This window comes from Pseudomonadota bacterium (genome assembly GCA_018823285.1).
Lineage (GTDB): Bacteria > Desulfobacterota > Desulfobulbia > Desulfobulbales > JAGXFP01 > JAHJIQ01.
This window is the reverse complement of record JAHJIQ010000050.1, coordinates 1-57671: the sequence shown is the minus strand read 5'-3', so window position 1 is coordinate 57671 and position 57671 is coordinate 1. Positions and strand designations below refer to the sequence as shown.

The following is a 57671-nucleotide window of genomic DNA, read 5'->3' as shown; positions in this document are numbered from 1 at the left end:
CACCTGCTGCCGCTCCATGTCTGTCTCGGTCTGGCCGGAAAACCCGCCGAAAAGGTATTTGACGACTCTATCCTCCACAAAAGGGCGGTCGCATTTCTCTGGTGAGAGGCCTTCGGAAAAATCCGGCGACACTCCGGGATTTTGCAGGGAGGCGGGATTGTCTGCACCGCGCTGCTCTTAACCGGTGAATCTCTCCCTCTTTTCAATCATGCCGGTTCCCTTGTAGGTCAGCACTGTCCTGTCGTCCTGGGTCAGCAGCCGGGAGGAATGGGTGACAATGCCGACGGCGGGGTTTGACCTTGACTCCCGCATGCTGATCGCTTTGATCTCCAGGGTGAGGAGATCGCCCGGCAGGCCGGGGCTTATGAAACGTACCTCGTCAAGACCAAGGCCGATCTCCACCGCCATCGGATACTGTTCGATGAAAAGTTTCTGGCAGATGGCCAGAAGGTGGAAACCGGAAGCGATCACCTTCCCGTATGAGGTTTTTCCGGCGTAATCGTTTGCAGTGTGCAGGGGCAGCGGGTCCCAGATGGCGGCAAACTCGATGATTCCTTCCTCGGTGAGGGCGAACGGCCCCAGACGGTCTGGCTGATTCAGGGTGATATCTTCATAATACAGGGTCATGGTCGGTTGTATCCTTCCCCGGGTGTTCATCGAAAAAAGTGAATGTCTCTCTCTTTTGCAGAGGGATACAAAAGAAATTCTGGTGACCACACAATTTCACCCAATGACTCTTCGACAAGCTCAGAGTGAGCGGAATTACTGCTAAACTGCCCATCCTGAGCTTGTCGAAGGACGGACCAATTGGTTCCTGCTGCACCTATAGATCTAAATAAAATAAACCATATCAGCTAGTGATCTTGTTCTCAGGAACATAGGCTGAGTTCCGATGGTAATCGCTAAAGAAATACATCATTCCTGTCAGCAAGAGAAGAAGTCAACTCCGAAATTCAAAATCGCGCCATAAAAAATGGTTTTCGGGATGGTTCGAAACCTCTGGGAATCCAGATGATCAATAAGTTTTGTCACTTATGCCGAGAATATTCAGTTGCTCTGAATGTTGGTTGAAAGTATTAACACCTGTAAGCTGAATGTTAAATATCCGGACTGGATCTAATATTGGCGGAAAATAAAATGCAGAAAACAATTTTAATCACCGGTGCGACCTCCGGTTTCGGCAAGGAGTGTGCACGACTGTTTGCGAGCGATGGCTGGAAACTGATCCTCACCGGCCGCAGGGCGGACCGTTTGGAGGCGTTGCAGGATGAACTGAATGCTGAATGTCATATTCTGGTTCAGGATGTCCGGGAACGGGAGGCGGTGGAGAAGGATCTCGCCGGACTGCCGGAAGGTTTCCGGGATATTGATGTGCTGGTCAATAACGCAGGTCTTGCTTTGGGCATGGGTCCGGCCCAGGAGGCAGATCTTGACCAGTGGGAGGAGATGGTCGATACCAATATCAAGGGGCTGATGTACTGCACCCGGTTTGTTCTGCCCGGGATGGTGAAGCGTGGTTCAGGGCATATTGTCAATATCGGTTCGGTTGCGGGAAATTGGCCTTATCCCGGCGGCAATGTCTACGGGGCGAGTAAGGCGTTTGTCAAACAGTTTTCAAATAATTTGAGGGCCGACGTGCTTGGCAGCGGGGTGCGGGTGACCAATATCGAACCGGGGCTTGCCGAGACCGAATTTTCCGTGGTCCGCTTCAACGGGGACGCAAAGAAAGCGGCAGAGGTCTATGCGGGGACGGAGCCGCTCACCGCAGCGGACATTGCCGAGATGGTTCACTGGGCGGTCACCCGGCCCCCCCATGTGAATGTCAACCGGATAGAGGTCATGCCGGTCTGCCAAAGCTGCGGACCTTTTGCGATAGACAGGAAGGTGTGAGGCGGGAGTCAGAAGCCGGGAGCCGGGAGCCAGGAGCCAGGAGACAGGAGCCAGGAGACAGGAGACAGGAGACAGGGGCCAGGAGCCGGGAGCCGGAAGATGGGAGTCAGAAGCTAGAAGCCGGGAGCCGGAATAAAAGGTAAAGATCGTGAAGTTCCATTCTTTCTGAATTCTGGCTTCTGGCTCCTGGCTTCAGATGTCCCGCGTGTTATACCCTTGCGCCGCATGGCGTCTCCTCTCAAAGATTTCCAGAAAGTCATTTCTCTGTCTTCTTCTCTTCCTCCAGCAGTTCTTTCATGTCCAGGGCGTGATCAAAATCGCTGATCTGCTCCGGGGTGAGCATGATGTCCTTGACGCTGAAGAGTTGCAGGCGGCATGCCTGGTTGAAAAGCCGGTTCGCCAGGAGGAGTGAGGCGATGTCGATATCCTGGATCTTGTTATCGGCAACGGCCTTCATGGTGTCGCTGACGAAGCGTTTATCGGTTTCTTCGAGATGGAGAAACGTTTTCACGAGTTCCCGGTACTGGTCTTTGCTGCCGCTAAGGGAGCGGATCCGGTTCAGGTCGTGGTAGAGCTCCATGAGTCTTTTCCGGAAAGTGTTGTACTGGGTGTTCAGGTAAAAGTTTTCCGAACTGTCAAACTCCTCCAGATCGCCCTGAATACCTTTGAAATTTTTCAGGGCGTTCATGATGTTTCGCGACGCGAAACTCAGCCGCTCCAGGGTTTTTGCCTCGGACTCTTCAAGTTTGTGCGATTGCAGGCTCGTATAAAATGAGAATATTTCACCGTGCAGCAGCTTGATGTTGTCATAGAGATCTTTCAGCTTCAATTTTCCGCCGATGTTTTTTTCAAACGGCAGGTCATGATCAAAGATCAGTTTTTCGTCCAGCCGGAGAGAGCGCAAGTTGTAAAGCTGGCACTCTTCAAGGAGGTGATAGGTCTCTTTGGCCAGTGCTTCTGTTGCCGCATCGGCCACTTCCACCGGGGTCCGGTCAAGATAGAGGGTGAGAACGGTTTTTTTATGGGGATAGATCCTGATCAGGGTCCTGGCCAGCAGGTTGATGAAGGGAAAAAAGATGATGACCCCCAGCAGATTGAACAGGGTATGGAACAGGGCAAGACCTGTCACGCTATTGTAGCCGTTCCCGAGCAGAATCCTGAGCAGCCAGTCAAAGAGATCAAGACTGATAAAGGCGATGAGGCCGGTGATGCAGTTAAAAGTCAGGTGGCTGATGCCGACAATCTTCTTGGTTCTTACTCCTTTTCCCATCGAACCGAGCAGCACGGTCACGGTGGTGCCGATATTGGCGCCGACCACCATCGCCAGCGCCATCTGGAAGTCGATCAGTCCGGAGTGCAGGGCGGTCATCACCAGGGCGATAGTGGCAGCGCTTGCCTGCATGATGGCGGTAAGGACGATGCCGACCAGCAGGTAAATCCACAGGCTGTGGACCGGCAGGGATTGCAGGTCAAATCCACTGGTAAGGCTTTCCGCGCTCCCCTTCATGTAGTCGAGGCCAAGAAAGAGAAAGCCGAGACCGATCAGGAGCCTGCTGAAGCTGAAGAATTTCGAGTCATGATCGGAAGTGATCAGGAGGATTCCGCCCAGGGCGATGATCGGCAGGGCAAAACTCTCGATCTTGATCTTGAAACCGATGAGAGCCACGATCCAGGCGGTGAAGGTGGTGCCGATATTTGCTCCCATCATAACGGCGATGGCGTTTTCCATGTTCATGACCCCGGCCCCGACGAAGGCCAGGATCATCAGGGAAACCGCGGAACTGCTCTGGAGAACGGCGGTAACAAAGGCCCCGCTGCCGACGGCGCGAAGCTTGCTCCGGGTATAGTGGGAGATCAGCTTCCTGAAGACTCGCCCGGACAGGGCCTTGATCGAATCTTCGAGCATGAACATCCCGTAGATGAAGATGCTGAGGCCTGCCAGGAGTTTCCAGAATTCGAAGTTGGTGGTCATTTGGGTCCTTTTTATTAAGAATTCAGAAGCCAGCAGTCAGGAGCAAGAATAGAGGTGTTGGGCTCTGAGAGTAAATATCTGGCCTCACCTTCTGTCTTCGATATTTTCTTCGAATCAACTGAGTATGAAAACGTACTCTCCATTATTAATCGTTATCTTAAGTCGGCCGCCATGGTTTTCTCCATAGATTTCCCAGCCGGGCTTTTCCCCGATCTTTCCTTTCAGGCAGCAGGGCGAACAGGCATTGGCGTGCCGGTTGTATCGGGAAATGACAAAAGTGTCCGGATTCTCCTGCCGGGCGATGGATTCGGCCTTTTTCTGAGCGTCTTCCCGGCCGACTTCGCCTTCAATGCTGATTTGAATCTCCTTCATACACCGCTCATATATCACTCTTTGTCAGGTCCGGCCTTGATGATTCGCGTTTCTCCGATCTTCATCGGCGGGAATTGTTCCGGATCAATGTTTCCGGCAATCAAGGCCTCACGAAGTTTGATCGGCGGATCATCGATCGGTTCCGCGGTCAGCTGGAAGGTTCCCCACTGAATGCCGAGAGACCGGCGTGCGCCGATCTCGGAATGGATCTGTACCGCTTCAGCCGGATTGATATGCATGTCCTTCATGAACCAGCGCGGCTCATAGGCGCCGATTGAGATCAGGCCGAGATCGATATCCGGATACCTGTTGCCGATTTCCTTGAACTGAAAAGGGTTGTAACCGGTGTCGCCGCTGTACCAGAGCGATCTGTCGCCGATCCTGATCAGCCAGGAAACCCACAGGGTTTTGCGGCGGCTCCAGAAGTTTCTGGCCGACCAGTGCTGCACCGGAGTTGCAGTGATGGTGGTTTGCCCGAAGCGTTTGCTGTCCCACCAGTCGAGCTCCACCACCCTGTCTGCATCGATCCCGGCGTTCACAAACCATTCTTTGAGCCGCAGGGGCACCAGCCAGAGAGGAGCCGAGCCGATCGCTTTTACCGAGGCAAGGTCGAGATGGTCGTAATGGTTGTGGGAGATGACGATATAGTCGATCCGGGGAAGATCTTGTATTCGCAAGGCCGGAGGGTGGTAACGCTTCGGTCCGGCAAAGCCGACCGGGGAGGCCCGGTCTGAGAACATGGGATCGGTCAGGATGTTGATCCCGCGGTACTGGATCAGCATGGTCGCGTGCCCGATCCAGGTCACCTGCAGTTCATTGCCGGGGGCGTTGATCTTTTCCAGGTCCGCCCTGACCACCGGCACTTTGTGGGCGTTGCTCTCATAATCGGCATACTTTTCGCCGCTGAAGTAGCGCATTTTGAAATAGTTCAGGAACCCGCGCTCTTTTTCCGGCAGATAGGGGTTTTTGAATCTCGCGCCGTCGTGGTGGGCGGGGGGTGACAAATCCTCTGTCGGCCGTTCAGCCCTGGCGCATCCGGCCGGCAAGAGGATGAACAGGACCAGGGGCAGCAGGATTTTATTTTTCATTCCGGATTCATTCATACATGTCATCTCTGTTAGTATATGATATCGGGGAAGGTGTGATATGACAATATGAGTTTGTTTTGCTGCCCGCCATGGTTTTTGGAGGAAATTGATATTTCCCGGTGGAGAGGGTACTCTTGAGATACCGGATTTTCCTGTAAATATACTCGACTGGACACTCTTTATGAAAACAGTACCCTTTGGCAAAAGCGGCCGTAATGTCTCCCGAGTCGGGATGGGCGGGGAAGGCATCCTCCGCACCTATGGCCGGGCAAAAGAGGCGGAGGAAGTAATCCGGGAGGCGGTTGACCGCGGGATAACCTATTTCGATTCGGCCAGGGTCTATTCCGATAGTGAGGTCTATTACGGCAGGGTGTGGGGAAGCGATCCCGCTTTACGGAAAGCTGTTTTCCAGACCAGTAAATCCGCAGCCCGGGACCGGGACGGCGCCAACAGCGACCTGGAGCATTCCCTGAAACGGCTTTCGACCGATTATCTTGACCTTTGGCAGATCCACGATATTCGGACGGAAGATGACCTGCTCGCGATCTCCCGGCCGGGTGGCGCCCTGGAGGCCTTTGTTGCAGCGAAAAAAGAAGGGAAGGTCCGTTTTATTGGGGTGACCGGACACCATGATCCATATATTCTTACCAGGGCGGTGGAAGAGTGGCCGATTGACAGTGTGCTGCTTCCGGTCAATCCGGTGGAGGAACTTTTGGGCGGCTTTCTGACCCATACCCTGCCGGCGGCAAGGAAAAAGGGAATGGCGGTGATCGGGATGAAGGTGCTGGGGGCATCCCATTTTATCATGCCGAAACTGCAGATCACCCCGGAACTGCTTATCCGGTTCGCCATGTCTTTTGATCTCACCCTGCCGATCATCGGCTGCTCCTCCCCTGATGAGGTGAAGACCCTGGCCGCCCTTGGCGGGGCGGAAAGGCTTGTCGATAAAGAGAAAAAAGATCTGGTTGATCTTTTCCGCCCATATGCGGCAAAGATGGCTTTCTACAGAGGCGTGATCTAGGAGTGTCGGAGATGGTTGATGAAAAAGTGGTAAAAGGTCCGAATACTGTTCCCCCGGAAGATGCATTTACGATCAGGTGCAGAAAGCTTGGCCACCTGATATCTTTTTCCTACTGCCGCCGGGAAAATAACGGGCTGCCCTGTATGAAGACACTTGACTGCTGGTATGTTTATTTCCCGGTGGAAGAATTCCTGCGTAACGAGCTCAGCCCCGAAGAATGGGCGGAAGCCTTTGCAAAACCACAAAAGCCGAAGGTGTTGTCCCTGGTTGAACTGATCGAGCAGGCGCAGAAAAGGACCGGAAAGGTTCCGGATGAAAAAAAATAAATTTATGGCCTGTTTTTGCATGATCCGGTAGTTTTGTATGGGTTTGTTTGGAGGATAATAAATAAATTCAGGTGGGGGTTGGAATATGGATCTGACTATTCGCAAAGCGACTCAGGATGACGCTGTTTTTCTTGCCCAGACTATCATGATGGCAGGCAGGCAGCATGTGGGACGGGGTATTGTCGAGCATATTCTCGGCTGCAAGGAGGCTGAATGCCAGACTTTTTTATCTCTTCTGCCGATCACCCAGAAGCCTCATCTTCTGCATCACAGCTCTTTTACGATAGCCGAGATTGGCGGCAAGGCGGTCGGCTGTCTGAGCGGCTATGATCCGAAAAAGCTTGGCTATCAGGCCCTGCATGATGCGATGCCGGAAGTGATCGCTATTCTGGGCTGGTCGGATGCGGAGCATGAAGTGGCCAAGGCCCGCACCGCAAAGTTCCTGCCATGTCTGCCGGAACAAACCGATGGTGCCTGGATGATTGATAGAGGGGGCATTCTTCCCGACCAGCGACGCAAAGGGGCTATGACCCGGCTTATCGAAACGGTCCTCGATGAAGGGAGAAGCCAGGGTTATAAGCAGGCCCAGGTCAATATTTTCATTGGCAATGAACCCGCGCTCAAGCTCCATGAGAAACTGGGCTTTTCGGTGAAGGAAGAAAAAGCCGATGAGTTCTTCGAGAAAATGATCGGCGCCCCCGGAATCATCAGTATGGTGAAAGATCTCTAAACCGGTTTCGACTGGGGGCACAGACAATCAATAACAAGGGGGAAGCGGCCTGAGTCGTCTTCCCCCTTGTTTTATCCCTATGCCGTCAGAGCGCCAGATCTTGGATCAGCAGCACTCTTCCATCCGGAAGTTCTTGCCGTCCGGGCTGATGAAATGAATGCCGTCCAGTTTCGGCAGCCCGGCGATCTTCCAGGCGATTCCGGGGTTGATGAACTGTTCGGTTACGCATTCACGCGGCTGGTTGATGTTTTTACAGACATATTGCAGCATCGGGAAAGCGTTGTACTTTTTGTAATAGGTCCGCATGAATCTGATGATCTCCATCTGTTCTGCGGTCAGTTCAGCCCTGCCTTCACGACCGGCAAGGAACAGAGCGACATCCTCGTCCCAGTCATTCTGGTCGGTGAGATATCCCTCGTCGTCGAGGCGGACTGTTTTCTTCTCATGTCTTCTGTCGTTCATGGTGCACCTCCTCTTTCAAAGCTGATCGATGTTGTTGACCAACTGGGAAACCTGAATGCCCAGAGAGACGCATTGCTTGCCGGCCAGACATTTTTCAGCTTCGTCCATTTCCAGTCTGGTCTGGAGGTGATGATGATTTTTGCTTAAATCGACCATCCAGGCCTCTTTGCCGTCGTCATATTGCACATCGAGATTGATACCGCAAGCGCCGATATCGGGGTAGATCTGGGTTATCTTGTTGCACAACTCTTTTCCATTTAACATAGCGACCTCCCATCTATCATTTCATTTATTGATATCAGTTCCTGTTAAAAATATCGTCATTTACCGGCTGAAATCAAGGCGTCAAGATCTCATCGATGGTTTCACCAGGATTCCGGATTATGGTTCTTCCCGTGACATGTGCCGTTGCAGTTTGTGCCGTCATAGGTCATCGCAATCGTTGCCGCAAACTGCACATCCGCCGGGGTCAGGGGATCCGGATACCAGTGGCCCAGAGTATCGGAACCAAAGCCCTGATGACAGGTGGCGCAGCCAAAACCCTCGCCATTCACATGCCTGTTATGCTCGCCGGAGCGATTCGGCCTGACGTTGCCGGCCGGACCATTGCCGTCCGGAGGATTGTTGTGGCAGGAGGAGCAGCTGCCCTGGACCATGAACGGGTCTGATGCCGCATGGCATACCCGGCAGGTGGTCGCGGCAGGGATCGGACTTGGGGCCGTCAGGGCATGGCAGGTCCAGCAGCGGGTGATATCGTTGATTGCATCGGCAACGTGGGCGGCAGGCAACAGCCAGTTGGGGCCGCTGATGTGCCCTGCGTGGCAGGTAAACGTGCTGCCGCTGTTGTTGGTGTAATCAGCTGTGCCGCAACTGGGGGCCGTCAGTCCGCCCCCTACAAAGGGGCTTGCGCCATGACAGGCAGAAAGCGAGCAGGAGGAAAAACCGTTGGCGTTCACGTAGGCCCGGTGATCAGTAAACGGCGATGTCCAGTTTGCGGGGTGGGCGCTGAACGGGGGGCCGTCGTAATGGCAGCTGTAGCAGCTGACCGCGCCGCCGCTTCCCGTATAATCCGTACCGTGGCAGGAGGTGCAGCCGAATGGATCGGCAACGGAAAGAGCGCCGTGGGCGGAATCCCAGCCGCTTCCGTGGACCTGGTTTTCCGTCGGCGCCTGGGCGTTTGGATCGCTGCAGGAGAAAAGTAAGGCCAGTAAAACCAAACCGGTGCCAAGCCTGCCGATATGCCGTGTGCAATTCCTCATTGTCTCCACCTCATTTCCTTTATCCATGACAGCTGGCGCAGCGTTCAGCAGCTTTCGGATTGCCGTGACACCTGAAACAGGAAGTCGGGTCGATCCGACCGTCGATCCGGTGGCGCGCCAGGTAGTCTCCACGATGCGGAGTTCGGCGATAGGTGTCGGACTGGTTTCTGATGGAGGGTTTCAATTCCACATCGGCGGCATGGCAGTCGGCGCAGAAACTCTCCCGATGACACATGCTGCAGACCTCGCTGCCCTGGTTCGCTTCAAACTTATGGTTTTCGGTAAAGTACAACGTGTGGTTGAAACGTTTGAAGGATATGCTGTCGTTCGCCGCATCGTGGCAATCAGTGCAGACCGGATTGCCCCGGGGCAGTTTTTCGGGATGTTCCCTTGGCAGCGGCTCTTTTGCGAGCGCGAAAGCAGCCGTTGCGATCAGGAATATTCCCATAAAAAAAGAGAAGAGGGGGAATGGTGATTTCATATCATTTTGCCCTCCCGGGCCATTGAGGAACGTTTTCACCCTTCGGGTACTCACTTCAGTACCCCTTTGAGGGGTATAAGTCTCGATGTCTCGTAAACTCGCTAATCGGTACGAGCAGGCGAGCTGCTCAACTGAAGCTTTTCACCCTTCGGGTATAAGTTTCGTAAGAGCAGGCTAGCTGCTCAACTGAAGCTTTAGCGAAAAACATATTTCATGACCAGCATGGTGCGGAAATCCTTATCAAAGTAAGGATCAACGCTGTAGTCGCCGGAAAGTTTGAGTTCCAGGTCGTCATCCAGGAAGCGCCCGCCCAGACTTAAGGAGGCGAACTTCGAATCGTCTTTTCCGTATATCGGGGTGTCGTAATAGATGTACATGGCCTCGCCGCTGACAAAGATCCGGCGTTTTTCCAGCAGACCGTCCCGGTAGGCGTGGAGTCTGGTCAGGAGGTATTGGTCGGCCGGGCTGTCCCCGTCCATGAAGCCGAGTTCGATACCCGACAAGGTGAATTCGTCGGGATGCCAGTTGAACAGCGATGAGTAGAGCTGGGAGGTGCCGCCCCTTTTGTCGTAGTCAAAGTTCTTGACCTTCAGTCCCAGGTTCTTTTCATCATCGATCTTCAGGATAAGTTCGCCGCCGGCCGTGGTCAGGATCTCGTCTGCGTTCCGGGCGGCGACTATGGAAAAAATGTTCACTCTTTTTGCGGAACTGACCAGGAGATCATCAAACATGAAGCGACCGCCACTCGGGCGGAATTCCAGGTTGGTCGCAAGTGTAAACCGGCCATCCAGGGAATATTCGGCAAAATCACTGGTCTCATGGTTGTAGGCGGCAAAGCCGGAGATGGTGTCCCCGCCGGGGAAGTTCAGGGAGAGATCGAGCCCGGAGCGGGTTTCATCAATACCGTCGTTGGTAACTCTTTTATAGGAAAGACCGACTTCATATTTCGATCCGAAGGCGTGGGCAATTCGCCCGCCGTAAATTGCATCACCGCTTCGCCCCTGAACGGAGGCAACCGACACCGGTGAACCTCCATACGCCGAGATGGTGGTGCCGGGAATTGTGACTTTGAACATCAGCCCGTCCACACTCTCGTTGGCGATGGCGCCGAATATGTGCTGGCGACCGAGTTTGAGCTGGAATCTGTCCGCTGGATCATGGTATTTCAGATACCCATGAAGAATGCTGCCGTCTGAATTGTCGCTGAAATAACCGCTGTCGGCAAAATCGGTCCGGCCCCAGCCGTAGAAATGCATGGAGAGACTCTTGTCTCCGGAGATGTTCAATATGTCAACATCCAGGTATTCGTAGAAAGGGTCAACCTGTTTGTCCTGGCCGGTCGCCGTGTCTCTTTCAAAAAAACGGAAGATTGATTCGGAGTGGGCGACAAGTTCAGCAGCCGGCAAGGTCTGACTGCTCAGCAGAGTCAGCGAGGATTGTGCGGTGATGAGAAAAAGGCGGAGATACCCATGATGCATCAGACTTTTTATCATTTTCATACTCCCGTACTTGATCAGTTACCCGGCTGTCCAGGTACCACATAGTAACAGTTTCTGTTACTATAAACTAACCGGCGGAATTGTCAAATCGCTTCTGTTGGAATCATGTCCCTGGACGAGAGAAGTTGGCGAAGACCTCTGTGTACTGCGGGTTTTGATGCGCTGGATTCCTGTCTCTACAAAGGTGTGTGTTGGCTGGAGAGAAGTGGCTGAATGGTGATAAATGGTAGTTAAAATAGAAACACTCTCAAGATTGTGAATCATCTCCGGGTCAATTTTTCTGCAGCTTACTGGATGCAGTCATTCCGGCGAAAACGGAATCCGGATCGAATCGGATGCCGGATCAAATCAACACCTTCATTGATTCCCGTAGCTCACTTAACCGGGGGGCTGTTCAATCAAGAATTTCCGGATTGCTGATATGGAAACGGGAGGGGGCCTGATTATGTACTTTCAGGCTCCTCCCTCCGATTGAAAAGGTTGTCCATCTTTTTTTACAGAGCGCCTGTCAGGCATTTAAACAGGACCGCTCTTATTTGATCGGTTGCGGTTCACAGAGGTCTTTGTCCGAAACCGCACCCCGGCCGCAGTCACCGCAGTAGAATTTGAACGCGCCCAATTTTGGTTTACAGAGGTGTTTCTTTAAAGGTGCGTCCATCCCGCAGCTTTCACAGACATAAATTGCCTCCGCATTGGTCGGATCACAGAGATGGCCACTTTCCGGGGAGACCTTCCCACAGGTTTTACAGGTATATGCTGTCATATCGTCCTCCTTGGTTGTCATTTATTGGAAACAGTAAGCTTCAGGCAGCCGTGAATCAATGGCGGACCGGAGATTGGCTAAAGCCGGAGAGGAAGATGACCGGAGGGTTTTCAGCGGGAGAGCAGGTTCCCCAGATACCCCATTGTTGAGGTGACACATTTGTGGACGGTTATTTTCCGACCGGTCCGCACCCCGTCGTCGAATGTATTCCTGCATATTCTGGTGCCGCGGCAGGCGGTGGTTTTCAACTTCGGGAATCGTCTGGCGACATAGCCGTCGAGACATTTATCTTCCACGAGCATCAGGGCTCTGATCTTTTCTCCGTCGCCGCCGGAAGGCAGTTTCGCATCCCACTCTTTCTTCTCGGCGGACAGTTTTTCTGCGAATCCTTTCAGCAGCCCCAGATAATAGCTGTTTTTTTCTGTTCTGGCGTGTGCCCTGAACTTGTGTTTTTCTTTTCCCCAGAGGGTTTTGAGTCTGTTCTCAAGAAAGTGGTAACAGTGTTCGGCAATGGCCACGTTTTCCGTGCTGCCCAGAATTTCAATGGTTCGGTATTTTTTGTTTTTCAAGGGATGGTAGGAGCTGGAGGTGATGATCTTGACAAAGAAGAAGTCCCGGAGGATGGCGCAGATCTGTCTCTGGTATCCTTTGATCCGGCCAGCGTTGAGGTGGATGATGGTGTAGGTGTGATTCTGTTCCCGATCACCCTGCAACAGCTCAAGATTGTACTTCCTGATCGCCTCGTTGGCCTTCTGCATGGCGAGAGACGCTTCGTTGCTGTTTGCCGATCCGGCCAGGGCCAGAAGCTTGTGTACTCTGGTGATGATCCGCCCGGCATTGTGGCTTGCCGTGCTGTTGTTCCCGGTATTCCCAAGGCTTTCCAGGCTTCCTTTGGCTTTGCGGAATCCCGGGGGCAGGCCGAGCAGGTCACAGGCTTTTCCGAACTGCTCACCGTGCGAGGTGGTGTCCGCGCTAAAGATTTCAGAGCAGATCTGATGGGCGATCTCATGTTTCAGGACATTGACCGTGGTGTCCCACGGCTGACCGATGATCAGTTCCGCGCTGAGCCGGATGGTTCTGGTCCCGGCCTGCCAGGAGCCGATGCGGCTGGTATTGCCGGTTATTTCGAAAACGGGCGGCAGAAGATCCAGTCCGTATTGCCAGCAGATGTTCTCAAATTCAAGATGAAGCTGTCTGGCCCAGAAACCGGAGTATTTATGGTGAATGCGGTCGTCCATTAAGTTGGGGTGTCCTGACGGGATGGGTTTTCGGGCAGAGTCTTCCTTCTTTCTGCCATCGCCGGAAACCATAAACCGAAAGAGTGAGGTAAACAACAAAAAGAGTTGTTTCGGCCCCCATCTCCCTGCTCATGAAGACCACGATCCAGCCGAAATTGGCAACGGACCAGAACACCCAGCAAACCGGATTCTTTTGGATGTTGCACCAGGTGCCGGTCACACTCAGCACCGCCAGGAGCCATACCCCTGAATCCGTGACGGCTTAGTGTGATCATCTGTCTCAAGTGGCAGTAATTGCATGCAAAGCTATGACTCGATGGCGGGGCGGATATTCACCCGCCGCCCTGCGGGGCGTTCGAGAGCGGCACATCCGGAGTCTTCCTTCGGTCGCTTACCTGCTGCGTTGACAACTCGTTGATATACCATATGTATAATCAACATCGTCGTCACCTCGAAGGTCTCGCCGGCTCGCTATCTGCATCTGTGCCGTTCTCGAACGCTCACGGATTCAGGATTCCATCAGGCGTTCACCAGAATGTCCCGCCTGTTGACCTTGAAAATTCCGGCGATGTCCAGGACCAGGTCGTTTAAGGAGCTGTATTCGGACTGGTCTATCAGGTCGTTGTGGCAGGTTTCCTCGCCGTTGTCATTTTCGGTGACGATAAAACCGCACCGGATAACGTTTTCAGATTCATTCCCCGCGTCGTCCAGGTACACCGTGATATTCCTGATCATAGTCCCTCCTCAATTGTTAAGAGATTGTCCGGTTGTGATCTGAGAATAGCGCGAGGGGTGGGACATCCGGCGTCCATGGCAAAAGTTTTTTTAAAAAAAATAAAAAAAATTAAGGAATCGGCAGGTCAGGTCGATTTATAATATGTAAAGGTATCGGTACGTTACATTTCATGGAGCTTATTCTGGAGAGAAAAATGGAGCGGATCATGGAACAGATTCCCGCCGTTACGCGACTTGTCAGAAAATATGATCTGCCGGATGATGCAACTGAAGAGCAGATCCTGCGGGCTGTAATGGAAAAAGGCGAAGAGCGGCTGAGCCGTGAAGCGGGCAAACTCCTTAGAATGATTATCGGTACGGGGGTGGAAGTTCGGCCGGACCCTGGTTGAAACAGAACTGTTCTGAAGTAGCGTAATTTTTTCCTGCTCTTTTCTTAACGACTCTCCCGCAGGCACCCAGGCAGGCCTTCAGGTTTATCCCTTGCAGGTTCATCCTTCGACAGGCTCAGGATGAATGGTATTTGTGAAGAGGCGCCATCACTTCCCCTCATCCTGAGCTTGTCGAAGGATGGCCCGGCGGTATCTCAATTTCTCTATAGAAGTTCCAATAGTTAAAATCGCATCAACTGTTTTTCTTGCATCCGCGAAAACACGCTGCGTTGCAGTAGTAATCAGATTCTTTTTGCCGTATTTGCTGCGATGGCTTATTCTTTGCCGAACATTCAAATCTTAACCAGGGGATTTTCCGGCAGTGAAAAAGATCATCTATATACTCGGCATGTCCTTTGGCGGGGCGCTGGGCTGGTATCTCGGCTCTCAGTTCGGCGGGATCATGACCGCTTACTTTTCAGGGGTTTTCGGCACCGCTTTCGGGATGTACTTCGGGCGGAAACTGACCCGGCACATGCCCTGAACCGCGCGGGTATTTTGAGAGCAGAAGATGTTTACCATTTCAGACACATTATCGATTCCCCTGAGCCAGATTGAGATAAGCCAGATCCGCGCCAGCGGGCCTGGTGGCCAGAATGTCAACAAGGTCTCCTCGGCGGTGCATCTCCGTTTTGATATATCGGCCTCTTCGCTGCCGGAAGCGATCCGGGAGCGGCTTTTGCACATCCGGGACCGGAGGATAAGCGCTGAGGGCGTTGTCATCATCAAGGCGCAACGCTCGAGAAGCTTCGAGGCGAACCGGGAGGACGGTCTCGGGAGATTGAGAGAGCTGATTCTCAAGGCGACGGTTGTGCAACCAAAGCGAAGGCCGACCAAACCTACGAAGGGGTCCAAAACCAAGCGACTGGACGGCAAGACCAGGCGCGGCCAGACGAAAAAACTCAGGGGAAAGGTGGTTGATTAGGGCTGGCGACTGTTGAGAGCCTACTTTCCAGGCCGGACCAGCTTTTCGATGGTCAAGCCCTGCACCAGAATGGAGAAGACCACCACCGAGTAAGTCATCACCAGAATCAGGTTCCGTTCGTCTCCCGTCGGTATCGAGAGTGCCAGCGCCACTGAAATTCCGCCACGCAGCCCCCCCCAGGTCATGATCTTGACAACATTGTCGGTAAAGTGCCTGAAAGGACGCATCATGCTGATCAAGCCGGCGATACTGATGAAGCGCCCCAGCAGGGCGACGATGATCGCCAGGGGGGCGATCCAGAGATCGGTGTGATCGAAATCGAGAATCAGCACTTCCAGTCCGATGAGGACGAAGAGCACCGCGTTCAGAATGTAGTCAGTGAGATGCCAGAACGAGTCGAGGTTGGTCCGGGTGTGTTTGCTCATGGCGAACATCCGGCCCTGGTTGCCGATCATCAGTCCGGCGACCACCATGGCCAGAGGGCCGGACAGGTGCAGGGCATTCGCCAGGGAATAGCCGCCCATGACCAGGGCCAGGGTCAGGAGCACTTCCACCTGATACTGGTCCACCGAAACCAGTAGCCGGTAGCAGAGATATCCGAGCAAGAGCCCCAGCAAGAGGCCGCCTGCCGCTTCCTGCAGAAACAGCAGGGCAATATCCGCACCATTGAGCTCATGTCCGCCGGTGGCGATCCCGAGGACGACCAGAAAAACCACCACTCCCACCCCGTCATTGAATAAAGATTCCCCGGCCACCTTGGTTTCCAGGGATTTCGGGATCCCGGCCTTTTTTAAAATTCCCATGACGGCAATGGGATCGGTGGGTGAGATGAGCGCGCCGAAGAGCAGGGCGTAGGCAAGGCTGATTTTGACCCCGAACAGGCCAAGCAGCACCCGGATTGCGGTCCCGATCAGTGCGGTTGAGATGATGACCCCGCCGGTGGCGAGCCCGAGAATGGTCCATTTCTGTTTCGCCAGATCCCCAAGGTCCACATCGAGTGCGGCGGCGAACAGAAGAAAACTGAGCATCCCCTCCATCAGGGTGTCGTGGAAATCGATTTTCGAGACAAACTGCGCCACGGTCGCCACCGCATTTACTCCCACCCCGACCAGAACCATCAGAATGATTGAGAGAGCCATGGTGATCGCCATCAGGCCGATGGCGGTCGGCAACCTGATAAAACGGTAATTAATGTAACTGAAGAGCGCTGAGACAGTGATCAGAATAGCTGTTATGTGAATGATATCCATATTATCTCAACTTTCCGACATGTCTTATGGTGTTGATTTACTGTTATAAAATGGTTCAGAGTCGTAGTGATATTCCATGATGAGAATTCAGAATTCAGAATTCAGAATTCAGAAGCCAGTAGCCAGAATGACTGATTTTTTCACCCTTCGGGTACTCACTTCAGTACCCCCTTGAGGGGTGTAAGTTTCGTTGTCTCACAAGTTCGCTTTCGCCCGGGGCATAAGTTTCGTATAAGCAGGCACGCTGCTTAACTTAACTAATCGGTACGAGCAGACAAGCTGCTCAACTTAAGCTTTTCTCCTGGCTTCTGGCTTCTGGCTCCTGGCTTCTGACTCCTGGCTACTAGTGGAACACATGCACTAACAAATCGCCGAAACCCTTTATGGTCGGGAGATGAGCCAAACTCGGAAAGTTGTGATACTAATTTTTCATCAGCTTCTTCCTGCGGTAGCGAAAGGTGTGATGGTTTAATGAAAGAAAACGGGCAGCCTGACTTTCATTGCCGTTGGCCCTGGCAAGGGCTTTCTCGATATAGTCTCTTTCAATCCCTTCAAGCAGCTCGGTGAGATTTACGCCTTCAGGGGGTAAAGAGGCGGGGCGTTCAGGGTCGGAAAGTCTCCGGTTTCTTCGACTTCCGGTCAGACCGAGATCTTCGAGGGTCAATTCAGGCCCCTCACTGATCAGAATTCCTCTTTCGACAATATTTTTCAACTCACGGATATTGCCGTGCCATGGGTGATTGCGCAGGGCTTCTTCAGCTTCCGGTGATATTCCCCTGATCTCTTTTTTGAATTTGCGGTTGAAATCGATCAGGAAAAATTTGCTGAGGCTGATGATGTCTTCCCGTCGGTCCTGCAACGAAGGAAGTTCTACTTTGATTACCCCGAGACGGTAAAAAAGATCTTCCCTGAAGGTCCCGTCGTCGATCATCTGCATGAGATTTCTGTTGGTGGCGGAGATCACCCTGGTTTTTGCCTTGCAGGAACGGGTGCCGCCGACTCTGAAATATTCGCCCGATTCCAGAAAACGCAGTAATTTTGCCTGGGTATCAAGATTCATGTCCCCGACTTCATCGAGGAAGAGAGTGCCACCGGCAGCCTCCTCAATCAGCCCTTTTTTCCCGGAACTCGACGCACCGGTAAAGGCCCCTTTTTCATAGCCGAAAAGTTCGCTTTCAATCAGTCCATTGGGGATAGAAGCGCAATTTACGGTAACCAGCCTGTTTTTGAAGTTGGGGCTTCGATAGTGGATGGTTTGGGCAATCAGCTCTTTGCCGGTGCCGGTTTCGCCGAGGATCAGAACCGGAGTATCGGTGCTTTTGGCCACTTTCTTTACGAATTCCATGATGCTCCGGAATTCCCGAGATTCGCCAATGAAACATGGAACACATTCATGCAGAGAGCTTTCCTGGAGGCTTTGAATTTCCTTCCGCAGACGTATCGAACTGAGTGCGTTTTCGATGTTGATCTCAAGGGTTTCGATGTGCAGCGGTTTCACCACATAGTCATGGGCGCCCATCTTCATGGCCGCGATCACCGGTTTCACCTCTTCAAAGGCGGTGATCATAATGACCAGAATGTCGGGGTATTTGCCTTTAATTTCACGCAACGCCTGAATCCCGTCCATTCCCGGCAAACCGATGTCGAGCAGGATCAGATCGGGCTGGTTTTTCGAGAGCGCATCGAGGGCATCCTCGGCATTGCCGAATGCGGTGATCCGGTATTGACCTTCAAGAGCAAAGAGAACCCCGTCAACTATGGTCTGGTCATCGTCAATGATAAAGAGAGAAAATATATCCATTTAAAAAATGTTCCCGGTGGGTTTCAGGGGAAGGGTGATCGTGAATTCGGCGCCCCCCAGTTCGTCGCTCTTGCCAACGGTGAGCTCTCCGCCGTGGTCCTGGACGATACGATAACATATGCTGAGACCAATTCCCAAACCGTCATTCTTGGAAGTGAAAAACGGGTCGAATATCTTGTCCCTCATGTGTTCCTTGATACCCGGGCCTGAATCAGCCACCCTGATGATAATTTTGTCATCGAGAGAGTGTGAGGTGATCAATATTTTCCTTTCGTGATCTATCCCTTCCAGAACCTGGGTCGCGTTGGTCAGAAGATTCATCAGCAGTTGCTCGAAAAGGTTCTGGTTTGAAAAACAGGGGGGGAGGTTTTCTTCCAGTCTCCTGATCACTGAAATATCACTCTTCCTGAGCGTGGTTGATGAAATATCGATCACTGTATTGATCGATTTGTTGACATCGATCTGGACCAGGTTGACCCTGCTCGGCTTTGAGAAATCGTAGACTCTTTTGACCACCGATTCGATTTTACCCGAGGCGGCTTTCAGGTTGTCGATGATCCTCGTCAGATTTTTCCGGGTTTCAGGTTCAATGTCGTCAAAACGGAGGGCCAGTCTCTCAAGGTTGGTCAGGTGGATATTCATTCCGGACAAAGGGTTGCGCAGTTCGTGGGCGATTCCCGCAGCCACCCTGCCGAGAGAGGTCATTTTGTCCTGGATGCTGACCAGGTGTTCAAGCTCTTTCCGTCGGGTGACATCTACGACGTTGCCGAGGACCGCCATTTTTTTATTATAGGAGATCACGGTCCTCTGGATGTCAAGCCAGCGCGGATTTTTATCCCGGGTGATCCCCCGCTGCAGGGTTTCGACCGTCTCCGCGTCGCCGTGGGTCGCGGCAATGATGTCCTCATTGAATTTCGCGATGTCTTCGGGGTGGATCAAATCAGCGAAATCCATGCCGCTTAATTCATCGACCGAATAGCCGAATATTCGGGCAAATCTCGGATTTGCGTAAATGATTCTGTCGTCCTGAACGATAAAGATCCCGATGATCGTGTTGTCCACGAGGGTGCTGTATTTATGCTCGGATTCTTTTAAGGCATAGGTTTTCAGCCTCCCCTCTGCAATTTCCCGCTCGAGTTTTTCATTGGCGACTGCGAGCCCGGCAGTCCTTTGTCTGACCGTTTCTTCAAGCTCTTCCTGGTTTTTCTTCAACCGGTCTTCGGCTCTATTACGCATCAGGGCCAGGGCAAAATATTCGCCCAGGCGGACAAGGGGTGCAATATCATCAAAAGTATACCCGGTACTCTTGTTTGCCGCGGCAATCTGGCCAACCAGTTCATCTCCCATGATGACCGGAACTGAGATGAAGTTTTTTATTGGTATATGCCCTGCAGGCGCTCCGGCTGAGGACTGATGGGTTTCAGGGGAATTGGTGAAAAATGGTTCCCGGGTGTTTAATGAATATCCCCAGAGTCCTCTATAAAGACCACCTTCTCCGCACTTGAAGACAATCGGCGGATCCGCCGGGTTCAGTTCGCACTGGTCACCGCGCATTTTTGAAAGAGTGTGCCCGATGAGGTCGCCGTTGGCAGGGTCGATGGAAGAGACATAAGCGAATTCACTGTATGTCAGTTGCAGCGCCTGCTCCTGAATTTTATCGGTAATGGTCTCAAGTGTGTTGCCGGGTCCGGTTAACGGCTCGAACAGTGATGAAAGGGCGGTGCTGATCCTCAACTCCCTTTCAAGCATCGCGTGGAATCTGGCTTTATTGGAGATGTCCCTGGCGACATTGATCACGCCGATGATTTCATGGTTTTCATCCAGCAGGGCGGTTTTCTTTGAATAGTAGGTTTGGGTGAAACCGTTTTCCCGCTTTTTATATTCAAAGGAAAGTGGTTCCCCTGAACGCATGACTTGGCGGTCCGTGACATCTGCCTGCATCAGGATTTCATCGGCGAGAAGATCCCTGTTTGTTTTGCCGATGAGTTCCTCGGGTTTCTTCCCCAGCGATTCTGCGGCGGCGGTATTGGCCAGAAGCCAGCGCCCTTCTGCATCCTTGACATGGATCAGATCGTCGATCCCTTCGAGGATGGCCTTCAGAAGGTTCATGTTTTGAAAGGACTTTCTTTCCAGGGCAAGAACTCTCTGGATGGTTACAAGGGCAATCATGATGGACAATAAGATCGCTGTGGCGAGATAGATCGAGCTGAATCGATCCAGTTTTGCATGGATAGTGTCTGCCTGGCTGTTGAAATCACTGGCTTTGTTGCGGGCATAGGCGGCTATTGCCTGCATCTTCTCCTCCAGCCGGTCGGCGTGGTCCGCGCAGGCGCTTGTTTTTTCCGCGATTTCTGCTTTTCTCCGGCCATCCCCGGCGAGCAGAAGGACCTCCTGTCTCAATTTTCCCCAGTCTGAAAATGATTCTCGTGTTTCGCGCGCAAGATGCAGGCCCTCTTCGCCAAGGATGGTCTGTGTAATAATATCGAGATGGCCATGAACTCTGAGTTCTAATTCATCCATTTCGGCGGAAACCTTCGCAATATCGTCGGCAGAGTCGAGAACAGCGATGCCGGTCACGCGGCGGTGGATTTGGGTGACGAGGTTTTTTCCTTCGAGCGCTGCATTTGAAACGACCAGCGGGTGTTTGTAGATCGTGGAAGCTAATCCGGACAACAAATCCGTCTGATGATAGAAATAATAGGTGATGGAAATGAAGAGCAGGATTAAAACGGTGAAACCGCCGAGCAGTTTTCTGGCGATGATCTTTTCCGGGTGGCTGGTCAAAGTATAGAGACCTGACGTGTGGTTTCGATGAAACAAGGTTGCTTACCAGAATAATTTCACATTGGGGAAGATGCTCTAAAACATTACCCAATTTTGAACAGGGTTTCTCAATTTTTTTTTTGGGTCCCGGAAAGTTATGATAAGATATCGATTTTTTCAGTTATTATAACCATCAGCATGACGGGCTCAATCAAAAAAAGGAAAAGGATTATTGATGACCAGGAGCAGGTTTTTTATCGCATTCACCATTATCGAACTGCTGGTTCTGTCGGCGTTTTATGGTTATTCGCTTCATCTCGGCAAGGAAATCCGGCTGAAAACGTTGCCGGCCAGGCAAAACCTTGTCAAGCGCCTTGGCCTCACCGATTTTGCCATCTGGACTGAAGCCAGGTACACGAGGCATCCTTCCCAGGCTGATTTCTTTTCACCATTTCAGGATTTTCCTTTGTCTCTGGACCATTTCCCCGCCGGATCGATGATCGCACCCGCCACCAATCCGGACAGAAGCTTATGAACAAGCACTTCAAAATTCTTGAATACGCCCTGTCTTCGATCGCGAGAAGGCGGTTTAAAAATATCGCGATTATCGGCGCTTTCAGCTTCACGGTATCGGCCCTGTCCACGGTCCTTTTCTTTACCGGTTCCCTGAAAACCGAGGCCGAAAACATTCTCGCCGCCGCTCCTGATCTGATGGTGCAGCGCACCCGGGCAGGCCGGCACGAACTGATCCCGGTGGATTACGCCGAGCAGATCCAAAAAATTCCCGGAGTCGGGGAAGTCACCCCCCGCTACTGGGGATATTATTATGACACTCTCACCAGGGCCAATTACACGGTCACCGGTCTGCCGGGCGGGAATACCTCGCTCAAGCTTGTCGAGGGAAGGCTTCCCGGAGCCCGGGGTGAAGTGGCGATCGGCGCGGGGGTTGCCGATATCCGGAAAAGTGAAACGGGCGGAGAGCTGATTCTTATCAACAGCCGGTTCAAGGGGGTGGTGTATGAGGTCGTCGGGGTCTTTTCATCGGAGTCCGTGCTTTTGACCAATGATCTGGTGGTTCTCGGGAATGATGATATTATCGATTTTTTTGATTTCCCGCCCGGCACGGCCACCGATATTGCCGTAAGAGTTTACAACAGCGGCGAGGTGCAGACGGTGGCCGCCAAAATCAAGAAGCTTTTTCCGGATACCAGGCCGATCACCAGGAGTGAGCTGGTCCGGACCTACGACATGGTGTTCAACTGGCGGAGCGGGATGATGATGGCGGTGTTCAGCGGGGCGATTATCGCTTTCTGCATCCTGGCCTGGGACAAAGCGACCGGGATCAGCGCCGAAGAAAAACGGGAGATCGGCATCCTGAAAGCGATCGGCTGGGACGCCTCCGATGTGCTGGCCCTGAAATTCTGGGAAGGATTCATTCTCTCGCTCACCTCTTTTCTGCTCGGGGTTACCGGCGGGTTTGTCCATGTGTATTTCACCGATTCATCGCTGCTCGCCCCGGTCATCAAAGGCTGGTCCGTCCTTTTCCCGGAATTTCACCTGACACCCCACCTCGACCTGTACCAGCTTTTCGTGCTGGGATTTCTGGTGATTACTCCTTATGTGGTGAGCACCATCATTCCGGCCTGGAAGGCGGCCATTACCGATCCGGACACTGTGATGAGGGGCTAGAAGAATGGAAAACCGGACCGTGATCCGCACTGAGGAGATCAGCAAGATTTATAACGCCGGCAAGCCCGATGAGCTTCACGCGCTGCGGGATATCTCGGTTGAGATCGAAAGAGGGCAGGTGACGGTGCTGCAGGGGCCGAGCGGTTCCGGCAAAACTTCCCTGCTCAGCCTGATCGGCTGCATGGCAAGACCCACTTCCGGGCGGATCATCGTCGACGGCAAGGATGTCGTCAAGCTTCCGGAGAGGTTTCTCACCGGGATCCGCCGGGAGAAGTTCGGTTTCATCTTCCAGCAGTTTCATCTCGTAAAGGACATCAGTGTCGAGGAAAACATCCTTTTGCCCCTCTATCCTCTTGAGATCGGCATCGGCGGCATGAAAGACCGGGCGGCGACGGTTCTGGGCAAACTCAGAATAGAGAACCGGAAACATCTCAAGGTGAAAAAACTGTCCGGCGGAGAGCAGCAGCGGGTGGCCATTGCCAGGGCGCTGATCAATGCGCCGGAGATTATCATTGCCGATGAGCCCACCGCCCACCTGGACAGAAAACTGGCCGGCGAGTTTATGGATATCCTTGCCTCCCTGCAGGATGAAGGCAAGACCATCGTCATTGCCACCCATGATCCTTTTGTCTCCGAAAATCAGCTTGTCCGGAAAGTGGTCTGTATGGAGGATGGGCGTGTAGAAAAGGTAGTTGAACGGTGATACTCCATCCGGGCGTCCTTGCCCTTGTTCTGGGCTCAATTTTTGTGTTTCTGATGACCCTGTTTGCCGCTGCAGTGGGGGGGGTGATTCTCCGGCGATGGGATCTTGACAGCAGTTCAGCGTATCAGCTGTCGCTGGAAAGAAGGACTTTCCTGATCTCGACGGTCATGAACTATGCCCTCGGCTTTCAGGCGCTTTCTCTGTTTCTGTTTCTGTATGTCGTCGAGGACATTCATCAGCTGTTTGTCGGCGCAATGTGCGCTACCGGTTCGCTCAATGCAAACCCGACCGGATGGTATGCCCTGGCCTCGAAAATCGGCGCCTTCTTCTGCTCCGGGATCTGGATCGCCCTCAATTCCGTAGACCAGAAAGCCGAGGATTATCCTCTGATCAGGCTGAAATATCGGCTGCTCTTCCTCATCGTCCCCCTTATGGCCCTGGATCTTTGGCTCCTGATCGACTATTTCATGGCGCTCGACCCGGATATCATCACCTCCTGCTGCGGTTCATTGTTCAGTGAATCAGGGAAAGGCGTCGGCAGCGATCTCGCCGCGCTGCCGGTGAAAACGTCGATGATCATTTTTTATTCGACGGCAGGCCTGTTCTTTCTATCCGGAAGTGGGAGCCTGTATGCAAAAAACGGGTGGCTCCGCTATGCATTTTCCGCTGCGGCGGTGGTTTTCTTCTTCTCTTCGCTTGCCGCCATCGTCTCCTTTGTCTCCATATACGTTTATGAACTGCCTACCCACCACTGCCCGTTTGATCTCATTCAGCAGGGATACCATTTTATCGGGTACCCTTTATATATCAGTCTGTTCGGTGCGGTGTTTTTCGGCATCCTTCCCGGATGCTTCCAACCCTTGAAAAGAAAACCTTCCCTGCAGGGCATCATCGCCGGAAGCGAAAGAAGATGGCTCTTTCAGGCTTTGGTCTGGGGCGGAGCTTTTGTCCTGCTGACAACCTGGTCGGTCATTTCCAGCAATTTGATCTATTTCCCGCATTTCCGTTGACCTTCCGACCGTTCATCCCCTGCAGGATGGTTTGTCCCGCATCCTGCAAATCCGTTGTTCTGTTTGATAATTTTTCGAAATCAAAGTTCGCAGAATTGCGAAATTGAGCCATTCAGCCAATCAGTTCTAATTCTCATTATCCGGGTGACCACCCGGCTGACCACAGCCTGTAAGTTGTAATACAAAGTGGCACATCAATTGCTACTGATACCGGGTGCAAGTGATTGTTATTTTCCTGATAGTCTTTTGTCGGCGGGATTCATAGCCGGCAACCAATCATATTTCATCCCGGCCCGGCCGGACCAGTCCGCAGGTGAGCTGCGGAGTGGGTCCCGGCGGTGGGCTTCAAATGAGGAGGAGCATCTGATCGTAAGTGCTCCAAATGATGAATTTTTGCTGAGGGGCGAAAAATGAATGGAGAAAAGCGGAAACGTATTGGTTCTATGGTCCTGCTGGGTTTGCTGGCTGTTTATTCGTATGGTTGCGGGGGCAGTTCCGATGCCGCACCTTCCCAGACGACAAACCCTACAAACCCGACAAACCCAAATCCTCCTGCTGTCGTTGCGGCACTCGACCCGACCACAATTTCCAAGTATGTGACGCCGCTGGTTATTCCACCGGTAATGAAGACCACCGGCGTGGCGAACACCTACGATATTGCCATGCGGCAGTTCAAGCAGCAGATACTGCCGCCGCCGTTCCCGGTGACCACGGTCTGGAGTTACGGCCCTGCTTCCGATCCGGTACCGGATGTTGCGCCGGCCGCGAACTCGCAGTTCAATTATCCCGCCTACACCATCGAAACCACTTCAGGGGTCCCGGTCAACGTCAAATGGCGGAACGAACTTGTTGCCATTGATCCCGTCACCGGCTTTCCGTATGCTCCCGGTTCCGGGCAGAGGAGTTTCCTGCCGCATCTTTTTGATGTCGACCAGACCCTGCACTGGGCCAATCCGCCGGCAGCAGGATGTGTCGACAACACCAACCGTACCGATTGCCGGACCCTGAATCCCGCACCCTATCTTGGCCCGGTGCCGATGATCACCCATGTCCACGGAGCTCATGTCCAGGCGCACAGTGACGGTTATCCTGAGCAGTGGTATCTGCCCGATGCCGACAATATTCCCGCCGGCTACGCCACCGAAGGGAGCGTATTTGACGATGCTCTCGGGCAACTGCCGGGCGGGAACAGCGGACAGGTGGATTTTGTCTACAGCAACGACCAGCCGGCGACCACCCTCTGGTATCATGACCACAGTCTGGGCATTACCCGCCTGAATGTTTACGCAGGCCCGGCCGGTTTCTGGCTCGTTCGCGGCGGCGCGAATTACAGTGATGCCGACGTTGATGATGGAACCACCGGAGCAGTTGCGGACGGCAACTTGCCTGGGCCTGCCCCTGTAGCCGGACAAGGGGTGGCTGCACTGAATACCCCAGGAGATCCGGTGAGAAATTCCATTCGCGAAATTCCCATCGTTATCCAGGACCGCTCTTTCCGTGAAGACGGCTCATTGCTGTACCCGGACAGCCGTATCGATTTTGACAACTATACAGGCCCCTATGTCCCTGACAGTGATATTTCCCCGATGTGGAATCCGGAAGCGTTCTTTAATGCCATGGTGGTTAACGGCACAGTCTGGCCAACCCTGGAAGTTGCTCCGGCCTTATATCGGTTCCGGTTATTGAACGGCAATGATTCCCGTTTCCTGAACCTGGCATTGTTCGAAGCGGTAGGAGATGTCCTTGGTACAGAGCATCCTTTCTATCAGATTGGTGCTGAACAGGGTTTCCTGACGGAGGTAGTCGAGGTCGTTACCGGTCAGACCACGACTTATCCTGGCGGTGTGGTAACAACTATCCCCGTTCCGCGGGAACAGCAGGCGTTGCTGATGGGACTGGCGGAACGAGCGGATGTTCTTGTCGACTTTCGCGGTCTGGCAGACGGTATCCATATCCGGATGATAAACACTGCCGCCGACTCTCCGTTTGGCGGCTTTGACAGCTCCGATCCCGATGCCGATCCTCCAGCGATGCCGGCCACTACCGGTCAGGTCATGGAATTTGTCGTCAACAGCACTCTTCTGGGTGCCCCCACCGACCCAGGAGGAGCCACTCCCGCCACCACCCCGCAGGATTTGATCCTGCCCTCCGAGGCAACTGCCGCTCCTCTGCCTGCTCCTTTGCTCGGAGATACCCGTCAGGTTTCACTGAACGAGGAAGAGTCCGGTCGGGTATGTGTGACGGTTTCGGCAACCGGTGAGATCACCGTGGTCTATGTATCTCCAACAAAACTTGATGCGGCAGCGATTACCTCCATCTGTAATACATACGGAGCGGTGCCCCAGGCTCCGGCTTCAGCATTGCTCGGGACAGTTGATCTTGCCGGACCGGACCCGCTGGGTGTGCCGCTCCAATGGACTGATAAGACGGGGGCGAGCACTCCGGTGCAGGTCAATCTCGTAAACGGCGGTACGCCATCCATTAACGTGACCGAGAATCCAACCCTGAATACGGTTGAGGACTGGGAGATCTATAACTTCACCGAGGACGCCCATCCCATCCATCTTCACCTGGTCCGCTTCCAGGTACTGGGACGACGGGAGATTGGCGGCGGACCCGGCGCCAACGGCGATCTGCAGCCATGGGAGACCGGGTTCAAGGACACCGTTATAGCGTACCCCGGAGAGATCACCACGGTGCGGGCGTTGTTCGACATAGCCGGTCTTTATGTCTGGCATTGTCATATTCTGGAACACGAGGACAATGAAATGATGCGTCCGTTCGTGGTTTCACCTTGAAATAGCTCTTGCATGAAAAGGGGTGTCACTTTACTCTGGTGATGCCCCTTTTCTCATGGCGGAATTGTATCAGAAACCAAAAAATCAGAGGAGTGGATCATTTTGAAAAATGGATATGCGGCGGTTGCTCTTGCAGCTTTATTCTTACTGCCGGGGATATGCCCGGCGGAAGAGTTGCCGGGGAAAACAGACGCCCTCAAAAATCAGGACAGGGTGAGCTACAGCATCGGGTACCAGATCGGCGGTGATCTGAAAAAGCACGGCAGGACCGTCGATGCCGCGGCCTTCCTGCAGGGAATGACGGACGCCCGTAAAGATGCCCCGGTCATGGACAGGGGTGAGATGCAGGAAGCCCTGATCGCGTTTAAAAAGAGCCTGGCAGCAGATGCCACCGACCAGTCGGGAGTCGGGCAACCCGGGCTGCCTGCACAAAATGTAAAGGCGGAACAACTTTTCCTTGAACAGAATCGGCAGCAGGAAGGTGTCGTGACCCTGGCGAGCGGCCTTCAGTATAAAATTATTAAAAAAGGCGATGGCCGGATGCCGAAACTGGAAGATACCGTCACCATTCACTACAAGGGCAACCTGATCGACGGCACCGAGTTCTATAGTACCTGGCGCAAGGGAAGCCCGCAGACGGTGCCGGTCAGCAAAAGTGTTCCCGGACTGCAGGAGGCGCTGCAGCTGATGCCGGAAGGGTCGGAATGGCAGCTTTTCATCCCCCATCATCTGGCATATGGAGAAAAGGGCCCTCTGGGTGACCGGACGGTCATCTTTGAGCTCGAACTGCTTGAAATCAAATAATTGGGAGGGAGTTACCCTTGAAACGATTACTATCTGTCGCATGTCTTTTGTTCCTGATGTTATCAGGTGTTTGTATGGCAAATGAGGGCCTTGATTTTCAGGATGAGAGTGTCCGGCTCGGCTACAGCATCGGTTTTCAGGTCGGCGGCGATTTCATCCGCCAGGGGCAGGAGATCGACCCTGAATTTGTAATGAAAGGGATCCGGGATGCCCTTGCCGGAACCGACCCTCTTTTGACCCCGCTGGAAATGAAGAATGTGCTGATCGAATTGGGTAAAAATATCGCCCGGATGGAAATGCTGAAAAAAGGCAGATGATGCGCGTGATCAGTCAATTGCGGGCATATGGTTCAGAGTCGTAGTGATATTCCAAGATGAGAAGCCAGAAGACAGAAGACAGAATTCAGAAGACAGAAGCCAGAAGCCAGTAGCCAGAAGACAGAAGCCAGAAGCCAGAAGCCAGAAGCCAGTAGCCAGAAGTCAGAAGCCAGAAGCCAGTAGCCAGTAGCCAGAAGCCAGAAGCCAGAAGCCAGAAGCCAGAAGCCAGAAGACAGAAGCCAGAAGACAGAATGACTGATTTTTTCACCCTTCGGGTACTCACTTCAGTACCCCCTTGAGTTATAATTCTCGATGTCTAGCAGGCTCGCCTTCGCCCAGGGGCATAAGTTTCGTATTCCTGGTGTGCTTTTGACGTTGCGGACAAACCTTCAAAAATAATATCTCCTCCCACCATGTGTGTTCTGTGTTCGGTTTCGCAATTTTTCTAAACCAGGGGTTATAAAATTGCGAAATTGACCGGCCACTCCCGAGTATTTTTTTCCCTCCAGGCACCGAATAACCTGAAAACAGGCATAGTTAAGAATAATACGACAAAGTGGCACAGGTGTTGCAATTCCGGTAATTGAGATAAAATCGGCGGCGGCTCCCCTGGGCAGTCTTGACTGCCTGGTTCTCCTGCCGGGAGAACAGATTCAGGTCGCCTTGCCGGCGATATAATTGAGATTGAAATTATGAATAAAAGGATACTGGTGATGGACCCTGATGATCTGGTGAGGGATTCAATGCAGCTCTTCCTTGAAGGAATGGGGTGTCGGGTGATGACTTCCGGTAATGCAGACAATGCTCTCAGGTGCCTTTCTGAAAACGAATATGATGCACTGGTCTGTGCCCGCGATCTACCGGAAATGGATGGTCTGGGGTTTATCCGGCAGATCAGGAAGCTGTATCCGAAAATGTTGAGAGTTCTTGAGTGTGACGACCGCAGCAGCATGGAGTTTTTCCGTGAGGCAAAACTGGCCGGGGCGCATGAGGTTATTCATAAGCCCTATACCGCCACCGACGTTGAGAAAGTGGTCTCAAGCCTCAACCTGAAATACTGGGTTATGGAGAATGGCGGAAAATCCGCCGGGCGATTGCTATGAATCACCTGTTCAGGCGGGTTTGTAAAGAAAAGAGACAAGTCCTTTGAATTGTCATTGAGCGTAGCATTACAACACTTCAAAGGAATTAGCAAAGGGGCGGCTTATCATGAAACACTTCTATTTGATAGTGGCGTTTTTCATCTTTCTGACGGCGATTGCGGTTACCGATGCCGGGGCTTCAGCGGGGAAATATGAGCGATCGTTGGCAAGGGTTGCCATTCCCGATGTGGTGCTGGTGAATCAGCGTGGAGAAAAGGTCCGGATCAAGTCTCTGCTGGAAGCGGATGAACCGGTCATCGTTGATTTTATCTATGCCACCTGCACCACCATCTGCCCGATTCTTTCCGCAGGTTTTGCCAATCTCCAGACAAAATACGGCCCGGAAATTGAAAATGTCCGTCTGGTTTCCATCTCCATTGATCCGGAGAACGACACGCCCAAGGTCATGCAGGAGTATCTTGGCCGCTACGAGGCGCAAGCGGGTTGGGACTTTCTGAGCGGAAGCCGGATGGATATCGATATGGTGATGAAGGCATTTGATGCCTATTTTCGTGACAAAATGGACCATCAGCCGCTGAACTTTGTCCGTTCTGTGGAGGATGGCCGGTGGCTCAGGCTTTACGGCCTGATGAGCAGCCGCGACCTGATCAATGAACTCCAGAAAATGAGGGTGAAATGAATATTTCCGTTACTACTTTGCTGGCAGGTCTTGCACGGATTGCCGTTTTCCAGGGCGTGCTCCTGTTATTGGTTGGCTGGGCTCCCTCATCCTCTGCCGCGTCCGCCGAAACGTCCTTCACTCCCGAGCAGATCCTGAGTCTCGGGGAAAAGATGTACCGCGAGGGCATTCTCCCTTCCGGCGAGCCGATGAAGGCCTTTGTTTCCGGTGACATACCCGTTTCCGGAGCTTCATTTACCTGCGTCAGCTGCCACCTGCGCAGCGGCCTCGGCTCGGTGGAAGGGGAGATCGCAACCCCGCCCACCAACGGCAGGATCCTCTATGCGCCTCGCGAGTCATATATCAAGGGCTTTGAGCATGTCCCGTCCTTTCATAACTATGCCGTTTATTTTCAGCCCCGCCCCGCCTATACCGATGAATCCCTGGCCGAGCTGATTTCCGGCGGCATCGACCCGTCCGGTCGTTCGGTAAAGCAGGTCATGCCGATTTATGATCTGGGCGACCAGGAGATGGCGATTCTGATCGCCTACCTTAAAACCCTCTCCGACCAACCGTCGCCCGGGGTGAGTGACGGGATGATCAGGTTCGCGACGGTGATTGTCGAGGGAGCCGACCCGCTGGCTGTTGAGTCGATGATTGCGCCGATTGAATTTGCCGTCAGCCGCAAAAACAGCCTGACGACCGCCTCTGAAGCCAATGACCGGGTGGGGCGCATGGGATACAACATGCTGGGTCCGGACCTTCTGAAAAAAAGGTTTTCCCTGGCCCGCTGGACCCTGAAAGGACCGGCTGACACCTGGCGCGCCCAGCTGGACGCCTACTACCAGGCAGAACCGGTGTTCGCCATTCTCGGCGGAATCTCGAACGGCGATTGGGAACCGATCCATCGTTTCTGCGAAGAGAACCGGATTCCGAACCTGCTGCCGATTGTCGATTATCCGGTATTGAGCGATACGGACTGGTACACCCTGTATCTCTCCCGCGGGGTCCGCCTGGAAGGGGAAACCGCAGCACGCTATCTTCATGGCATGTATGACCTCTTCAACGGCCGGGCGATTGTCCAGGTGAGCCGTGACAGCAGAAAGGGACAGGCTATGGCTGCCGGCTTCAATGAAATTTGGGCCGGCGCCGGGCATCCGGCCGCTGTCGAGATCATCCTGAAAGAGGGGGAGCAATTCTCCGGAGAGCGGCTGCGGAAGATCATAGCCGAACTGAAACCGGCAGCGCTCCTTGTCTGGGACGACGCTTCCGCGCTGGCCGCCTTCGAAGGGCTGGCCGATATCGCAGACCGCCCCGGGGTGATCGTGGCCTCGGGAACGGATGTCGGGAAATCCCTGTGGGAAGTTCCGGAGCAACTGCGGGATCTCCTCTATTTCACCTATCCCTACCGGCTCCCGCAGGAAGACGCGCGTTACGACATCTCGGTCAGAAAGGTATTGGTCGGAAAACCGGCGGCTGATTATGACTCGAAAATCGTCAAGCAGTCAAACATCACCAATGAACTGCTCGGCAAGGCGCTGATGGATATGCGCGGGGAATATTATCGGGACTTTTTCCTTGATGTCATCGGGATGATGCGTGATCAGTACTATCCGCTTTACGAGCGGGTAAGTTTTGGCCCGGGCCAGCGCTATGCATCCAAAGGGTGCTTTGTTGTCCAGCTTGGCAAGGGAGATCAGCCGCAACTGGAGCGCCGCAGTGAATGGGTACTGCAATGATGGTTGAACTTGAAGGAATGAGGACGCGCCGATGAAGAAGCTCAGTCTCTTGATATTGCCGATTCTCCTTTCCCTGCTGATTAGTGCAGAAGCGACAGCTGATGCGCCTGCAGGTCAGGATGAAACGGAAAAGGTGTTCATCGTCAGCGGATACCGTTATGAACCGGGCGGAGACGTCAAACAGACCGATGTCGGTCAGTCGCTCTGCGGGACGCGCTGCAACGCGCTGTCCGTAGATTATCTGAACTATACGGAGCCGGGTGGCTGGCGAATGATCAAGGTTGCCGACAAGCGGGAACTGACGGTTGATCTGAACAACCCCTTTCTGGCCGGGGAATGTATCTGTGTTGCTGATGAATATATCGTCAAGGTCAACGAATTGTACCTGTCGAGTAAGACCCCACGGGGCAAGGAGGTAAGATGACAAATCAAATGAAGTATCTAATGACGGGGTTTTTGTTTGTGCTCCTGGTTGCGGCGCTGGCCTGGATGGTGCCCGGGGAAAGAAAGCCTGTTTCCTCTTCTGCTCCAGCCGTACCTGCAGTTGCCGGGAAGGAAGTCGCCGGACAGTTGAAGAAGAATTCGCTGCAGACTTCCACCCGGTCCCGGCCTGACACGGCGTCCCGGACCTCCCCGGTTGGAACGGCTGTATCCCAGGCGCAGCTGGACCTGGTGAAAAAAAGGGAGGAAGCGCGGATCCGGCGCGATGAGATGCTGGCCGTGAGGGCCCAGACGATCAACCGGCTTGGACCCGGCAATACAGGGGAATAACCGCAGCAGTGACTTGGCTATGTCTGCGTGATTTTTATAGATTCAGTTTCATAGGGACACTGAGTTATCTAAAAATGCTAGAGGGGCAAAAATTATGAAAAGAAAAAATTTCCGTTTTATCATGACCGCTTCATTGTCGGTCATGGCTTCCTTTCTGGGGGCGGGGACGGCAGGGGCGTATCTGAGCCCGAGCAACCCTGCTGTTTTGACAGTCGATCCCGCCCAGATCGAGCATATGGATCCGAGCTACCTTGCCGATTTTACAGCAACTGCGGATTCGACCTACGTTATCGGACCGGGAAGTATTCCGGACTATCTGACGAGTCCCAACTGGGCCTACAGCCCACCGTTGCGGAAATTCGTCGACACACTCCCGTTGCTCGGCACCGCCGACTCAAACAACCTGGGGCAGTACATTCCGGTGGCCGTACCGGATGTGACCTCCTATCCCGGCTCTGACTACTATGAGATCGAGTTGCGGCAGCACACGGAAAAGATGCATTCCGATCTGCCGGTTACGACCTTGCGCGAGTATATGCAGGTCAACAGGGGGACTGATACATCGGGATGTACTGTACCTGATCCGGCCAATCCCCTTGGCACTGACTGTGTCGGCGCTGCTGAAGGCGCTGCCGGTGCAGGTCTTACCGGCGGTGATAATACGGTTCTGGTCCAGACCGAGCCGCATTATCTCGGGCCGATCATTATTGCCGAGAAAGACCGGCCGGTAAGGGTCAAATTTATCAACAAACTTCCTACCGGAGCAGGCGGGAATCTTTTTGTCCCGGTTGATACCTCGATCATGGGCGCCGGTCCTTATGAAATCGATTACGATCCGGTGACTCTGGAGCCCAAGGCCCTGACGGCGGGTGATTTCACCCAGAACCGCGGTCTTCTCCATCTCCATGGCGGACGTACCCCCTGGATCAGTGACGGGACGCCCCATCAATGGATCACTCCTGCAGGCGAGGTGACCGATTACCCCACCGGCGTGAGTGTGGAGAACGTACCCGACATGCCGGACCCCGGCCCTGGCGCCCAGACGTACTACTGGACCAACCAGCAGAGTTCCAGAATGATGTTTTATCATGATCATGCCTGGGGCATTACCCGCCTCAATGTCTATGTCGGCGAGGCTGCCGGGTACCTGATTCGTGAGCAGGCCGAGCGTGATCTGATTGCTGCGGGGACCATTCCTGCCGCCGAGATTCCGCTGGTCATTCAGGACAAAACATTTGTTGACGCCAGTGAAATCGCGAAAACCGACCCGACCTGGGCCTGGGGAACAAATCCCTGGGACGGCACCCCCGGTAAAGCCATGACCCCGGTCGAAGGTGACCTCTGGTGGCCGCATGTGTACATGCCGGCCCAGAACCCCTTTGACTTCAGCGGTATTGCTCCGATGGGGCGCTGGGCGTACGGCCCGTATTTCTGGCCGGCGACCAACAACTTTTTCCAGCCGATCCCGAATCCTTATTACGATCCGGCCTGTGATCCCGCCCTTCCGGATACTCCGGGAAGCTTCGGCGGTTTCTGCCAGGCTCCGGAAATCCCCAGTTCTCCAAACCCTTCATGGGGTGCGGAAGCGTTTATGGACACTCCGACAGTCAACGGCACCGCATATCCGGTGCTGAATGTTGATGCCCAGGCGTATCGGTTCAGGATTCTGAACGCAGCCCATGACCGGTTCTTTAACCTGCAGATGTACATTGCCGACGACAATCCGCCGGTGCCCGTCAATACTCCTGAGTTTCCGCCGAACGTTCTTGATCCCGCATTCTCCGGTGCGGGTTATACCGGTACTTTGGCAAATGCCCTGGCCACCGGGACCGAGGTCAGGATGGTTCCCGCAACCGGCGAAGCTGTCAGCATTGCACCTCCCGGCGGAACCATTCTGTCCAGACCGGCTACCTGGCCTGCAGATGGTCGAGATGGCGGAGTGCCTGACTGGAGCTGGGTCGGACCCGAGTGGGTCATGATCGGCAGCGAGGGCGGATTCCTGCCGAAGCCGGTAGTGATTCCAAACAATCCCGTAGACTGGAATGTTGACGTGACCACCTTTAACGCCGGGAATGTCAATACCGGTTCGCTGATCCTCGGACCGGCGGAAAGGGCGGATGTGATTGTCGACTTCTCTGCCTATGCCGGCAAGACCTTGATTCTGTATAACGATGCTCCGGCTCCCTGGCCGGCCCTTGACCCGCATTACGATTATTACACGGATGCACCGGACAATCGCGCAATGGGCGGCTTTGACACCACTCCGGTGGGATTCGGGCCGAACACCCGGACGATTATGCAGATCAAGGTTTCCAATACTGCAGGTCCCGGTCTGAATATGGCCAACCTGGTCGAGGCCTTCGATCCGGCAGACGGCACATCTCCAGGTGTATTCCGCAATGTCCATGATCCGATTATTGCCGGTCAGGGTGACATGAATTCAAGTGGAGATCCCGCGCTGTACGAAGCGTTTGCCTTCGAAGGCACTGGTTTCAGCGCCTATAACGACAACTGGAACACGACCTTCCCGACATCCTATCCCAATTGGGGTATTGCCCGGATTAATGACAAGAACATTTCCTTCTTCAATCCGCAGCTTGGTGCGGTTCAGACCGTAACCATGAAGGCGAAGGCGATTCAGGACGAGCAGGGTGAAACCTTTGACGAATTCGGCAGGATGCGGGCCGGCCTTGGTCTGACCCAGGAGAATCCGGGGGCGGGGCAGGTCAACTTTATCCTCCAGTCCTACAGTGATCCTTCTTCTGAAGTGTTGAATGAAGATGAGGTCCAGGTCTGGAAGATTACCCACAACGGTGTTGATACCCATCCGGTCCATTTCCACCTTTTCGATGTCCAGGTGTTGAACCGGGTAGGTTGGGACGGTTTCCTCCGTCTGCCCGACCCGACCGAGATTGGCTGGAAAGACACGGTCCGGATCAGCCCGCTGGAAGATACCATCGTTGCCCTGAAGCCGGTGACCCCGTCGATGAAATTCGGTGTCCCGGAGAGCTACCGACCCTTGAATCCTGCGCGGCCGATAGGCGACACCACTGCATTGTCTCCGATTGATCCGGTTACCGGGCAGGCCTGGGCGACTCCAAACCTCAATCGTTTCATGAATCTCGACTGGGAATACGTCTGGCACTGCCATATCCTCAGCCATGAGGAGAACGACATGATGCGCCCGATCAGCCTCCAGTTTGCCGAGCTTCTTCCGGGAACGGTCCTTGATGTGGCAGCAACCCCAAGTGGGGCGGACAATGTCCTGACCTGGACCGACCCGACCCCTGAAGCAGATCCAGGCACACTCGGAAATCATGCCAATGAGGTTGCCTTCCGGATTGATCGTTCCGTCAATGGCGGCGCGTTCACCTTCCTTGGCTTCACACTGGCCAACGCAACCACCTATACTGATACGGCAGCTCCTGCCGGCAGCAGATACCATGTCTTCGCCGTCAATGCCGCCGGCTCTTCAGTATTGCCGATGGGTGATATTGTGAGAGGCCTTTTCAACAATGGCACATGGACCCTGGACTCAAACGGTAACGATGTGCTTGATGCGGGTGTTGATACAACCTTCACCTTCGGTCTCGCCACCGACAAACCCATCTTCGGTGATTGGGACGGTGACGGAACCGTCGAAGTCGGCGTATTCCGCAACGGTACCTGGTATCTTGACACAAACGGTAACAATGTATTGGAACCGGGAATCGATGTGTCTTTCAGGTACGGTATTTACACCGACTTGCCTGTTACCGGCGATTGGAACAACGATAATATTACGGATGTTGGTTTGTTCCGTAACGGAACCTGGGTGCTTGATTCCAACGGCGACCGTATTTGGAATTCTGGGACTGATGCCGTGTTCAGGTTCGGTTTGACCACCGACACACCTGTTACCGGTGATTGGAATGGCGATGGAATCACCGATATCGGTGTATTCCGTAACGGTACCTGGGCTCTTGATTCTGACGGAAACCACATTTGGAATGGTGGAAGCGATGCGTTGGTCAAGTTCGGTATTTCTACCGACAAACCCGTTACCGGCGATTGGAACAACGATGGGACCACCGAAATCGGCACCTATCGTAACGGCACCTGGTATCTCGACATGGATGGGAATAACGCATGGAATGCCGGGACTGACAGGGTGCTTACTTACGGAACAGCCGGCGATACACCACTTTCCCTGGCTCCGTAATCTAACAACAATACAATAAATTCAACCCAAGCCCGGGACGCTATCAACTGGCGTCCCGGGCTTTTCTTTTTCAACGAACTCTGTTTGATTTTCAGGTTGTCATTTTGCCTTGAATTGAAGTGACCGGAGGAGTCCCACCCTGTTGTCCCACACTCTTGCCGATGGTCAGCGGATCATGTTATTGTTGTTGATGCAAAAGCCCAAGAAGAGAATTCCTGCCTTATGAGGAGCAATGAAAATATCTTGAAAGCGGATGGCCGCAAGGTCGGTATCACCAATCAATCTCTCTCAAAGCGCATAACAGCCAATTTTGTTTGGTCAATCTTGAGTGAGGCGACTGCCAAAGGGGTATTTTTCGTTACCAATATATATCTTGCCAGATCACTCGGAGTTTCCGGTTTTGGGGTCTTTGCACTGGCCCAGACGATCACCTATTATTTCTGGTTTGCAGTCAATCTCGGCGTCGATATGTACGGAATTCGAGAGATTGCCAGAAACAGGACCGACTCCAGCCGGATAATTAATCCGCTTTTCACCTTGAGAGTAACGTCAGGCGCGGTGTTTTTTCTGATTTATGCCGCATCTGTTGCACTTGTCGATATGCCCCCGGAGCATAGAGTTGCTTTTATCGGATGCGGTTTTTATCTGTTCACCCAGTCCCTATATTCCGACTGGGTGTTCAAGGGCATTGAGAAATTCAAATATATTGCCTACGGGAGTTTTGCCTCATCGGGGATTTTTCTGATCGCTGTTTTTTTTCTCGTCAGAGGCGAAAACGATCTGGGCAGGGCCGCATTTGCCTGGTCGGCAGCCGGCCTCTTCGGCTCTATTATCCTGCTCTATATCCTGCCCGGGAAAACCGGGATAACCATCAAGCCTGATTTCAACTTCCGTGTCTGGTCCTCACATATCAGGGAATCAATATATCTCTCCATATCGAGCGCGCTCCTGACTGTTTATCGATATCTGTCGGTACTATTAATAAGCTTTTTCTTTACCCCGTTTGAAGTGGGGATTTTCATGGCTCCCTATAGGGCCATACTTGCCGTGGGCACGGCGGGAGTGATGCTTCCGATGGCTTTTTACCCGGCGCTGTCCGAAATGTACATCAGGGACAGAATGGGCTTCAGGAAAACCCAGACCAACCTGCACTGGATTATGTGTGCCATGGGAATTCCCTTTGCCGGGGTGGGGATGTTCTTCGGTGAAGAGATTGTTCTGGCTCTCTTCGGAAGCAGTTACGAGGCCAGCGTTCTGGCCTTCAGGTTACTCGTCTGGTTGATACCTCTGTTTTTTTTACGACACAGTTATGGGTTTGTTCTTATCGCCGCAGGACATCAGAGATTGCATAATATTGCAGTGCTGGCCGGAGTGGTGTGTATGGCGGTCACGGGCATTATCTTGATCCCGATGTACAGCGTTATCGGCGGTGCTCTAGCTCTCCTTTTTTCGGAGCTGTCTATTCTCGTGGCTATCGTGATATTTGTAATCAAGAGGGTTTGGAAGGGGTCGCAGGAAAGTTTTGCAACGAACGAGGCGTCTGATACGGAATGATCGTTTTGAGGCAGGGAATGAAAAAGAAACTTTGTATTCTCCTGAAATCTCTGCCGACTGGCGGAGTTGAAAAAATGATGCTTAACCTGGCAGAGGGTGTGGCTGAAAGGAACTACCAGGTCGAGATCGTGTTGTTTGAATGTACGGGTTCCCATATTGCCTCAATTCCTGAATCGGTAAATCTGCTCGGATTGATGCCGGAAGGGAAGAAGCGGGGGGTGAGAAAACTATTTGCTGTAGCAAAGGCCTTCCGGCAGTATGTAAGGAAGAACAGACCCGACGTGGTCATCTCCGCCAAGGAGCAGGCAAATCTCGTAAATGTCCTCTTCAGGTTGCTTTGCCGGAACAGTTATCGTTCGGTTATAACCAGGCATGTGCCCCTGGATGGTGGACTGGTCGGTACGGATGCCAAACCTTTTGTCATCTGGCTCTACAGGCATATTTTATGGAGGGCGGATCGAATCGTTGCCGTTTCCGAAGGTATTGCCGGAGAAATTCGATCAATGATCCCGGCTCATGCGGCAGACCATGTTTCGGTTATCTGTAACCCCGTAATTGACAGCTCGGTATTTGAGAAGGCCTCACAGACGCTCGACGAGCAGTGGCTCGAGGACAAAAAAGTTCCGTTGATGGTGGCATCGGGCAGGCTTTCTCATCAAAAAGGGTTTGATATATTGTTGGAGGCGGTGTCGATCCTCAGGGAAAAAATGGTGGTGAAGCTTCTGATTTTGGGCGAAGGTGAGATGCGCGAGCGGTTAATGGACGATATTTCGCGGCTGTCACTTGAAGAGGATGTGAGGTTGGTGGGATTCAAAGTGAATCCTTACCCATATTACAAGAATGCAGATGTCTTTGTGATGTCGTCCAGGTGGGAGGGTCAGCCACTTGCGCTAATCGAGGCCCTTGCCATGGGAACACGAGTTGTTTCCACAGACTGCAGAACCGGGCCAAGAGAGATATTACAAGGTGGCAGGCTCGGCGTCCTGGTGCCAAGCGAAGACCCGCGAGCACTTGCGGAAGGGATAGAGGCGGCTCTCCGGAACCCTGCGAATAAAAATTTATTGAACATGCATAGCGAAACGCATTCCCCGCAGCTTGCTGCGGAGAGCTTCAATGAGACAGAGCATAACATTCAGCAATACACGATCCCAGCGGCGAGTGCGGAATATGACAAACTGTTTTGTCGCCTTCTGGGTGTTTCGGATTAGCGTAAACGTGCCCAATTGAACACGGAGATGAAAAGTCTTCTGAACTTCAAACGAATTACTTTGATATGCCGCATGAGCCCGGAACTGTAATCGAATCCTTGAGGAATATTTTGTGAGTGCGGATGAATGTAAATCGGGTGTGTTGCCCAACCTGCTTCTCGGTGGGCCGGGGCGTACGGGAACAACATCCTTGTTCGCATATTTGTCGAGTCATCCATTGGTCTGCGGTTCGCAAAAGAAAGAAACCGGTTATTTTCTCAACCCGCTTTTTAACCAGCCCCTTGCTCCAATAGAAACCTACACAAAATTATTTGCAGGTTTTACCGGTCAAAAGTACGTACTGGAGGCGACCCCTGCGTATCTGCTTGGGGGGAGAAAGGTTGCGGACGCGATAAAAAAGGTGCTTGGGGACTTCAGGGTTGTATTCATCCTCCGAGATCCTGTAGAGCGATATATTTCCGGGTACTGGCATATCCGGAGTAAAGTCTTGCAGGACGAATCTTTGACATGCGATGATTATCTCACCCGCTCACTCGGGGTTACCATTGAATCGCTTCAGGGTTTCGACGATCTCCACTATGCAATTCTTGTGGAGGGAAAGTATGCTGACTACCTTGAGCAGTGGTACGAGGTTGCGGGCGAGGATAGCATCTATATCATGTTTTATGATGATCTTGTCAGGGATCAGCCTGAAACTTTGAGGGAACTGCTTGCCTGGCTCCATCTTCCCCCTGAGGGGATAGCTGAAAGGATGCCGCATTCCAATAAAGCGCTACAGGTACGATCCAGCACGATGCAACAGCTCGCGAGGGCAATTGTCAAAAATGGCGAGCCGTTTCTGCTCAGACACCCAAACTTAAAGCGTGCTTTAAGTGAAATTTATTATGCGGTAAATTCAAAAGGTAAGAGGGAGACCTGCCCTCCACGAATTCGGAGTTATCTTGAGGATTATTACAGAGAGCCGAACAGAAGACTTGGGGTTTTATTGCGGGAGAAAAACACTCCACAGTTGCCGGGTTGGCTGGTGGAGTATTAGGGGAGAGATATGAAAGCAACGTTCAATTTTTCCAAGGTTTTTCTCTTTCTTTCTTTTGCAGTCTGGCTCTCTCCGATCGGTTCCGTAGAGGATGCGCAGGGGCTTGATCTGGCGACTGGGGGCAATATAGTGGACGCGGGTAGTTATACCTCATTTTCCTCGGCAATTGACGCAATCGGCGGCAGAAGGTCGACCCTTCTTATCAATAATCAGACTATTGTTCTGGAAGACAAGACGGTTCCTCAAAATGTCGGGCTGATGTTCCTGAATGGTGGAGAACTCGATGTTCGTTCTGGAGTGAAGGTCGCTATCAATGGGCCTTTGGACGCTGGCCTTTACCAGATATTCAGCGGCACAGGTTCGGTCAGTATAGGTCAGAGGTCTGTAAAGGAAGTGCATCCTGAATGGTGGGGGGCGGTTGCCGATAATCTGACAGATGCAGGACCGGCGATTCAGAAATCCATCGATGCATCACCCGAAGGTTCTGTTATCAGATTTGGTGGTGGCACGTACCTGACGTCTGCCAAGATCGTATTTGGTCCCGATCGCTCTTATATTGGCGACTCCCACAGCGGAAGTGGCACCGTAATTAAACAGATGGACAGCTCGAATATCTCTGGGGCGATCTTCGTCTCCTCGGGCTGGGTGAAGAATGGGGTTTTTGCCGATAACAGGGTGATTTTCCGTGATCTCCTTATCCATGGCAACAAGGAAAACAACAAAAACGCCCAAACCCATGGTGTACTCAGTATGAACTATTATTCTGTTTTTGAAAATATTACGGTTTTCGGAACAACGGGTGACGGCATAAGATTTACAGACCAGAACAGTGTTGGAGCCACAATCAAGAAAACTGCAGTTGGCAATAAGGTCATCCATTGCAAGTTTATCAAATGCGGTGGCTCAGGCATCAGGGGAGATGACCACGGAAGTATTCTCACTGACGGCTACCTTATCGATAACGAAATCGGCTCCTGTGGCGAATACGGTATTTATATAGCCCGAGGCGCGGGCTGGAAGGCTCTGGGAAACTACATCTATGGAGCAGGTCTTGACGGGATATTTTTCGGTCGAGGGTGGAATAGTCAGATATTAGGTAACACGATAGATAACTTCGGGTTGAATTCTACCGGAGGAGTTGCCTCCGGTATAGTTATTGGCGCAATCAGCGACAATGTCCCATGTCTTATAAACGACAATATCATCAGCCTTCCCCGAAAGATTGAAGGTAAAATTTATCGAGGCATATCGGTGACTTCCGGCTGGGGGGTGACAATGGCTGAAGTAATTGTCGGGAATAACATAGCCAGATTCCCCGGATCCGGAACATTCTTTGGGGCAGGAGGCAATGGCGGAGGGTCTATCCATCTTACAGGCAACAAAGTGAGTGGCGCAGAGATCGCAATATCCAGATCGGGTGACAAAGTATTGATTGTTCATAGCGGCAACAGCTTTGACCTAACCTTTGAGTTGTTTGCTGACGGAGATTCAACTCCCAGCGTACTGAACGGAGCTCATTTCAGAGTTGCGAACAGGCAGGAGACAATAATCACCGGTTTTGACGACGGCTTTGAAGGGCAACGGATTATGGTTGTTTTCGACAGTGCGAAAACGACCTTGGATTTTGCGCAAACCTCATTAAGGGGTAACAGTGGCGTTGCCTGGGTGCCCAATCCCGGAGATTTCATGGAATGTGTTTTCAGCGGGTCAGTCTGGAACTGTTTTACTGGTAAAAGCAAATAATGTTCAGTGTTAAAAATTCGAAGATTAACTTCAATGTCCATGTTCTCTTCTGGTTTCTTCTCACCCTGTATCCATCTGTGATGTCTCTTGCAGGAAGCACCTCTCTGGCCCAACGAGTCATGCATGTGTTTTTTTTCGTTTTTTTCTCAGTTGCTATCGTATTCTTTCAGAGGCAACCCTGTGTTGAGCGTAAGTATCTAGATTGTTTCTTGATATACCTTTTGTTGACATTAGCTTATTACGGTGTGGTCACTCTCGCGCATTCCGGCAATTTACAGATGTCGGATCTCGTGGATCTGGCCAGGCCAATCGTTTATTTCTGCTACTTTGTTTTTCCTCTTTTTTTCCCTCTTGACGAGATGCAATTCAGGAAATTTTTCAAATATTTATTAATCTTTTGCATGATACAAATCGCCTTTTCTTCCCTTGTTTATTTCGACTGCTTCTGGCCTCTGGTGAATATTTATAAAGGACGAATGAGCGACGATATTCAGCTCTTTCATTTCTTCCGCTGGTCTGGAACCTTTGGTTATCCTGCCGACTTTTCCTTTTTCCTGTCGTTTTTCATATATTTCCTGTTTCTTTCTCTCCGTTACAGGCTTTTTGGCAAATGGAGGATTGTTGCGGGATTGCTTCTAATGACAACAGCGTTAATCCTGACGCTGTCCAGAGGCGGGCTTGTGACCGTTGCGGTGATGCTTGCGGTGGCTTCTTTTATGTATAAGCGAGGGAGGGGCTTACTGTATTACACTTTCATTGCTCTTATGTCCGGACTCGTCGTATATCTCGCTCTCAATTTTATTGAGGGTCAAAAATTTAATTTCGCTTACGTGTCTAAACTTTATGAGGAAGGAGTTGAGGCCCCCTCTGCTTCTCACAGAGTTATTGAACTCAAACTGGCATGGCACATCATGCTTGAGAACTTCCCGATCGGGATAGGTCCCAACAGAGGAGAAATCGGCAAGGTGCTGCCGGTCATTGAAACGAGTTACGGACATTATCTGATCAAGTGGGGGGTTCTCGGATGGCTCCTGTATATGGTATCTGTTCTTTATACGGGGAGATTGTCTTACAGGATTTGGAAAACTCATGCAGACAGATATGTCGCCACTTTTGCCGGAGCGATGTTTCTCCTTATTATATCCGTCCCCCTGGTTTTCGGGTTTTCGTCGGCTATCACCGACCGATATAAAGTATTGCCATTTTATTATGTGATGTTGGGTTATCTGGTGATGCTCGCTGCAAATAACAGGAAGAGGCTGCAATCGAGTCTTTTTTCCCGGCACCATCACGGGTAGTTTAGAGTTTCTTGAAGGTTTTTCTGATAACAGATTACGTTCGCCACAAATAGGGATTTCATATTGAAAATGGACAAGACACTCAGGATTCTCGATATAAACATCCATAACCTTTCGTATGTGGAGGTTCTGGAAAAGGTGGAAGAGTTTATCCGGTCCGGACAGTCTCATATTATGGTCTGCGCGAATCCCGAGATGGTTTTGTACGCGCGGAGGAAACCGGAATATCGGGATTTTATCAATAGGGCAGATCTCGTTACTCCCGATGGGGTGGGTCTCCTGCTGGCAGCCCGGGTTTTGGGACATCCTTTAAAAGAGCGGGTAACCGGCACGGATTTGTCTGAATCTTTCGGGCGGCTCTCCGCGGAAAAAGGATACTCAATGTACTTTCTTGGTGGCGAACCGGGAATAGCAGAGGAGGCAGCATCCAGCCTGGCCAATCGGTATCCTGGCGTCAACATTGTCGGGATACACCATGGATTTTTCTCCAGCGACGACGAAAAGGAAATCGTTGCGGATATCAAGAACAAAAAGCCGGACATCCTGATGGTGTGTCTCGGTATGTACATACAGGAGATGTGGATTCAGAAATATTTCCGGGAATTGAATGTCCCTGTCTGTCTGGGCAATGGCGGTGCGCTCGATTTTGTTGCCGGGAAAAGGCGGAGGGCACCGAAATGGTTGATGGGGCTGGGGCTGGAATGGTTGTTTCGCCTTATTCAGGACCCGTCATGGGCGAGAATAAAGAGACAGATGACCTTGCCTCTGTTCGTGTTCAAAGTACTGCTTCAAAAGGCTGGATTTAGATGAAAGTGTTAAATGAAAACAAACGAAGGTGGGGGGGGACTATTCAGGATTTCTCTCCGCCCAAGTTGAAAAGGAAGGTCTGATGGGTACGATTAATTATACGGGACAAGAAGGGGATCAATACCACCGGCTGAGACATGGCGAGATCTTCGGAAATGAAGATCTCATAACGGCCTGGGGAAGGTATGCCCAAGCGACGTATCTCAGCGAGGTGACCTCCGCTCACAAGGTGCTGGAAATCGGGGCCGGAACGGGTATCAACCTGAGTAGCGTCAACAAGTTGGCCGACGTGGTTGCCGTTGAGCCGGCTGAAGAGGCCAGGGAGCATTGCCGAAAGCTCGGGATAAAAGCTGTTTCATCCCTGGACGATTTGCCCACCGACGTCCGCTTTGACTATATCCTGATGCGCCACGTCCTGGAACACACCAATGAGCCCCGCCAGTTTCTGGTTACTGTTCGCAATATGTTGGCCCAAGGGGGAAAGCTGGTGCTGGTTCTGCCGGTTGAATCGCCTTACAAGAAAATCGACCCGGGAGACATAGACCACCACCTGTACTGCTGGAACCGGCAGACGATTGGGAACCTTTTGACTTCCTTGGGCTACCGTGTGACGGAGGCGAGAATTAACCGATATAACGGCAGGAGGATTTTCCTGCCTGTATTTAAGTTTTTCGGGGTGGGGGTTTATGGCAAGCTGCTTTCCATTCTGGGAACGATTATCCCTCACTCCGAGATAATTGTGGTGGCGGAGGAGAAGGGAGAGGGTGGTCCGTAATTACTACTTCTATAAAACTTCTACCAGAAAGCCCTTACTCCCAATAGAACTATTGCAACCTGCAGGCAGGCGATCAGTTTGGTGTTTCTTCGCACCTGTCGGCGCAGCATCATTTTTGCTCCTGCCAGAATCGGGATCGAGAGTACGCACGCGATCACTAGGTTCTGCTGGATATTGGGATCCAGCTCCAGCATCCGCCCCCAGAGCAGGGGAATACACCAGGAAATGACAATCAGTAAAAGTTCAAAACTGGTCGGCAGGATAACCTTGTAGCGACGGTTGTATGCGACCCGGCAGATGACCCAGAAAAGAGACAGGATGCTGAGGCAGGTTAGGTAATAATGGATCCAGAGCGGATGGTTGGGGTTGAAGATGTAGAGGAGCAAAAGTGAGAACAGGGAGAGGAAGATCAGGGAATGGGCCATCCCGGTGTCATTTTTGCCGCCATTCCAGGGATAAAGGGTCAGGACAAATATTGCTACCGCCGCGCTGAAAAGCCCGAAAGGCTTTGTTACGGGCGGGAGAAAGAACACGGGAAGAACAAGTGACAGGGCGAGGATATATGGCGGGTATTGATCGTTTTTCCCGATCCACCTGATAAGTTTGAAGCGAAAAGACCGTTTCGATACACGAGTTCTGGTTGCCGGGGTTTTCCTCGCAAAAGAGACAGCTTTCTTCTCAAGCAGGAACAATCCCGTGTAAAACACCAGATAGACTGCGAACAATAAGTAGAATTGAACCCATTCCTGCCGGTCCTTGAGCCACCAGCCGATCATCCCGAGCCCGAACAGCGCCCCGTAGATAATCGTGACCGTCATTGAGTGCGTGAAGCCAAGCGCTAGCAGGCGATGATGGAGGTGCGTTTTATCCGGCCGGACCGGACTCTTCCCGTCAAGCAGCCGTTTGACCATAACGTAAAGAGTATCCGCTACCGGCAGACTTAAAAACCAGAAGAGGGTGATCGGCTGGATCTGCTGCCCGGCGGGGTTCTCCTGGACCATTGCGACCGCAATGCAGGCCAGGGAAAACCCGAGGAGCAGGCTGCCGGAATCTCCCATGAATAATTTTGCCGGGTAGGTATTGTAACGAAGGAAACCAAGAATGACCCCGAGCAGGATTACCGACACTCCCAACACCTCCCATTGCCTGGAGATAAAAGCGAGAGGCATGAAAAAAATGCAGGCGATCACACTGATCCCGGCGGCAAGGCCATCCAGCCCGTCCGACAGGTTGAGTGAATTTATGAACCCCACCATGGCGAATATCGTTATCGCCATGGCAAGGGGCCCGGTCCTGATATCGCCCGGGCCGAAAAGGTTTCCGAAGTGGGTGAGCTTGATTCCGCAGATGAGAATAAAAATAAGGACGGCGGTAATCTCTCCGGCAAATTTCATAAACGGAGAGATCGAGATTTTGTCATCCATCAGGCCGACATTAACGATCACAACGGCCCCGGTGCCGAAGGCCCAGAAAAACGGGGTTGATTTGATGAGAAGGACAAGCGACAGCAGAACGGAGAAGGCCATTGCCAGGCCTCCCATCCGCGGGACGGTGTTGATATGTACTTTGCGGGCATCGGGGAGATCGAGGATGCCGATGATCCGGGCGATTTTACTTGAAAGAGGGGTGAGAACAAGGGAGAGCAGAAGAGCTGTGTAAAAATACAGTCCCAGGCTGCAGAAGACTATCAGGTAATCAGGCGCGTTCAATGGGTTTTACGTTATGAGGAGGCGTTGGATTGTTTATTTCTCCGACCGGGTTTTCCCGGCCCGGATACGGTATCGTACAATGTGTACCGGCTGAATACCAGAAAAAGTTTTCCTGAAAACCAGCCCCGGAGGATAGCGGCTCCGGATGAAATCCGGGTCTGTTTAAGAGGCGTTGAACATTTTATCAAAGAGAGTCATGAAATATGCCGGCAACCGGTCTTTCCAGGTTTTCTGCTCGGGGAATTGTGATTCCAGCCAGGCGACCCAGCGACTGGAAAAGGCTTCGATCTGTTCATGCTGGTTCCTGCTTAAAGCGAGGTTTGCCGGCGGTGCGGCGGCGGGGGGGTCGAGTTTTCTGGTGATGACGATGATGATGCGCTCGGTTTTGTTTGTCAGATAATATGAGCCCACTCCCATGACCCATTCAGTCTGGATCTGGCCGAAGAAAGCGGACCATTGCAGGAGATCTCCGGTGTTGTTACCGGTTTTTGAAGTGTACAACCGATAAGGCTCGGCGAGCGGGTAAGGGGTGATATCGAATCGTGTTGCGTCGTTTCTCTGAAAGATAATGCTGATGAACGTGTTGTCTTCATTCCCCCAGAGAAACTGTTGCATGATCGTTGGCTTGAGGCTTGTCAGCCGGTTTTTCAGCAGGGTGAAATTCTCGGGCAATGCAACCTGGCGCCCGAAACCGTGCAGACTGCTCCCATCGTGTCTGATGTTTAACGGGTTTGACGGAACGGCAGGATGATCAGCTGTCCGGTCTGCCACAGGTCGGTTTCGGCTCCACCCCTTGTCGTTGATACATTGCAGATAGTGGCGGGAGAAGTTGGCCGGATCAATACTCTTCCCGGTTTCGCTCTGCTGCAGGGCAAATTTTTCTGCGATGATTTCGCATTCCCTTGAGTCGAGATTGAAGTCGTGCTGGGTGGCCCCGGCCTTGTACCAGAGGTTTGGCGAGGAGGTGCAGGATGCGAGGAGGATTGCCGCTGCAGACAGCGCTGTTTTGAGGTTATTCATCATCGCGTCATGTCCTCAAGATGGGCCCTGGTGTGGTTGACACTCCGGTAAGGATCCATCGGATACAGTTGGCTGGGTTGTCTGACGGACTGTCCCGGATCCCTGGTGAAGCTGGTGAATGCATACTGGAGGCTCCCCCGCTGGTCCCGATCTTTGAAAAGAGAAAGGGGGATGCGGATAAAAACCCCTTTCTCGTTGTTTCCCCTGTTTAACTCCGAAACCAGATGGTCGGTGTCGGTATGGGTGTACCATGCACCGATGGTGAAATATTTGAAAGAGCGGCGCAGTTCGGTTCTGACTCCGAAATCACCGGCCAGAAACTGCCCGATCTTCAGGCCTGCCTCAAGCCCGAGGCTGGGCCAGAGTTGCCCATAGAGATTCAGGTAGTACGTTTCATAGGTTTTGCTGATTTCATCGTGAAGTTTAAAGTTGTTCGCGGTGTCCCTTTTCCGGACGAATTCACCCTCGAGCCCCAGACCAAGGCGGCCATCCTTGAAATACCGGAACACTTCCCCGCCGACTCCGGCGTATGCGCTTTCGAAAATACCGGCGGAGAACCGTCCCAGAACATGATACGGCAGATTGAGGTGCTGATCATAGGCGAGGGTTGAGACCCGGGCCCGGGACTCCCGTTCATACAGGATGAAATCGGTCCGGGCGGGGTCCGGCTCAAGATTATCATAGGGCACTTCATCCCATTCGTTCAGAAGGGTGAACTCAAGTTCGCCGATGAGCAGCCCGTTTTTCCATGGAGAGATGGATGCTCTGGGCTGGAGGAAAATCTTGTGCCTGAAAAAACCCGAAGGATCGTTCAGCAGGGTTTTAATTTTGAGGTTCATGTCCCAGTTGAGCCGGTCGTCCTGAAAATGATAACTGCCGATATTCTTTTCAGGGGTGAAGAAATCCTTCTTCTGAGACGCATTGTACTGGGAGAGCTCGGTGAATTTCAGGAAGGAATTCTTGTCGGTTTTACGGGTCATGAAGGCCCGCAGTTCCTCTCTGGTGGACTTCATCGACTGGATGACCTGGCCCTGGGACATCAGGTTGAGATAGAAGGTTTCGATTCTCTCCGGCGCCAGGGTGTCCAGAACCTTTGCCACCCTGCCGAAGGCCTTGGCGTGGGAAAGATACTTTGCGTTAATAAATTCGATGTAGATCTCCCGGTCATTGACGGAAGCGGTGACATTGAGGAACCCGTCCCCCTTGAGTTCGGTTGCCAGCAACTCGGCCAGATCTCTGTTGTCCGCCGCATGGGCCTGCCATTTGTTCTTTTCGGTAGTGGAATATGGCGCTTCCTTCGTCCAGGGAAGCAATCCTTCCGGCTCCAGAGGAAGATCAAGGGACAGCCCGATACTCCATTCCTCTCCCCGCATATATCCGCCCTGAAGATAGAGATGTTTCCCGACCTTGTACTTTAGGCCGAGGTTGACCGGCCAGCGGGCCTTGTCCGGTGAACCGTGCATCCCTTCATATTTAAAAGATGAATATTCCGCAGAGAATGTGAGGTCCGGACGGTGATGATATTCCAGACCGCCGAATAATCGTGTTTTCCTGCCGAGGCGGGAGAAAAGAAAGGTGGTGTCAAATGTTTCCCCCTTTCGCTTTCTGGAAATGTCGTCAAGGGATTCTCCGCCCATCAAGCCCTGACCGGCCCCCAGGGTGAGGTCGAATTTGTGCATGCCTTTTGACAGAACAAGGTAACGGGACGGGAAGAGGGAGGTTCCGATCGGGTCGTAGATCCCTATCGCCGTCTGGGGGAAAAATTCATCTTCTCTGGTGAGCACGAGCCGGGCTCCGGCATTACGGTCTTTATGGTACCCGTAGCCCTGGTCTTTAAAGGGGAACAGGTTGGAGTTTTCCGTGAACTGGCCGTGAATTTCCAGCCGGTCAAACAGGCCGAGGGCCACCCCGTAATAACGGAATGGCTCGGCTTTTCCATATTTGAAACGGACGTTCCAGTCCGGGAGAATCCTTGCGGTCGGCATGTCCCAGAGACCGGTGTAGGACTGCAGAGAAGGGAGGGGAGGAGGGATCTCACCGGCGGTCGCCCGGGGGGAAAGCCCCCCTATCCAGAACGCAGCAAGTATGACGAGTAGATACCGCATCAGCCACACTGCATAATGGCGCTCAGGAAAAATCCGGCGTGGATGCTTCCCGCTGTCTGGCAGTGCGCAGGAAGTTATGGAAAAAGACGAGAAACAGGGCGATAAACGTTGAGCAGAAGGCGGTGAGGGCAACAATCAGTAATTTTTTGGGTTGAAAGGGTTTTTCCGGAATGAAGGGTTTATCCAGAACCTTGAAGGATTCGAGTTTTCTGGCCTCGGAAATTTTGGCCAGCTCCAGTTGCTTGCGCAATTCGGTATAGACAGTCTGGGCGGTGATCCTCTCCCGCGATATTTTTGAAAGGGTCAATTTTTCATCGGGGATCTGTCGTTCCCAATATTCAAGTTCCGCGGTGGTTTTTTCCAGTTGCTTTTCAACAAATTCCCGTTCCCGTTTGGCATTGGAGTCGTACTCATTTTCAAGGAAAAAGGTGAGCTCGGCAATGACGTGATTGACCATCCGGGCACAATACCCGGGATCCCTTCCTTCCCAGTCAATAGTGATCAGTTCGTTTTTCGGGTCCTGGCGGGAAGAGTAGAAATCCTCAATCTTTTCTTCCTGCAGAGCGGTAACCAATGTGGGTTTTTTTTCCGGAGCGCTGACCAGCCATTGCTTTTTGCCGGAATCCCAGAGGTCTGGATAGAGAACAGGCAGCATATCGTATTTCGTGATCAGTCTCTCTTTCAACGTACGGCTGTCAAGAAAGGTCATGATATTGTTTTTTCCCTGCCCGGGAATGGAGATCGGTAATGGAAGGTTGCCGATCAGGCCGTTCAATTTACCCAGAGAGGAACTTTCATCCTTGATGGGGATGAGGGTGGCGGTTGATTGATACGTTTCCTCCAGAACAAAGTAGCTGATTGCCAAGGAGGCAAGTACGGAGAGGGTTACAAACAGAAGAATAAACAGTCTGCCTCTCCATATGACCCGCCAGTATTCAAGCAGATCGACTTCATCTCCCCGATGACCCTGTATAGGGAAAGGCGAATATGCGGATACGGTTTTATCGGTGTTTTCAGGTTCGGTCATATCTTGCTGGCGCTGTATGAATAATCTTTCACCGAGAGACGCGGCGGCCACAGGGTTATCTTATTGTACACTAATGCGGAGGTGCTTGTGATTCATTACACAACTTTCCGAGTTTGGCTGATCTCCCGATAAAGCTTAAGTTGAGCAGCTGGCCTGCTCTTACGAAACTTATACCCCTCAAGGGGGTACTGAAGTGAGTACCCGAAGGGTGAAATAAAGGGGGTTCGGCGATTTGTTCGTGCATGTGTTCCACAAGTAGCCAGAAGCCAGGAGTCAGAAGCCAGGAGAAAAGCTTTAAAATCAGTCATTCTGGCTTCCGGCTACTGGCTTCTGAATTCTCATCATGGAATGTCACAACGACTCTGAACCATTTTGTAACAGCAAATCAACACCATAAGACATTTCGGAAAGTTGAGTTCATTATATCGCGAAAGCAATTCCCGCGGTTGTGGCAATTTTGAAAACGATGTCCGAGATATCCCTGATCAATTTCAAGGCGGGAATACGCTCCAGGTCCTCGGGAACAACGATGGTATCACCCGGCATCATTTTTGTTTTGCCGAAGCTGCTGAACATGCCGCTCTGGGAAGAGGCAACGACCTCGCCGTTTGCTTTCATCAGATAGATGTTGTCGGCGTCTGCGGTTTTGGTGGGACCGCCTGCCAGGGCAAGGTAATCTTCGAGGGTATATTTAGTCTGGTACAGAAAGGAATTTGCACTGTATACACTGCCGACTACCGAAACAAAATTCGGCTGCTCCGGAATCGTAAGGGTGTCCCCATCCCGCAGTTCAAAATCAAAAACACTGTTCCTGAATGTTGCAAGCGGGGCCAGGGTGATATTGATTCGCCCTTTTGCCTTGACGGACCGCAACCTTTCCACGAGCCCGGTCAAGGCCTGCTGTTCGGCCATCGGTTGCGATTCATTGGCGTTTGAGATGAGATGGACCTGCTCAGCAAGGACCGACTGGACCTTCACCTCAAGGTCATTGACCATGTCATTGATACTGGTCTGCTGGAGTTCCCGGGCCTTTTCAGAGGTGAAATAGGCCCCATGAAAATAAGCGTTCTCTGTAAAACCTCCGGCCCGTTCAATCAGGTCGGAAAGACGCTCTCCGTCTTTGATCCGGTAGGAGCCGGGAAATCTGACTTCTCCACCGATGGAAACGCTTTTGAAGCTGGCCGCATCCCTGATCTGCCGAACGTAGACGTAGTCGTACGGCTGTAATTGAAAAGCTCCATCATCCTTGAAAGACAAGGTCTGATGGACAGTGGACACGGAACCGTTGTTGATAATCTGGCGGCTTAGATCAAGGCGGGTGCTGTCGGCATCAAATTTGAACCCGCCCGACATCCCGATCAGATCCGCTAAAGTAAGCCCCGGAGTAAAGATATATTCTCCGGGTTGCCAGACACTGCCGACGAGTTTCACCGGTTCGGTTATGTTGAATTGAGTCCGGGACAGGATTTCGATTCTGTCGTAGGGGTTGAGAGCGGTATTGTATGAACCGCTCATGACGTCCTTCAGGGGAAAACGCTCAACCCGATACCGGGTTGTTGCTACGTCATAGCGGTGCAGAAGGGCAAAGTCGGTAATGGTGTCGGGTTTGAAAAGTTCCGGTCCGGTAAGGATGTCGGAAAGCTGCAGACCGGGTCTGAATGTGAAAACATCTTCCGCCCAGACATTTCCCTGCAGACGAATGACTTGCGGCCATGAAGCGTCGACAAATTGCAGTTCAAGGAGGTCGCCGTTCCGGATGGCGACTTGTGCCAGATCAAGGTCCTTTGCCCTGCTGTCGAGATCCGAGACCACAAACTCCTGGTTTTCGTTGAATCTGCGGAGGAGCATTTTCACGGTAAAGCTCTGGGGTAATGCGCCGCCTGCCAGTTGCAGAAGGTCTGCCACAGAGGTTTCACCGGCGAGTTCATAAATGGCAGGCTGGGCGGCTGCGCCGGCGATGGCGGCGGTATGGCCAAGGCGAGGGACAAAAAGAACATCCCCGTCCTTCAAAACCACGTCGGCATCACGTGACCCTTTGAGCAGCAAGGAATAGAGATCAATTGTCTGAATCGTTACCCCGTCTCGAACCAGGCTGATATTTCGTAACGACCCGCTTTTCTTGACCCCCCCTCCAGTTATGAGGCCGTTCAGGACCGTTGAAAAGGGCTGGATAAGATGGAGCCCCGGGCGTTCAACTTCGCCGACCACATAAATTTCCATGCTTCGCAACTCTGAAAGAGCCACATTGATGTTGACGCCCTGCGTATATTTTTCCGCTTCGCGGAGAATGACCCCTTCGAGTTTGCCAAGAGGTGTCCCGGCAAGGGGGATGACCCCGAGATTGGGGAGACTGAGGGTCCCTTCTTTACTGATCACGCCGGTGTAATCGGTGTCGAGACCACTTCCCCAGAATCTGACATGCAGGGTGTCACCCGGACCGACGAGATAGTCGGGACCGGGAACAGCCAGGCGGCTGATTGATTGGCTGGTGGTATTAAAAAGTGAATAACCATATTGAGTCAATGATTGAGCAATTGAGGAGTTGTATTGTTGTCGATAAAGCTGTTCGGTGGTTGAGAGCGTTTTGTTGCCGGTTGCCGGATTTGATCTCCCATGGGACGCGCTGTCCTCTGATGATCCGCCGGCATCGGCTGTTTCATGCTCCCGGCTGGTCGGCAAAGCGCCTGCCGAGCGGTTTGTTTCGGTCATCAGAGACCGGATATGTTGCGGGATGATGAGCGGGGAGCGCTGTTGAAGCTGCCTGACCTGGGACTCTGACAAATTAACCACGCCGCCACTCACTCCGGATGGGCTTTGGGAAAGGATGTCCTGAGCACTGCTTTGATGAATACTGGCAAATGAGCCGAGGGAGAAGGTGAAAACGAATAAAAAAACGAGATCGGATGCCTTTCGATACATAGAAAATCCCCGGTATTAAATGATATGAACGGCGAGAGACTCCGAACAAAAAAGGCTGCTTTGCAGCAGCCTTTTTTTAACTAGAATTCAGTTTTTATACAAGGGGATTAATGTTGGACGGCGGTGGGGCTGCTTCCGCCACTGCTGGAAGAACCACCCATGGCGATTAAAGCGACTACCGCTACGGCGGCAAGGGCTCCGGTAATTTTACCGATACCGATTCCGGCGGCATTAACCCCGCCTCCTTCCGCAGCACCTGCGGCGATGCCACCCACGGCAACGCCGGTGGAGACAACTGCAGCATTGCCTGCAGCGCTTCCGGCGGCGATGCCTGCCCCTGCATCAGACTGCGCCAGACAAAGCGATGTTGATGAGATTGCAAAGAGAAGTCCGATGATGAATGCCGTGATTTTCTTTTTCATATCCGCCCCTTTCCAGTTTACAGAAGTTCAATTTCAAAACAAAATTTTTGTTACTGTTACGGTAAGGTTTTGCAACACCTGTGCCACACTGTAGTGTTGTTTGGGAACTCTTATATTTTGCGGGTCCTGGGGGTAAATTGAATAACCAAAAGGGCGACTTTGCAGACCGATTTTGTAATTTTGCAAACCCGGGTTTCGAAAAAATGCGAAATCTTTCGGGTGATGGGGCAAGTGCAATTTGTTCTTCCAAGGCACCGCCTGAACGCAGACCTTTCTGCTGTGCAACCAGATTACTGATATAATTTGCGGTCTGCGGCAGGGATTGAAACCTCCAATCCTGCTTCAGGATTGAAAAAAAGGGGGAGAGCCCCGGAGGTGTGTGCGGTCAGGCGAGGTAGTTTTTCCGGAAAGAGGAGTGCGCAGCGGAGATGGTTCGATATGGAATGCTTGCCAGATAGAGGCTCCCCGAACAGCAACCGCCGACTGCATACTTGTCCGCGAACATATTGGCGACAATCAGATCACCCCCGAGCATCTTGCATCTGTCGCGCAGCCGGCGAAGATTTTCGACCAGCGGAAACCTCTCTGGGGAGAGGGTATGCAATTCACTGTTCATGCCGTAGATGTAGTTGATCTGATCGGGGGGAATGCCCGGGCTGCTGTCATCAACCATGATCGTGAGCCACCACTCGCCGGTTTCCTTGAACAGATCCGGGGAGACGGAAATCCTGACGATTCCTCGCTCGGTGTTTGCAATGCTTGCCTTCAGGATGTCTGAAGTTAATTCATAGATAAATCCCTCATCGCCATAGAAGCTGTCAGGAAGATCGTTTTTGAATTCCACTTCCAGATCAAGCCCCTTGGCGTTGGCCTCAAGCACTGAGGGAACCACCCTGGTGCAGAATTTTTTTCGTACCACTGCTCCTGAGACCGGTGAAGTGAATTGTGTCCGCCCTTTGAATTCGCTGATCGTGTTTAGCCTTTCCATCGTTTCCCTCGCTGGCAGTTGGATAAATGTTGCTTGCCTGTCCGTTCGTTCAAGTCGGCGGCAAACGGCCTGAACTCCTGTAGGCTCCTGATCTTGATGATAGACGTTAGATTTTAGGATCGGATTACAGAGTGATGAAAAGTGTGTTAGCGGATGGGCAATAAAGCTTTTCTCTTGGAAACAGGTCGGAAAGAAAAAACAGGAATTTAATCCCGTTTTTACCTTTTCCTAATCTCTTGAAGGTATGAAGTTATGAAAGATCATGCAGGAGGGGGAATAAATGGTGCAAGAGCATAGATCCATCTGGATATCAGATACCCACCTGGGCGCCAAGGACACGAACAGCAGGTATCTGCTTGATTTTCTCCAAAATAACAGATCGGAACATCTGTATCTGGTGGGGGATATCATTGATCTCTGGAAGGTTGGCGCCTTCTGGCATTGGCCGGTTATCAACCAGGAGATAGTCGAACTGGTCATGGATAAGGCCAGGGATGGTACGAAGGTGTATTATATTCCTGGGAACCATGATCAACTGTTTCGCCATTATATCGGCAGTGAAATCAACGGGGTGATGGTCGTTCGTGATGCGGTTCATACTACCGCCGATGGACGGAAGTTTTTAGTCCTTCATGGTGATGAGTTTGATCCCGTCGCGACATACAGTCGCTGGTTGTCTAAGCTCGGAAGCAACACTTATCAAATCCTGCTTCGCCTGAACCGCTACTATAACAACTTTCGAAGGTCGATCGGGTGGGGGTACTGGTCCCTTTCCGCGTTTTTAAAGCATCAGGCCAAGGTGGTGGTAAACTTTATAGGCGATTTTAAAAGCGAAATCATTCTTGAAGCTGAACGTAGAGAGGTTGATGGTCTGATCTGCGGACATATCCATCACGCTTCGTTCGAGAATATCGGAGGATATCTTTACAGTAATACCGGTGACTGGGTAGAAAGCTGCACAGTACTTGTCGAGGACAACCTGGGGAGTCTCAGGATTCTGCATTGGGCCGACCAGCAGGAAGTCCTCTTTGTTGAACCGCCTCTCCTGCCGAACTTGCCGGCCTATGCGCATTGCTATAATAACTGATGCCTGGCACCCTCAGGTGAGTGGTGTTGTAACGACATTAAACCAGACGATTCATTTTCTGAAAAGTTGGGGCAATCAGTTGCTGGTCGTCACCCCCGAAGATTTCCGTACGGTCCCATGTCCTTCTTATCCGGAGATTTCCCTGGCCCTTTTTCCCAGGAAAAAATTAAATCGGTTAATGGACGAGTTTTCCCCTGAAGTGGTGCATATCGCAACCGAAGGCCCCTTGGGCTGGTCAGCGAGGCGGTATTGTCTGCAACGTGATATCGGTTTTACTACGTCCTACCATACGCGTTTCCCGGAGTATGTGAGGTTGCGGTTTCCGGTTCCTCTGGCTTTTTCCTATAAGGTAGTGCGAAGGTTTCATCGTCCGGCCAAGAGAACAATGGTTGTCAGCAACAGCCTGAAGGCAGAGCTTGAGAACCACGGTTTTTCCAATATTGCCTTGTGGTCCAGGGGGGTAGATACAAATATTTTCAAACCCCGGGGAAAAGAGTTCATCAAAGCGACTCGTCCGATTGCAATGTTTACCGGACGGGTTGCGGTGGAAAAAAATATTGAAGCCTTCCTGAAGCTTAACCTGCCCGGCACCAAGTATGTGGTCGGTGACGGCCCTGCCCGCCGTGAACTGATGGAGCGGTATCCAGAGGTCTGTTTCCCCGGATTTAAACACGGGAGCGAACTAGCAAAATACATGGCTGCGGCAGACGTGTTTGTCTTTCCAAGTCGGACGGATACATTTGGTGTGGTCATGCTGGAGGCCAATGCCTGTGGTTTGCCGATTGCCGCTTTTCCCGTCACCGGGCCCTTGCAGATTGTTAAAGGGGGGGTAAACGGTGTTTTGGATGAAGATCTGGAGTCTGCAGTGTTGCAGGCCCTTGGAGTTCATCCGGAAGGTTGTCTGGCCGAGGCAGGCCGATATTCATGGGAGGCCAGCACGAGACAGTTTCTTGAAAACTGCTACCGAAACCATGATCCGGCTCAAAGGAAAAAATTAGATGCGGCGCCACGCCTTTCCTGAGAACGGACTGCGGTATAAAGCTGAGTTGAGCAGCTTGCCTGCTCGTACGAAACTTATACCCGAAGGGTGAAAAGCTGAGTTGAGCAGCTTGCCTGCTCGTACGAAACTTATACCCGAAGGGTGAAAAGCTGAGTTGAGCAGCTTGCCTGCTCGTAC

General features: G+C 52.3%; 53 protein-coding genes (1 of these 53 running past the window's edge). 30 read left to right on the top strand and 23 right to left on the bottom strand.

Annotation, left to right across the window (positions count from 1 at the left end; genetic code table 11):
* Positions 1 to 105, top strand: the final stretch of a protein-coding gene (locus KKG35_12265; protein ID MBU1738902.1) for a dioxygenase. Its footprint begins 705 nt before the window's first position; the window shows 105 of its 810 coding nt (coding positions 706-810); the start codon falls outside the window, past its left edge; it ends in the stop codon at positions 103 to 105.
* Positions 106 to 177: 72 nt separating this feature from the next.
* On the opposite strand, the gene KKG35_12260 is transcribed toward KKG35_12265, so the two are convergent.
* On the bottom strand, positions 178 to 627 hold the full coding sequence (locus KKG35_12260) for a hypothetical protein (protein MBU1738901.1): 450 nt from the start codon (positions 625 to 627) through the stop codon (positions 178 to 180).
* A gap of 510 nt (positions 628 to 1137) precedes the next feature.
* Here KKG35_12260 and KKG35_12255 point away from each other — a divergent pair.
* The gene (locus KKG35_12255) at positions 1138 to 1890 is read left to right on the top strand and encodes an SDR family oxidoreductase (protein MBU1738900.1); all 753 of its coding nucleotides are present in this window, start codon (positions 1138 to 1140) and stop codon (positions 1888 to 1890) included.
* 256 nt (positions 1891 to 2146) lie between these two features.
* On the opposite strand, the gene KKG35_12250 is transcribed toward KKG35_12255, so the two are convergent.
* The 3 genes from KKG35_12250 to KKG35_12240 all read right to left on the bottom strand — a co-directional run bounded on the left by KKG35_12250 (position 2147) and on the right by KKG35_12240 (position 5322).
* The gene (locus KKG35_12250; protein MBU1738899.1) at positions 2147 to 3862 is read right to left on the bottom strand and encodes a Na/Pi symporter; all 1716 of its coding nucleotides are present in this window, start codon (positions 3860 to 3862) and stop codon (positions 2147 to 2149) included.
* Between the two features lie 114 nt (positions 3863 to 3976).
* Positions 3977 to 4234, bottom strand: coding sequence for an AF1514 family protein (locus KKG35_12245; GenBank protein ID MBU1738898.1), 258 nt, complete (start codon positions 4232 to 4234; stop codon positions 3977 to 3979).
* Between the two features lie 14 nt (positions 4235 to 4248).
* Positions 4249 to 5322, bottom strand: coding sequence for an MBL fold metallo-hydrolase (locus tag KKG35_12240; GenBank protein MBU1738897.1), 1074 nt, complete (start codon positions 5320 to 5322; stop codon positions 4249 to 4251).
* Between the two features lie 181 nt (positions 5323 to 5503).
* Between KKG35_12240 and KKG35_12235 the strand changes: the two genes are divergently transcribed.
* The 3 genes from KKG35_12235 to KKG35_12225 all read left to right on the top strand — a co-directional run bounded on the left by KKG35_12235 (position 5504) and on the right by KKG35_12225 (position 7399).
* Positions 5504 to 6343, top strand: a complete 840-nt coding sequence (locus tag KKG35_12235; protein ID MBU1738896.1) for an aldo/keto reductase — start codon at positions 5504 to 5506, stop codon at positions 6341 to 6343.
* An 11-nt stretch (positions 6344 to 6354) separates the two neighbouring features.
* On the top strand, positions 6355 to 6669 hold the full coding sequence (locus KKG35_12230; protein MBU1738895.1) for a hypothetical protein: 315 nt from the start codon (positions 6355 to 6357) through the stop codon (positions 6667 to 6669).
* A gap of 85 nt (positions 6670 to 6754) precedes the next feature.
* Positions 6755 to 7399, top strand: coding sequence for a GNAT family N-acetyltransferase (locus KKG35_12225; GenBank protein MBU1738894.1), 645 nt, complete (start codon positions 6755 to 6757; stop codon positions 7397 to 7399).
* A gap of 105 nt (positions 7400 to 7504) precedes the next feature.
* On the opposite strand, the gene KKG35_12220 is transcribed toward KKG35_12225, so the two are convergent.
* From KKG35_12220 to KKG35_12180, 9 genes are all read right to left on the bottom strand, one after another.
* Positions 7505 to 7861, bottom strand: coding sequence for a TusE/DsrC/DsvC family sulfur relay protein (locus KKG35_12220; protein MBU1738893.1), 357 nt, complete (start codon positions 7859 to 7861; stop codon positions 7505 to 7507).
* Positions 7862 to 7876: 15 nt separating this feature from the next.
* The gene (locus KKG35_12215; protein MBU1738892.1) at positions 7877 to 8125 is read right to left on the bottom strand and encodes a hypothetical protein; all 249 of its coding nucleotides are present in this window, start codon (positions 8123 to 8125) and stop codon (positions 7877 to 7879) included.
* Positions 8126 to 8226: 101 nt separating this feature from the next.
* A complete protein-coding gene (locus tag KKG35_12210; protein ID MBU1738891.1) occupies positions 8227 to 9120 on the bottom strand; it encodes a hypothetical protein in 894 nt (297 codons plus the stop codon).
* Positions 9121 to 9139: 19 nt separating this feature from the next.
* Positions 9140 to 9601 carry a cytochrome C gene (locus KKG35_12205; protein ID MBU1738890.1) on the bottom strand — a complete coding sequence of 154 codons (462 nt, stop codon included), beginning with the start codon at positions 9599 to 9601 and terminating at the stop codon, positions 9140 to 9142.
* Positions 9602 to 9795: 194 nt separating this feature from the next.
* The gene (locus KKG35_12200) at positions 9796 to 11094 is read right to left on the bottom strand and encodes a hypothetical protein (protein MBU1738889.1); all 1299 of its coding nucleotides are present in this window, start codon (positions 11092 to 11094) and stop codon (positions 9796 to 9798) included.
* Between the two features lie 538 nt (positions 11095 to 11632).
* Positions 11633 to 11863, bottom strand: a complete 231-nt coding sequence (locus KKG35_12195) for a hypothetical protein (protein MBU1738888.1) — start codon at positions 11861 to 11863, stop codon at positions 11633 to 11635.
* Positions 11864 to 11973: 110 nt separating this feature from the next.
* Positions 11974 to 13101, bottom strand: coding sequence for a SprT-like domain-containing protein (locus KKG35_12190; protein MBU1738887.1), 1128 nt, complete (start codon positions 13099 to 13101; stop codon positions 11974 to 11976).
* Complete coding sequence (locus KKG35_12185) at positions 13079 to 13321, bottom strand: nicotinamide mononucleotide transporter family protein (protein MBU1738886.1); 243 nt, start codon at positions 13319 to 13321, stop codon at positions 13079 to 13081. Before KKG35_12185 ends, KKG35_12190 begins: the two co-directional genes overlap by 23 nt.
* 299 nt (positions 13322 to 13620) lie before the next feature.
* Complete coding sequence (locus tag KKG35_12180) at positions 13621 to 13836, bottom strand: hypothetical protein (GenBank protein MBU1738885.1); 216 nt, start codon at positions 13834 to 13836, stop codon at positions 13621 to 13623.
* A gap of 206 nt (positions 13837 to 14042) precedes the next feature.
* On the opposite strand from KKG35_12180, the gene KKG35_12175 reads away from it, so the two are divergent.
* The 3 genes from KKG35_12175 to arfB all read left to right on the top strand — a co-directional run bounded on the left by KKG35_12175 (position 14043) and on the right by arfB (position 15189).
* A complete protein-coding gene (locus KKG35_12175; protein MBU1738884.1) occupies positions 14043 to 14225 on the top strand; it encodes a hypothetical protein in 183 nt (60 codons plus the stop codon).
* A 361-nt stretch (positions 14226 to 14586) separates the two neighbouring features.
* On the top strand, positions 14587 to 14748 hold the full coding sequence (locus tag KKG35_12170; GenBank protein ID MBU1738883.1) for a hypothetical protein: 162 nt from the start codon (positions 14587 to 14589) through the stop codon (positions 14746 to 14748).
* A 27-nt stretch (positions 14749 to 14775) separates the two neighbouring features.
* Positions 14776 to 15189 carry an aminoacyl-tRNA hydrolase gene (arfB, locus tag KKG35_12165; GenBank protein ID MBU1738882.1) on the top strand — a complete coding sequence of 138 codons (414 nt, stop codon included), beginning with the start codon at positions 14776 to 14778 and terminating at the stop codon, positions 15187 to 15189.
* 20 nt (positions 15190 to 15209) lie between these two features.
* Here the strand turns inward: arfB and KKG35_12160 are convergent, their stop codons facing one another.
* The 3 genes from KKG35_12160 to KKG35_12150 all read right to left on the bottom strand — a co-directional run bounded on the left by KKG35_12160 (position 15210) and on the right by KKG35_12150 (position 21024).
* Entirely contained in the window at positions 15210 to 16439 is a 1230-nt protein-coding gene (locus KKG35_12160; protein ID MBU1738881.1) for a sodium:proton antiporter, read from the bottom strand.
* Positions 16440 to 16860: 421 nt separating this feature from the next.
* On the bottom strand, positions 16861 to 18240 hold the full coding sequence (locus KKG35_12155) for a sigma-54 dependent transcriptional regulator (GenBank protein MBU1738880.1): 1380 nt from the start codon (positions 18238 to 18240) through the stop codon (positions 16861 to 16863).
* On the bottom strand, positions 18241 to 21024 hold the full coding sequence (locus KKG35_12150; protein ID MBU1738879.1) for a PAS domain S-box protein: 2784 nt from the start codon (positions 21022 to 21024) through the stop codon (positions 18241 to 18243).
* A gap of 214 nt (positions 21025 to 21238) precedes the next feature.
* Here KKG35_12150 and KKG35_12145 point away from each other — a divergent pair, with 214 nt between their 5' ends.
* The 20 genes from KKG35_12145 to KKG35_12050 all read left to right on the top strand — a co-directional run bounded on the left by KKG35_12145 (position 21239) and on the right by KKG35_12050 (position 45217).
* A complete protein-coding gene (locus tag KKG35_12145) occupies positions 21239 to 21538 on the top strand; it encodes a hypothetical protein (protein ID MBU1738878.1) in 300 nt (99 codons plus the stop codon).
* Positions 21535 to 22692: an FtsX-like permease family protein gene (locus tag KKG35_12140; GenBank protein ID MBU1738877.1), complete on the top strand. Its 1158-nt coding sequence runs from the start codon at positions 21535 to 21537 to the stop codon at positions 22690 to 22692. Before KKG35_12145 ends, KKG35_12140 begins: the two co-directional genes overlap by 4 nt.
* 19 nt (positions 22693 to 22711) lie before the next feature.
* The gene (locus tag KKG35_12135; GenBank protein ID MBU1738876.1) at positions 22712 to 23395 is read left to right on the top strand and encodes an ABC transporter ATP-binding protein; all 684 of its coding nucleotides are present in this window, start codon (positions 22712 to 22714) and stop codon (positions 23393 to 23395) included.
* Complete coding sequence (locus KKG35_12130; GenBank protein ID MBU1738875.1) at positions 23392 to 24405, top strand: hypothetical protein; 1014 nt, start codon at positions 23392 to 23394, stop codon at positions 24403 to 24405. Before KKG35_12135 ends, KKG35_12130 begins: the two co-directional genes overlap by 4 nt.
* Positions 24406 to 25028: 623 nt before the next feature.
* Positions 25029 to 27203 (top strand): multicopper oxidase domain-containing protein, encoded by a 2175-nt coding sequence (locus tag KKG35_12125; GenBank protein MBU1738874.1) that lies wholly within the window; start codon positions 25029 to 25031, stop codon positions 27201 to 27203.
* Between the two features lie 102 nt (positions 27204 to 27305).
* Entirely contained in the window at positions 27306 to 28007 is a 702-nt protein-coding gene (locus KKG35_12120; GenBank protein ID MBU1738873.1) for an FKBP-type peptidyl-prolyl cis-trans isomerase, read from the top strand.
* A gap of 74 nt (positions 28008 to 28081) precedes the next feature.
* Positions 28082 to 28324 (top strand): FKBP-type peptidyl-prolyl cis-trans isomerase N-terminal domain-containing protein, encoded by a 243-nt coding sequence (locus tag KKG35_12115; protein ID MBU1738872.1) that lies wholly within the window; start codon positions 28082 to 28084, stop codon positions 28322 to 28324.
* A gap of 692 nt (positions 28325 to 29016) precedes the next feature.
* Positions 29017 to 29427 carry a response regulator gene (locus KKG35_12110; GenBank protein ID MBU1738871.1) on the top strand — a complete coding sequence of 137 codons (411 nt, stop codon included), beginning with the start codon at positions 29017 to 29019 and terminating at the stop codon, positions 29425 to 29427.
* Positions 29428 to 29533: 106 nt separating this feature from the next.
* Complete coding sequence (locus tag KKG35_12105; protein MBU1738870.1) at positions 29534 to 30106, top strand: SCO family protein; 573 nt, start codon at positions 29534 to 29536, stop codon at positions 30104 to 30106.
* Positions 30103 to 31824, top strand: a complete 1722-nt coding sequence (locus KKG35_12100) for an amino acid ABC transporter substrate-binding protein (GenBank protein MBU1738869.1) — start codon at positions 30103 to 30105, stop codon at positions 31822 to 31824. Before KKG35_12105 ends, KKG35_12100 begins: the two co-directional genes overlap by 4 nt.
* A gap of 31 nt (positions 31825 to 31855) precedes the next feature.
* Entirely contained in the window at positions 31856 to 32248 is a 393-nt protein-coding gene (locus KKG35_12095; protein ID MBU1738868.1) for a hypothetical protein, read from the top strand.
* 20 nt (positions 32249 to 32268) lie between these two features.
* Entirely contained in the window at positions 32269 to 32595 is a 327-nt protein-coding gene (locus KKG35_12090) for a hypothetical protein (GenBank protein ID MBU1738867.1), read from the top strand.
* 94 nt (positions 32596 to 32689) lie between these two features.
* Positions 32690 to 36796: a multicopper oxidase domain-containing protein gene (locus tag KKG35_12085; GenBank protein MBU1738866.1), complete on the top strand. Its 4107-nt coding sequence runs from the start codon at positions 32690 to 32692 to the stop codon at positions 36794 to 36796.
* A gap of 243 nt (positions 36797 to 37039) precedes the next feature.
* Positions 37040 to 38350: a flippase gene (locus KKG35_12080; GenBank protein MBU1738865.1), complete on the top strand. Its 1311-nt coding sequence runs from the start codon at positions 37040 to 37042 to the stop codon at positions 38348 to 38350.
* Between the two features lie 17 nt (positions 38351 to 38367).
* Entirely contained in the window at positions 38368 to 39558 is a 1191-nt protein-coding gene (locus tag KKG35_12075) for a glycosyltransferase (protein MBU1738864.1), read from the top strand.
* A 112-nt stretch (positions 39559 to 39670) separates the two neighbouring features.
* Positions 39671 to 40594 carry a sulfotransferase gene (locus KKG35_12070; GenBank protein ID MBU1738863.1) on the top strand — a complete coding sequence of 308 codons (924 nt, stop codon included), beginning with the start codon at positions 39671 to 39673 and terminating at the stop codon, positions 40592 to 40594.
* Positions 40595 to 40603: 9 nt separating this feature from the next.
* Complete coding sequence (locus KKG35_12065) at positions 40604 to 42337, top strand: right-handed parallel beta-helix repeat-containing protein (GenBank protein ID MBU1738862.1); 1734 nt, start codon at positions 40604 to 40606, stop codon at positions 42335 to 42337.
* Complete coding sequence (locus tag KKG35_12060) at positions 42337 to 43635, top strand: O-antigen ligase family protein (protein ID MBU1738861.1); 1299 nt, start codon at positions 42337 to 42339, stop codon at positions 43633 to 43635. Before KKG35_12065 ends, KKG35_12060 begins: the two co-directional genes overlap by 1 nt.
* A 69-nt stretch (positions 43636 to 43704) precedes the next feature.
* Positions 43705 to 44445, top strand: coding sequence for a WecB/TagA/CpsF family glycosyltransferase (locus KKG35_12055; GenBank protein ID MBU1738860.1), 741 nt, complete (start codon positions 43705 to 43707; stop codon positions 44443 to 44445).
* A gap of 79 nt (positions 44446 to 44524) precedes the next feature.
* Entirely contained in the window at positions 44525 to 45217 is a 693-nt protein-coding gene (locus KKG35_12050; GenBank protein ID MBU1738859.1) for a class I SAM-dependent methyltransferase, read from the top strand.
* 20 nt (positions 45218 to 45237) lie between these two features.
* Here the strand turns inward: KKG35_12050 and KKG35_12045 are convergent, their stop codons facing one another.
* The 7 genes from KKG35_12045 to KKG35_12015 form a co-directional block, all read right to left on the bottom strand.
* On the bottom strand, positions 45238 to 46926 hold the full coding sequence (locus tag KKG35_12045) for an undecaprenyl/decaprenyl-phosphate alpha-N-acetylglucosaminyl 1-phosphate transferase (protein ID MBU1738858.1): 1689 nt from the start codon (positions 46924 to 46926) through the stop codon (positions 45238 to 45240).
* 162 nt (positions 46927 to 47088) lie between these two features.
* Positions 47089 to 47949, bottom strand: coding sequence for a hypothetical protein (locus tag KKG35_12040; protein ID MBU1738857.1), 861 nt, complete (start codon positions 47947 to 47949; stop codon positions 47089 to 47091).
* Entirely contained in the window at positions 47946 to 50051 is a 2106-nt protein-coding gene (locus KKG35_12035; GenBank protein ID MBU1738856.1) for a YjbH domain-containing protein, read from the bottom strand. Before KKG35_12035 ends, KKG35_12040 begins: the two co-directional genes overlap by 4 nt.
* Before the next feature lie 22 nt (positions 50052 to 50073).
* The gene (locus tag KKG35_12030) at positions 50074 to 51078 is read right to left on the bottom strand and encodes a hypothetical protein (protein ID MBU1738855.1); all 1005 of its coding nucleotides are present in this window, start codon (positions 51076 to 51078) and stop codon (positions 50074 to 50076) included.
* Positions 51079 to 51498: 420 nt separating this feature from the next.
* On the bottom strand, positions 51499 to 53787 hold the full coding sequence (locus KKG35_12025) for an SLBB domain-containing protein (GenBank protein MBU1738854.1): 2289 nt from the start codon (positions 53785 to 53787) through the stop codon (positions 51499 to 51501).
* Positions 53788 to 54104: 317 nt separating this feature from the next.
* Complete coding sequence (locus KKG35_12020; GenBank protein ID MBU1738853.1) at positions 54105 to 54419, bottom strand: hypothetical protein; 315 nt, start codon at positions 54417 to 54419, stop codon at positions 54105 to 54107.
* Between the two features lie 385 nt (positions 54420 to 54804).
* Positions 54805 to 55407, bottom strand: a complete 603-nt coding sequence (locus tag KKG35_12015) for a hypothetical protein (protein ID MBU1738852.1) — start codon at positions 55405 to 55407, stop codon at positions 54805 to 54807.
* Between the two features lie 280 nt (positions 55408 to 55687).
* Between KKG35_12015 and KKG35_12010 the strand changes: the two genes are divergently transcribed.
* On the top strand, positions 55688 to 56494 hold the full coding sequence (locus KKG35_12010) for a UDP-2,3-diacylglucosamine diphosphatase (protein MBU1738851.1): 807 nt from the start codon (positions 55688 to 55690) through the stop codon (positions 56492 to 56494).
* Positions 56472 to 57515: a glycosyltransferase family 1 protein gene (locus tag KKG35_12005; GenBank protein MBU1738850.1), complete on the top strand. Its 1044-nt coding sequence runs from the start codon at positions 56472 to 56474 to the stop codon at positions 57513 to 57515. The genes KKG35_12010 and KKG35_12005 overlap by 23 nt, the downstream gene beginning before the upstream one ends.
* Positions 57516 to 57671: the final 156 nt, after the last annotated feature.

Bases quoted from the DNA above. Each gene is read 5' to 3' on its own strand.
- KKG35_12055 (MBU1738860.1), top strand. From the start codon at position 43,705: ATGGACAAGACACTCAGGATTCTCGATATAAACATCCATAACCTTTCG.
- KKG35_12095 (MBU1738868.1), top strand. From the start codon at position 31,856: ATGAAGAAGCTCAGTCTCTTGATATTGCCGATTCTCCTTTCCCTGCTG.
- KKG35_12250 (MBU1738899.1), bottom strand. From the start codon at position 3,862: ATGACCACCAACTTCGAATTCTGGAAACTCCTGGCAGGCCTCAGCATC.
- KKG35_12260 (MBU1738901.1), bottom strand. From the start codon at position 627: ATGACCCTGTATTATGAAGATATCACCCTGAATCAGCCAGACCGTCTG.
- KKG35_12190 (MBU1738887.1), bottom strand. From the start codon at position 13,101: ATGGACGACCGCATTCACCATAAATACTCCGGTTTCTGGGCCAGACAG.
- KKG35_12085 (MBU1738866.1), top strand. From the start codon at position 32,690: ATGAAAAGAAAAAATTTCCGTTTTATCATGACCGCTTCATTGTCGGTC.
- KKG35_12235 (MBU1738896.1), top strand. From the start codon at position 5,504: ATGAAAACAGTACCCTTTGGCAAAAGCGGCCGTAATGTCTCCCGAGTC.
- KKG35_12115 (MBU1738872.1), top strand. From the start codon at position 28,082: ATGGCAAATGAGGGCCTTGATTTTCAGGATGAGAGTGTCCGGCTCGGC.
- KKG35_12200 (MBU1738889.1), bottom strand. From the start codon at position 11,094: ATGATAAAAAGTCTGATGCATCATGGGTATCTCCGCCTTTTTCTCATC.
- KKG35_12065 (MBU1738862.1), top strand. From the start codon at position 40,604: ATGAAAGCAACGTTCAATTTTTCCAAGGTTTTTCTCTTTCTTTCTTTT.
- KKG35_12195 (MBU1738888.1), bottom strand. From the start codon at position 11,863: ATGACAGCATATACCTGTAAAACCTGTGGGAAGGTCTCCCCGGAAAGT.
- KKG35_12090 (MBU1738867.1), top strand. From the start codon at position 32,269: ATGACGGGGTTTTTGTTTGTGCTCCTGGTTGCGGCGCTGGCCTGGATG.
- KKG35_12040 (MBU1738857.1), bottom strand. From the start codon at position 47,949: ATGATGAATAACCTCAAAACAGCGCTGTCTGCAGCGGCAATCCTCCTC.
- KKG35_12145 (MBU1738878.1), top strand. From the start codon at position 21,239: ATGACCAGGAGCAGGTTTTTTATCGCATTCACCATTATCGAACTGCTG.
- KKG35_12020 (MBU1738853.1), bottom strand. From the start codon at position 54,419: ATGAAAAAGAAAATCACGGCATTCATCATCGGACTTCTCTTTGCAATC.
- KKG35_12255 (MBU1738900.1), top strand. From the start codon at position 1,138: ATGCAGAAAACAATTTTAATCACCGGTGCGACCTCCGGTTTCGGCAAG.
- KKG35_12125 (MBU1738874.1), top strand. From the start codon at position 25,029: ATGAAGACCACCGGCGTGGCGAACACCTACGATATTGCCATGCGGCAG.
- KKG35_12220 (MBU1738893.1), bottom strand. From the start codon at position 7,861: ATGAACGACAGAAGACATGAGAAGAAAACAGTCCGCCTCGACGACGAG.
- KKG35_12005 (MBU1738850.1), top strand. From the start codon at position 56,472: ATGCGCATTGCTATAATAACTGATGCCTGGCACCCTCAGGTGAGTGGT.
- KKG35_12060 (MBU1738861.1), top strand. From the start codon at position 42,337: ATGTTCAGTGTTAAAAATTCGAAGATTAACTTCAATGTCCATGTTCTC.
- KKG35_12175 (MBU1738884.1), top strand. From the start codon at position 14,043: ATGGAACAGATTCCCGCCGTTACGCGACTTGTCAGAAAATATGATCTG.
- KKG35_12205 (MBU1738890.1), bottom strand. From the start codon at position 9,601: ATGAAATCACCATTCCCCCTCTTCTCTTTTTTTATGGGAATATTCCTG.
- KKG35_12010 (MBU1738851.1), top strand. From the start codon at position 55,688: ATGGTGCAAGAGCATAGATCCATCTGGATATCAGATACCCACCTGGGC.
- KKG35_12155 (MBU1738880.1), bottom strand. From the start codon at position 18,240: ATGGATATATTTTCTCTCTTTATCATTGACGATGACCAGACCATAGTT.
- KKG35_12140 (MBU1738877.1), top strand. From the start codon at position 21,535: ATGAACAAGCACTTCAAAATTCTTGAATACGCCCTGTCTTCGATCGCG.
- KKG35_12105 (MBU1738870.1), top strand. From the start codon at position 29,534: ATGAAACACTTCTATTTGATAGTGGCGTTTTTCATCTTTCTGACGGCG.
- KKG35_12160 (MBU1738881.1), bottom strand. From the start codon at position 16,439: ATGGATATCATTCACATAACAGCTATTCTGATCACTGTCTCAGCGCTC.
- KKG35_12180 (MBU1738885.1), bottom strand. From the start codon at position 13,836: ATGATCAGGAATATCACGGTGTACCTGGACGACGCGGGGAATGAATCT.
- KKG35_12100 (MBU1738869.1), top strand. From the start codon at position 30,103: ATGAATATTTCCGTTACTACTTTGCTGGCAGGTCTTGCACGGATTGCC.
- KKG35_12230 (MBU1738895.1), top strand. From the start codon at position 6,355: ATGGTTGATGAAAAAGTGGTAAAAGGTCCGAATACTGTTCCCCCGGAA.
- KKG35_12225 (MBU1738894.1), top strand. From the start codon at position 6,755: ATGGATCTGACTATTCGCAAAGCGACTCAGGATGACGCTGTTTTTCTT.
- KKG35_12050 (MBU1738859.1), top strand. From the start codon at position 44,525: ATGGGTACGATTAATTATACGGGACAAGAAGGGGATCAATACCACCGG.
- KKG35_12025 (MBU1738854.1), bottom strand. From the start codon at position 53,787: ATGACCGAAACAAACCGCTCGGCAGGCGCTTTGCCGACCAGCCGGGAG.
- KKG35_12015 (MBU1738852.1), bottom strand. From the start codon at position 55,407: ATGGAAAGGCTAAACACGATCAGCGAATTCAAAGGGCGGACACAATTC.
- KKG35_12210 (MBU1738891.1), bottom strand. From the start codon at position 9,120: ATGAGGAATTGCACACGGCATATCGGCAGGCTTGGCACCGGTTTGGTT.
- KKG35_12075 (MBU1738864.1), top strand. From the start codon at position 38,368: ATGAAAAAGAAACTTTGTATTCTCCTGAAATCTCTGCCGACTGGCGGA.
- KKG35_12035 (MBU1738856.1), bottom strand. From the start codon at position 50,051: ATGCGGTATCTACTCGTCATACTTGCTGCGTTCTGGATAGGGGGGCTT.
- KKG35_12240 (MBU1738897.1), bottom strand. From the start codon at position 5,322: ATGAAAAATAAAATCCTGCTGCCCCTGGTCCTGTTCATCCTCTTGCCG.
- arfB (MBU1738882.1), top strand. From the start codon at position 14,776: ATGTTTACCATTTCAGACACATTATCGATTCCCCTGAGCCAGATTGAG.
- KKG35_12030 (MBU1738855.1), bottom strand. From the start codon at position 51,078: ATGACCGAACCTGAAAACACCGATAAAACCGTATCCGCATATTCGCCT.
- KKG35_12215 (MBU1738892.1), bottom strand. From the start codon at position 8,125: ATGTTAAATGGAAAAGAGTTGTGCAACAAGATAACCCAGATCTACCCC.
- KKG35_12110 (MBU1738871.1), top strand. From the start codon at position 29,017: ATGAATAAAAGGATACTGGTGATGGACCCTGATGATCTGGTGAGGGAT.
- KKG35_12245 (MBU1738898.1), bottom strand. From the start codon at position 4,234: ATGAAGGAGATTCAAATCAGCATTGAAGGCGAAGTCGGCCGGGAAGAC.